Genomic DNA, 57,671 nt, shown 5'->3' on the forward strand with positions numbered 1-57,671 from the left:
CTGTTTTGACTTGTTCTATGAGTGGGTTCATGACTTACCTCCAAGTTATGGGATAACCTCAAGGTAAGTGTGGCTCAGTTGGTGAGAGTAGGATCTCCGCGTAGCGGCTTAGTTCAACAATTTAATAGTGCGCAAATCGCGCATATTTCTGATTTGCAATCGCGCACTTTTATGATTGATTTAGTTTTAACAAAATTGATAACTCATTGCCAACATTATTAAAAGTTCAAGTTACGGTTTTTTTGAGAAAGATAAAAATGCGCAACTTGCGCATTTTCTTGAATATGGGGGAAATAGCTCTACTTGTTAATTCTAGTTTTTCTCTCAAAGCAGCAAATTTGCCTGCAAGCACCAAACAAAACTGTCAGCACCGTTTTCCTCCCTCATCACACCCGAAAGTAAAGTGCCAATAAGTCATTTCAACGCATGGATGCGTGAAAAGCGGTGACAGGGCCAAGGATGGCCCTTACACAGCGGTGACGTTCATATTGGCAATTTATTTGAGGAGTCAGTGTGATGTTGGGAGTGCCTTTTCCTTTGCATACTTTTCTTTGGGCATCAAAGAAAAGTATGTCGTAGCCCATGGATGGGCGTCGAAACTAGTCAGGAGGACATATTAGCCTTACCCTCCTTGGCTTATATCAAAGCGCATCCATGCGCTCCTCGTTCATTCTTTTGAAACGACGCAAAAGAACGAACCAAGAAAACGTCGCCCCAGCATCACACTCAATCCTCAAACCCTAAGCCGATATAGTGCAACCGTCTTGTAAGGCACGTCCCTATACCAGACAAGACTTGGCCGACATCCTGTCGGCACATTGCATATCAGCTTATGCTTTTCGGGTGTGATGGAGGGGGAATCGCGCTGTCTGTTAGTTCTGGTTTTATCTCCTGAAGCAGCTAAGTCGCTTACAAGCACCACAAGAATTTATCAGCGCCTTGTGTCTCCCTCATCACACCCGAAAGTAAAGTGCCAATGAGTCATTTCAACGCATGGATGCGTGAAAAGCGGTGACAGGGACAGGGATGTCCCTTACACAGCGGTGACGTTCATATTGGCAATTTACTTGAGGAGTCAGTGTGATGTTGGGAGTGCCCTTTCTTTTGCATACTTGTTCTTTGGGCATCAAAGAAAAGTATGTCGTAGCCCATAGATGGGCGTCGAAACCTGTCAGGAGGACAACAAACCAACACAGCGAGATTCAATACCTCCCAAAACAAAATCTTAACAATTCAGTGATGTAGATTTCGCCAGAACCCTGTATTATAAGCCAGTTAAAAGCTTTGGAACGGGTGCGCCTGTAATTGAAGCGAATGGATACTAAAATCAATAACTGTGCTTATGGAACTTTTTGCGCGAATGGAATGATATTATGATCAAGAAAACCGCCATCATCATTGCAATATTGGCTGCTATTAGCGGCTGTAAATCGCTGGTTTATAAAGGTAATAAACTTTACGAAGCAGGAATGTACCGCCAAGCTGCTGAATACTACTCACAAGCACTCGCGGAAGACCCTGAGGATCTTGAAGCGAAACAAGGTTTAACACTGGCGCGAGATAAGCTTATAGATAAAGGTCTTATCGATGTCCGTATGCTGCGTTTGGCAAATAACTACACCGCAGCTGCAACTAGGCTAGAAGAAATCGTAAAAAACCAAGCTCAATGGCAAATGAAACCGAATGGCGCAATGGCAAATACCCAAAGAGAAGAGCTGGATTACGTGAGGCAATGGCTACTCGACGAAGCCCGCTCGCTATCAAACACGCCCTATCCCGACAAGTTTAAGCTGTTTGAACATAATTATCGCCATCTGATCAGCAATGCGCAATTAGCAAGCGCCATGAGCACCCACTATGACACGCTAAGAACGCAAGCGCAGAAAAAGTGTGATGAAATTGCAGGACAAGTCAGCGGACAGCGCTTCTATTTAAAAAGTTTTACGGAAAAATACTGTTTAGCGTGGCAAACTCCAAAGCGTTTACGTGTAGATAACCAAGATAAAAGTCGTTATTTTGCAATGAACATAAGAGATCGTGTTGATATTGGCTTGCGCTTTGGCAACTCAATCAGAGGACAATACAGTGCATTTATCTCAAGCCTAAATACGGCATTTAATAATAGCCTCTGGTTTGATAGCGAAGGCAGTAAACAGCTTTCATTAGAACTATACGTTGATGCGGACTATTACCGCAATAGCAACCAATATATTCAGCGTAAGCATTATCAGCAGGAAGTTGAACGACCAGACCCAAATAATTCAAATAACACACACACTGTCGAAGTCACACGAGAATTTACTTATCCGGTGACCATCTATGATGAGAAATTTGATATCAACGTTAATTATGAGGCGAGTTTAGCCCATCGTTATATCAAAGGTAGTGCAAGCGATAGTAAGCATAATAAAACACGTGCACATCAGGCTGATTTTGAGCAACTTGATATCACCCCGCTGTCTCCCGACTTTCTTAATCTTTCACAGATAACAGAAAAGACCTTTGACGAATTACTCAAAAAGTTCTCTCAAGATCTTACGCTGACTTGGAAGCAAAATTACTGTGGGCAGGCACTTGGCACCAATAAAGGTGAAAATATTCTACGCTGTGCCAAGCTTGAACCTGAGCATGACTATATCAACCGTTGGTTTGACCAGCACTTTGGGATCAAGTACTCAGAAATGACGACTTTATACGGTATTTGAGGCTCAGAATGAGTTTTGAAACTCGCCAAAAAGCCGAAAAATGATTATATTGTGCCAACTTTATTTGTATTAGGAATTAAGCTATGCCAAAGGCAAGTGAAATAAAAAAACATGCCGCGATCGAGTATAACGGCCGCGTAATGATTGTTCGTGACATTGAGCGCTCAGTGCCACAAGGTCGCGCTGGTGGTAGCCTATACCGTATGCGCATGTACGATGTAGTAGATAACTCTAAAGTAGATGAAACTTTTAAAGCGGAAGAGATGCTGACACTTGCAGATCTTAACCGCCGCCCTGCAATGCTTTCATATGTAGATGGTGATGAATATGTGTTTATGGATGATGAAGATTACACGCCATACCACCTAAATAAAGAGTCTATTGCTGAGCAATTGCTATTTATCGATGAATCAACGAAAGGTTTATCTATCGTCGTGGTTCAGGGCATGCCTGTTTCTATCGACTTGCCTTCAAGCGTAGAGCTTGTGATTGAAGATACTTCACCTTCAATCAAAGGTGCATCTGCAAGTGCTAGAACAAAGCCAGCGACATTAACGACAGGCCTTGTTGTTCAAGTTCCTGAGCATATTTCAAGCGGTGATAAAATTAAGATCAACACTGCTGAATCTAAGTTCATGGGCCGTGCAGAATAACTCCATTGCACTTTTGATAGCGAGCCGTAGTGCTCGCTAGCGTCTAAAAATCCCCAAGTTTTCTTTGCAGCAGTAGTGCCATTCTATAATTTTGGCCTTACTCTTAAAAATCGCGCGAAACGCGGTTTACCAAACTTAGTATATCCTTGATATCGATAGGTAATTTGGCTACCAATCGGTGGTGGTGATGCGCGCTCTTCGTCGCTAAACCCCGACCCAACTTTAAACTCCATACCTTGTTCATCTCTCACCAATAGCGATCCCATCATCCCTTGGTACTTTCCCTTACCGGGTAAATGCTTAATCACGATGGCTTCGTCATCAAGGTACGGCTTGTATTTTAGTACGTTGGTTGTTCTTCCATCTTCGTGCTTGGCATTTTTAGCATGCAAAATAACCCCTTCACCGCCTCGCTTTAAGACACCATGATAATAGTCGTTTAGCTCATCAACGGAGCCAAATGATAGCTGCTTGACGGGTTTAATGTGTGATAACTCAATATGGCTTAGTAGGCTTAAGTAACGCTCATGACGCTGAGAGAATATTTCTGTAGAATTTGGCGCATCAAATACATAATAAGTCACTTGACGCCAGTGTTCATTATTAGGCGAATGGCGTCTTGCTATCGCGCTCACAAAAGCGAAGTTATTGTACCCAGCCCACAACTCACCGTCTAACCATGTATCAGGTAGCCCTTGCGTAAACCAGTCTGGCGCCTTAATTAAGTGACCGCCACGCGTACGCAGTTGCGAGCCATCCCAAATGGCCCTAACACCATCGAATTTTTCACTAACAAGATAATTAGAAATATCTTCGTCGCCTTGATATACCGAAGCGAGCTGGATTTTTGTGTGGGTTTCATTTCCATAAAGGAGATTGGAAAAACCTAATAATAGACAGAACAAGAATGGTACATATCGCATAGCATAATCCTTTGCAGTGGATAGTTAAGACCAGTGCCCTGTACTAATACCGATTGGCATACTCTTGAGCCGTTTAGAGTCACTGATATCAAAAGTTAACAAATTTCATGCTTAAAGATTGCATAAGAATCGACGTTTGTAAAATCGAATAGCTTTGACTAACAGTCCCTGTTTATACCAATTGCTATTACCTTTCAGGGCAAAGCCAGTCAAAAACCGCTTCGAGATCGATAAATGAATGATCAGCAAGACTTAAATCTTGTTTATTAGAGTGTATATTTGGTACGACAACCGCAGTTAACCCAGCTTCCTTGGCGGAGGTTAGTCCTGTGCAGGTGTCTTCTATTGCCACCGCTTCGTGTGGCGCAATGTTTAGCGCAGCGAGCGCCTTGCGATAAGGTTCTGGATGAGGCTTCGGCTGTTCGACATCGTCTTTGCACACAATGACAGAAAATAACTCTAATAACCGATAGTGTTGTAAAACAGGAAGCGCTTCCGCTTTGCTACTTCCTGTTACGAGTGCGATTGGACAACGCATTGAGGTTAATTCAACGACTTGCTTTGCAAAATGCATCAATCTAGGGAGAACTTCCGCAGCGGTTGCGACAAAGACGACATTTTTTTCATCACATAAATCGCGGGCAGAAGGCGCAAGTTGGTGTCTTTCTTTGAGTATATGCGCGGCTTTAAGCGTTGGTACACCCGAAAACTCATCACAAAAGTCATGCTCCGTATAAGTAATCTGATACGGGGCTAACACCTTCATCCAACTTTGGTAATGGAGTGCTTCTGAATCAACTAATGTACCGTCAAAATCAAATAAAACTGCCTGAAAACGCATTTACACTCCTTAATTTGGTTGTATTAATTAACCGTTGATCCCTGCTGGTGGCTCAGCAGTAGCTTCTTCACCGCTATCAACTTCAACTAATGTATAGCCTCGTGGCTGTCTAATCACTTTTAGAACTGGCTTATCGAAAGCTGACTTCAGTCTATCTGCATCCGCTTGCAACTCTTCCATCGAACGGCCAAAAGGTGCAGCCCCCGTTTCAGACCAATTCGTTACCTTACCATTTAAGTTATATTCCACTTCATGGATTTGATATAAAGCCGCTTCGTCTTTTGTTGCTTCACAATATATCACTCGATAATTCCAAAAACCTGACATATCCACTCCTAACATAAAAATTTCATTAAAAAGCCCGCTTAATGCGGGCTTTAGTTACTCTATTATAATCACTGTAGCGTGAATTAGAAGAATTTCACTTTGAATTCAGCACCAATGAAGCGCGCTTCATTTAGCATACCGGTGTTGTTATTGAAATCTACACCACCGATAACCACTTGCTCGTCAAATAGGTTACGAACAAAGGCTGACACTTCATATTCGTTATCGCCTTCAAACCACATATAACCAGCACGAAGACCTGTTTCAAACAAGGCTTCGCCTTCAAATTCTACTGATTTGTATAAGAAGAAGTCTACTTCACTACGGTAAGACATATCACCATATACAAAGAACTCGCCATCTTCTAACTCTTTGGTGTAGCGAAGTGTTGCGTTTGCAATCCACTCAGGAGCGTGAGGTAGGCTATTACCATCCAAAATTGCTCGGGCCTCTGGGCCGTTAGCGCCCTCAACCATATAGGTCGGATCTGTAACGGTACACTGTGCACAAACCGCAACTGCTAAGTTTTTATCTTCCAACTCAGTTTTGTTATAGCTTAGGTTAAACGTTGCATTTAGCTCGTCAGTTAACACCCACTCTGTATCAAGTTCGAAACCATAACCTGTTGTTTTATCAGCATTCACTAAGCGGTTGAAGTTTGAGCCGCCACCTACAGCCGTTAGCTGTTGGTCGTCCATCTGATAGTAAAATACCGTCGCGTTTACACGACCTTGGCCATCAAGTACGTCTGACTTAATACCAGCTTCAATCGAGTTGGTAGTTTCTGACTTAGCAACAGTTACTTCATCACCGAACAAAATACGGCCTTGAACACTTGGAGCACGGAAGCCGTTAGCAAGACGACCAAACAAGTTTACGTCATCAGTTAGCTTGTAAGTGGCACTTAAATCCCAGCTTACATGGCTATCGCTTGGGTTAGCGGTACCATCAAGTACATCAGGAGAGCCATTCCAAGGTGTTGGGTTTTTAGTACGTTTAGCGTAAAACTCTTTCTCATCGTCAGAATAACGCAAACCAGCTGTTACTTTTAAGTCATCAGATACGGTGTAATCAAAAGAGCCGAATACCGCCCATGCTGATGTATCTTGATCTTGGTAAGCGTAACCGTTTTGCACGCCATACTGGGCATACGCAGCATCATAGCCATTCGTATCGAAGCTATAGCTTTCAATCATGAGATCTTCTTCAAATAAGAAGAGACCTACCTGATAGTTATAGTCGCCTGAAAAGTTGCTTGATAAACGAAGTTCTTGCGTATACTGGTTGTGCTCAGGAATAACATCAGCTGTTTCAGAAGTGAAAATAATCAAACCAGGACCTGAAACGCCAGCATTATTTGGGCCGTAACCACCGTCAACGTCTGCACGAGAATAGATTTCAGCACTTTCCCAAGCTGTAATTGACGTTACAGTATGCTCAGGTAAATCCCACTCAAGCTTTAGACTCAAACCTTGAGTTTCAACCTGTTGCGTTGAGCGAGAGGCTGCATCGTGATATACCACATCGTTGTCATACAATGGGTTAATGTTGTTTGTGCCAGCTTCAATTAAATTTGCGCGAAATGCAATTGGGCGACCATCTAAATCACGGTAGTGGTAGTTAAGTAGGCCGTTAAAATCATCGCCTTCATATAGGAATTGAACACGAACGGCTTGCTCGCTGTAACCACCTAGAGAATCTTCTTTTTCGAAACCCGGCGCTTTTACATCGATATAGTCTTCTTGTTCCTGCCACAATGCAGAAATACGCGTTGATACACGGTCAGTTACTGAGCCGCCTACTGCGCCTTCAAAGTCTACCGCACCGCGGCTACCATAAGAAACAGCAGCATAGCCATCAAACTCTTGGCTTGGTCTAACTGTGTCAAATTTAACAAGACCTGCTGGCGTATTGCGACCAAATAGCGTGCCCTGAGGACCACGTAATACTTCAATACGTGCAATATCGAATACAGGGAAGCCTTTTAGAATAGGGTTTTCTTGAACCACTTCATCAACAACCAAAGATACAGGTTGAGAAGCATTTAGATCGAAGTCTGTGTTACCTAATCCACGTACGTAAAAACGTGGGAAAGTACGACCAAACGAAGATTCTACCGATAAACTTGGGATCTTCGCATTCATAAAGCGAATGTCCATACCCGCTGAGCTGTAAGCATTCAAGTTATCACCTTGGAGCGCTGAAACAGACACAGGTACTTCTTGTGCGTTTTCAACACGTTTACGTGCGGTAATTTGAATAACTTCTAGTTGATTTTTTTTGGCTTGCTCTTCTTCAGCAAGTGCAGAAAATGAAGTACCTGCCACAGCAGAGAACAACGTAGCATTAATAAGGGTAGCTAACGTAGATCTTTTCATTGCTTTCATGTTGGTTTTCGACCTTTTAGTGCACTCTTTGTTCAACGGTTTAAAATTTGGGCGCCGTTTCACTTAGGCGTGAACGTTCAATTTTTCGCGATTTGAATATAATAACGCGGACCTTACAGTCGAGAGTGCGATACAACTTTGTAAGGCTGAACGAGACGGCGGTAATTATAGCAGGTAATTTCTACTTTGCTTTATAAACCGAACTAAAAAATCAATTTTTTTGCAACTTTCAGCGACGTTAGCTGACAGTTTACAACATTTAGCAACAAAAAACACAAAAAAGCGGACAATTGTCCTTTAAACTTAATAGTATATAAGTTCCAAAAAACCACCTTTACCGATAACAGAACCATAACACAGCGGTCGAAACTGTGCCGGTTACCTAAACAATACAAATTTGCGCCCAAACAAACGTATTGGCCATATCGGAAACCATGATTGCAATGCCAATGATATGACACCGGTGTAATGATAAAGTTCAAACAAAATTAAAAAGAGGACATTAGACCGATTAAAGGGAAGTTTTAGCCTTTCTATGCCAATTATGAATAAAAAGCTTAAGGTAACTGCATTGATGTAAATTCGGCGCGTCCAGTCTGTTCATTGTATTCAATTATAGCTACAGCAGCAGTCGAGAAGATAGGCATCGTATCAGGACACAAACGATCGACTAAATAGCTGACAATCGGCATATGTGCAACCAAAATCCAAGTTTGATATACGGGATACATAGACATAAGCGTTTCTAGATAATCGATAGCTGTGTGTGCTGAACCACTCGGCACTATGTCTGAACAGGTTTCAATAAATTTGGGAGTTTGAGGTGCAAGTACTTGCTCCGCTGTTTGTTGTGCTCTGACGAAGGGGCTTACAAGCGCAGCATCTATCTCAAAGTATTGTTTCAACCACTCGCCTACATCCTTGGCTTGCTGTAGCCCCTGTTCGGTTAAGTTTCTACTCGCATCATCAGCCTGCATAGGTTCAGCCTCACCATGACGCATTATTAAGATAGTCTTCATACTGTTCAGCACCTTCTATTTATATCATCCTACATATATTTACTTAAGCGCGATGAGATCCGCATTTAAACTATTGTCGCTAATGGTCTTTCCCTTTTGTACCACTCACAACATCGGATCTTATGCTTGCTGACTTCTCAATATATGCAGCTGGATATTATTTTCTTCTAAACCGGTAGCTATCTCACTGGTTTGTTCGCTATATTAAAACAAATGAAGGATTAACATGAAATGAAATTCTAATTACCTTCAGTTATCTTTTAACTAATTTATCGGCAGCAGCATATTGAAACTGAGTAATAATGATAGTCGGCAGTACCAATTACTAACACTGGACAATGGTCTTAGAGTCTTGTTGATCAATGACGATTCAACCGCTAAGTGCGCCGTATCATTAACCGTTAATGTTGGTCACTTTGACGATCCTGAAGATCGCCAAGGGATGGCACACTTTTTAGAACATATGCTGTTTCTTGGTACTGTTGAACACCCTGACTCTGGTGGGTTTTCTCAATTTATTAGTCAATATGGTGGTCAAAGCAACGCATGGACAGGTACTGAGCATTCAAGCTATTACTTTGACTGTGACGCCGAACGATTAGATGAAGCATTAGCGCGTTTTAGCCAATTCTTTGTATCTCCTTTATTGAGTGATAGCGACACAGAAAAAGAACGAGAGGCGATTGACGCTGAGTTTAAAATGAAAGTCAAAGATGATGGCCGTCGCATCTATCAAGTTCATAAAGAAACCATCAATCCTAAACACCCATTCGCCAAGTTTTCTGTTGGTACGCGAGACACTCTCGCGGATCGTAATGGCAATATAGCCCGTGAATTACGCGCATTTTTTAATAAGTATTATAAAGCTCAGTGGATGACACTAGTTGTTGCCGGACCACAACCGTTGACAACCTTGGAATCCTACAGTTTACCGTTTGCGAAAATAATTGGCTCCAAAGAAGAAAAACCAGCGATACAAGTTCCGATGTATCGTGAATGCGACTTGCAATTAGAGTTAAAAATCAAACCCCGAAAGCATATGCAAAAACTTATTGTCAGTTTTGCTATGCCCAACCCTACAGATTTATACCGCCATAAGAGTGTGAGCTTTTTAGCCCATTTGTTAGGGTATGAAGGTAAAGGCTCGCTGTACTCTATCCTCAAGTCACAAGGTTGGATCAATGCACTATCGGCTGGTGGTGGGATCACGGGTAGTAATTTCAGAGACTTTAACATCAGTTTTGCACTTACCGATGAAGGGATTGAATACTATGAAGACATAGTGGAAATGCTATTCGAGTACATAGCTTTAATTAAGCAAAATACCGCCGCACTACCACGCCTTTACCAAGACAAAAGTACTTTACTGGATATCGCGTTCGATAACCAAGAAGTTGGCCGCATGTTAGACTGGGTAAATTCAATCAGCGTTAATATGCACCACTATGAGGAAGAAGATTTTCTCTATGGTGATTATCGCATGGATGGCTTTTCTCAAGAGCAACACGAAAAACTACTGATGCATTTGTGCCCTACCAATATGCGCCTTGTGCTTATCCACCCTAATGTAGAGGTAAATAAAAAGGCCAAGTGGTACAACACGCCATATAGTGTCTCGCCGATAGCTACAGACTGGATTGAGTCTCTTTATAATGTGCATATGCCTTTGCCACAAATGTCACTGCCATTGATTAATCCATACCTTAGCGCGAAAAATCCACTTCATGATATAGAGAGCGAGCAAGATACGCCGATCCGCCTTGCTGATCAGCCTGGATTTGAATTTTGGTTTAAACAAGATCTGACTTTTAGAGTTACCAAGGGGCATTTTTATCTCGAAATAGACTCCGCCCCGTCCGTCACCTGTCATAAACATATGGCACTATCTCGCCTGTTTGCCGATCTCTTTATGGATGCTGTTGCAGAGCGTTTTTATAGCGCAGAATTGGCAGGCCTTAGTTATCATATTAATTCTCATCAAGGAGGCTTAACCCTGCACACTGCAGGACTTACAGGTAATCAAATTACCTTGGTTTTAGAGCTAGTCGAGGCGCTACTGAACCAACCTATCCATGCAGCTCGCTTTGCAGAATATAAAAAGCAACTTATCCGCCACTGGAAAAATCACAATAAGAATAAACCAGTGAGCGAACTATTTAGCAGACTTGGGGCTCACTTGATGCCATGGAATCCAAGTCCTGAAGATTTAGCCAGCGCACTTAAAAGTGCCAGCTTTAACGAATTTCAATTATTCAGAAAGCAGTTTTTTTCAGCCATTCACGTCAAAGCTTTTATGCATGGTAATTGGCAACTAAAACATGCTGAAAAATTAAAAACATCAGTACACGGGCTGTTTTCAAGCAGCGAAATCTTGGAAGATCTGAAACGTCCCTTAAACGAGTTGACGCAACTAACGGAACAACATATCGAACGTGAAGGCAGTGATTATGCCTTCATTGAATATTTTCAATCACGTACCGATTCTGTTGAAGAAAAAGTCACCATGATGGCGGTTAATAACCTCATAAATCAAGATTACTTTGAACAGTTAAGAACGAAGGAACAACTTGGTTATTTGGTTGGCGCTGGATATGCACCATTCAATACACGTGCGGGTATCGCTTTTTATATTCAATCCCCCAACTTTGATAGTAAACACCTACTTACAAGGCATGCTAGATTTCTTAAACAATTTGCAAAGCAATTACATCAGTTAGATGAGAAAAGTTGGCAGCGCTCTAAAGAAAGCTTGTTGTTACATATTTCGGAGCAAGACAAAAACCTGAGGCTAAGAGCGCAGCGTTTGTGGATTTCAATTACCAATGACTTTCACCAGTTTGATATGCAACAAAGATTAATCCAAGCTTTGGCCGATTTGGAACTAGAAGACATCCTTGCCTATATAGATAAGATGCTAGAGCCAAATGCTCCACGATTGATTTTAAAGTGCAATTAATGCTTTAGTGTAAGCAAGGAGCGCTTATCAAGTTTTCAGATACCTAATAAGACTTTCCTCACCTAGCGCATCCATATAAGTCTCAACTGAAGCTCAAAAAAATGCGCAACCATATTCGTTAGCGCAATGAATTTCATCTGAAACTTTGTTTCGCTGTTGTGAAAAACCGCAATTAACCTGAATTTACCCTTAATCAACGTTTTCCTTTTGACTACTACAATGGCTTGATTTAGATTAGAGATTGCAGTTATGAATTACGCATAATATGAGCCTAAAAATAAAAACAATAACAATCAATGCACTACTTTTATCACTGACTCCGCATGTAACTTACGCCAGTGAAGCAAGTGTATTAACTGGTGCCCAGTTAGCCTGGCTTGTACCATGCGTGATTGCTCTGCTCAGCATTCCTTACTTAGTTTGGTCGAATCACCAACTCAAAAAGTCCACTCTTCAACTTAAGCACTCAGAACAACGATTTAAAAGTACGATTGAAGGCAGTGGCGATACACTATGGGACTGGAATATTCAATCAGGTGAGATTGTTCGGATCAACGACAAATACGGCATGAACTCTGCCAAGCCTGGCGGCATCATCCCCAACCAGCATAGGATCCATCCGCAAGACCTATTAATCGTTGAAAAGCTGATGAAACAGCATTTCGCAGAAAAGACACCTTTCTTTGAAGCAAGCTATCGTATTAAAGATGAACTAGGTCAGTATCATTGGGTGTTAGACCGAGGCAAAATTATCGAGAAAGATGCCAACCTCAACCCCTTAAGAATGACAGGTACGGTTCGCGATATTAGTCACTTCAAGAGTACCGAAGAAAGGTTAAATCTGTTTGCAAAATGTGTTGAATCACTTACTGACGCAATCGCAATTTACGACAAACATTATAATTTAGTCGACCTAAATCCAAGCTACTTGAAGCTATTTGGTGGTCAACGGGAACATTATCTGAATAAGCACTTTAACTTACCGGGTTATGATCAGAAGTTTGTCGCCCAAGTAAAAGCTCAGCTAAAGCAAACAGAGCATTGGCAAGAAGAACTCAAACTTCGTAATGCAGCAGACGTACTCTTGCCTATAGAAATTACGATTGACGAGATTAAAAATAATCACGGCCAGATCAGCAACTATGTGGTTGTTTACTCAGATTTAACCGAACGTAAGAAAGCAGAATCACAACTCCACAATTTATCAAATCGCGATCGTACGACAGGTCTCCCCAATCGCAACCTGTTCTTTACCAATCTACAAAAGCTATCGTTACAAGGGGCGCATCATGCCCTACTTGTCTTCGACTTAGATAACTTTAAAAAGATCAACGATTCGCTGGGCCACCAGTTAGGTGATACGCTACTAGCAAAACTAGCAATGCGGCTAAATAAACTTGCTCGCCAACAAGATACCTTTTACCGGCTGGGTGGTGATGAGTTTGCATTGGTAATTTCAGGCACCAATGATATTCACACTATTACACGTACTGCAAAACAGTTTCTAGCTGCGATTGCTACGCCTTTTAAAATTGCTAACCACGAGTTAGTGATCACCTCTTCTGTTGGGATTGTACTATGCCCTGAAGATGGTAAGTCTCCTGAAAGCCTGCTGAAAAATGCAGATACCGCTATGTATCATGCCAAGCAAAAGGGTAACCATTATTTATTCTTTAATGATTCAATGAATGAGCAAGCGGTTAAACGTCTGCAAATAGAAAACTTAATGCGTTATGGCCTCAAAGAGGATCACTTTGTTGTCTACTATCAGCCAAAAATGAACATTAAAACCGGCGAACTGGTTGGTATGGAAGCGTTAGTACGTTTCATTACCCCAAAAAAGGGGGTGATAAGTCCTGGTGTATTTATCCCCATCGCAGAAGAAACTGGACAGATCATCGAAATTGGAGAGGTCGTTTTAGACAAAGCATGCCGTGATGTGAAGCGCTGGATTGATAAAGGATTGTTTAATGGCAGAGTTGCGGTGAATTTATCAGCAAAACAGTTTAGCTTGCCGGATTTGACCACTCGTATCGACATTATCTTGCAAAAAAATCAACTTCCTTCTTATTTTCTTGAGTTAGAAATCACAGAAGGAACGGTGATGGACGATCCAAAAGAAGCAATTTCGATAATGCGCTCCCTCAGTGCTAGAGGAATACACTTAGCCATGGATGACTTTGGTACTGGTTATTCATCACTGGCTTATCTCAAGCAATTTCCACTGAATACACTCAAGGTCGATAAAGCATTTATCGATGACATGGGTAACGAGCGCGGCAGAAACATGGTGGACTCTATTGTCACTATCGCGCACAACTTAGACCTTCATGTTGTCGCAGAAGGTGTTGAAAATGAAGAGCAACTCAATATTTTAGAACAGTTAAACTGCCAAACAGTTCAGGGCTATTACTATTCAAAACCGCTTTCAAGCAATGAATTTGAGCAATTTTTAAAGCAACACACCCCGAGTGAAAAACCAAACCTACAGCTCGTACAATAGCCTTATTTCATTTGACCTAACTACGTTTATGCTTTCCAACTAACTAAATTTGCGCATCGACGCATCCACGCTCTGCGATAGTGCACTCGAAAAAGAACCAGCGCCGCGGGACCTGCCACTAAAGCCAAACTTAACCAGCGTTTTCTCGGCATTCCAGTCCACAGAGTTTGAAGATACATTGCCATCGCACATAAAGCTGAAATAATTCCAAAAGCCACTGATACACCTCGGTTTTTTAATTCAAAAAGAAAACTAAAACATTCTTTATTGGGAAAGAAACATCACATTTCGATACTATTTACTAATGCGGGCGATGAGTCTACACAACGTTCAATATTTAATCAATGAAGAAATTATTGTTGCATATTTTTGTATTATTTAATTTAATAGCGGACTGTTTAGAGGTATAGCATTGCACAAGGGGTGTTATGCCGTAACTTTCCTAATTTGGGAAATAGAGACAAGTGGGAAATTTTTTACGGTCAAATGCCAATGATTTCCTAGCTTAGTCCACTTAGGTTATGAGTGTATTTTTAGCGTACTGTGTTGAGCAGACTTTGTCCTTAACTGGAAATTAAAAGTTAGCTTTTCTAATATTGTAGACGACTGAAATTTTAGTGCTTTTACACACTGTACTTATTTTAATCGTCAACTGTGAGTTAAACCGATATAAAACGGTCAGTTATTCAATAATTGTCTGCGTTATAACGCCATAGTATAGACTTTCTGATAGTTTTTACTGATAGACGATTACAGTATTATCACAAGAGCTGCTAAACTTACTCTCATGTAGTATTAACTGTTACTTCAAGGACACGGGCTATGGATCAGAAAAGCGTACATGAATATTTGCAGGCCAAGCCTGCAACCTTTATCACTAAGCCTTTTGCGCAAGACGTAGATGTGTACAAAGTTCAACATAAAATGTTTGCAACTCTGACTGAGGGGAAAGAGGGGCAAGTAAATGAAAATGGTGAACCTGTTTGGTGGTTAAATGTAAAATGCGACCCTGACGAAGCATTATTGCTTAGAGATAAGTATTCGTCTGTTGTGCCTGGTTATCACATGAATAAGCGTCTTTGGAATACAGTCATCTTAGATGGCACTATTCCAGAAGACGAAATAAAGAAAATGATCGATGATTCTTATCAAATCGTCGTGGATAACCTACCGACCGCACAACGTGAAGAACTTGCTAGCAAAGTCACGCAGCGTTAATTAAAACGGCATTTAGGTAAACCTAAATGCCGTTTTACCTTTCTATATATATCCTCGCACTTAATCTCTATATTTAATGTCGATCAACTTGTCTTCAAATCACTCTGATAGTATACAAAAAGAATAACCAAGCAATGTTAGAGTGACGACATGACGAAAAGGATAGCAGTATTGACAAGTGGCGGTGATGCGCCGGGGATGAACTCAGCGATTAGAGCTATCACGTTAAGTGCCCTGAGGTCTGGATTTCAGTGCTTTGGCTTTTTTCATGGTTACAATGGTCTAATTAATCAAGAGTACACCGAGCTAAGTGCGGTTTCCGTCACCGATATCACCCAACTTGGTGGCACAATTCTAAAAAGTGCCCGCTGCCCTGCGATGCTAGAACCCTCAGGCGTGCTGCAAGCAGCAAATGCCCTGAGAAAGCTCCATATTGACGTACTTATTGTGATTGGTGGTGACGGCTCGTTTAGGGGAATGCAGGCGCTGGCAGCTCACTGGCAAGGTCAGCTAATTGGTATTCCCGGTACTATAGATAACGACCTTTCAGGGTGTGACAACACCATTGGCTTTTCCACAGCCATCAATACTGCCACCTCCGCAATAGATAAAATCCGTGATACCGCAAATGCCTTTGAGCGAGTTTTTATCACCGAGGTGATGGGTCGTCATAACGGGCATATTGCTTACCATGTAGGTATTGCGACAGGTGCTGAGGCTATCATTTCATTTGAAAATTGCACGGTAGAGAATACCTCTCAGGTCTTAGCTCATCTCAAAAATGCCATAGAGCAACAACATCAACACGGTAGCTTTTTGATAATACTGGCCGAAAATTTATGGCCAGGCGGCGCTCAAGCGCTTAAGACAGAGTTAAATAGCAATGACGATATCAATTGTGCACTTTGCGTGTTAGGCCATATTCAACGAGGTGGGGCACCATCTGTTGAAGATAGAATGCTCGCCACGGAATTAGGAGTAGCGGCCGTGGAAGTGATTAATGGCAGCATCAAAGCAAGCAATGATGCTGCGACGCCCGTTATGGTAGGAAAAATACATGGTGCAATTGTAATTACTGAAGTCGAGAAGGTGCTGAATATGGATAAACCAGTATCACAGGAATGGGTACAACGTTATCGGCATTACCTCGCCGAGCAATAAAAGCAGTGAGAGTGAAGCACATATTGATTATTCACTCTCACTACACCTTGTGTAAGCGCTAGCCAAACACGCTAAAAGCAGATTCGTTAAGCCACAGGTGACATAAAATGCTCGCGATATAACCAAGCAAGATCACAGGTGCCCACTTTAAGTGCCCCATAAAAGTATAATAGCCTCTAGCTTGCCCCATAAGCGCAACACCTGCCGCAGAGCCAATAGAAAGTAAACTTCCCCCTACCCCAGCCGTAAGCGTGATCAACAACCAATGGCCATGTGACATTTCAGGTTGCATCGACAGCACGGCAAACATCACTGGAATGTTATCGATGACCGCAGAAATAATGCCTAAGAATACGTTGGCATAGGTTGCAGACCATTCACCGTATAATATCTCTGACATTAAACTTAAATAACCGAGAAACCCAAGACCACCAACACACATAACGATGCCGTAGAAGAATAATAAGGTATCCCACTCAGCGCGTGAAACTTTGCTAAACACATCGAATGGCACAACACTTCCTAACTTCTCGAGACGCTCTTGATCCCCTTCTCTCTCGGCCATCGCTCGCTTTCTTGCTAATGACCCAGGCAATGTCATTCTTAGGAAGTAACCAAAAAACTGTAGGTAGCCCAAGCCCATCATCATGCCAAGAACCGGTGGTAAATGCAGCAAGCTGTGTGAAAGCACAGCGGTTGCGACAGTCAGTAGGAACAAAGTTAAAATTCTCAAAGCGCCGCGTTTAAGCTCTACTCTTTCGTAAACTGCACTGGGCTTTCTATCCGCCACAAAATAACTCATTACGAGTGCTGGTACGATGTAATTGACCAGTGAAGGAACAAATAGCGCTAAAAATTCGCTGAAATGTACCATACCAGCTTGCCATACCATCAAAGTGGTAATGTCACCAAAGGGGCTGAATGCACCGCCTGCATTGGCTGCTATCACAATATTGATACAGCTTAAATTGATAAACTCTTTGTCACCTTCAGCCACCTTCATCACCACGGCACACATCAGTAAGGCTGTGGTTAGGTTGTCTGCAATTGGAGAGATAAAAAAGGATAAAAACCCAGTGATCCAAAAGAGATTCTTATAGCTAAAACCCTTTTGGATCATCCACGCTCGTAGCGCATCAAAAAGGCGTCGTTCCTCTAGTGCGTTGATATAAGTCATCGCAACCAGCAAGAACAACATCAGCTCCGCAAATTCTAACAGATTGTGCCGAAATGCATGCTCGGTAACATCGGGTTGCCCCTGATTGACGTAATACGCCCCAATCATGAGCCAAATGACGCCTGCCGCCACGAGCACTGGCTTTGATTTTCGCATATGGAGTTTTTCTTCGAGCATTACAAGTGCGTATGCTAAAACGAAGACAACAATACAAACCAAGCCGAGTGTCGAGCTGGTAAGATCTAAAGTGCCTTGAGCCGCCAAGGCTGGTGATGGGATCACGGATATGACCCATGCGCAACAGAATAGCAGTAGTCCATTGATTTTCATTTTTTTGCCTATCGATGAGTGCAGAGGGATGGCATTTCAGCCAAACTCACTTTAGCATAGATAAAAAATAATCAGCATTGGACTGAAGTCTAAGGCATCCTGTTTACAATATTACAAACAGGCCCATACATCAGCAGTAGGTATTTATGCTTCAACTTTCGCAGCAACAACAAATTGAATTACAGCAAAAATTGAGCAACGAAGGCTTTGCACGGATTGAAAATATTCTAGACGATACAAACGCTCAACAACTACATGAGTGCCTCTGTAACCTAGACTACCAACTCGCACTTTTTCATAACGGGACAGCAAAATCAGTCAAAGACAGTGATATTCTTGCCTTAACACCGCAAGAGCAGCAAGCCTTGCTCGAAGATATACATAGCTATGCATCACGTGGCGTTGGTTTTATGTATGGCCGCCACTCCATAGAATCGACGAGCCCTGACGCGCTGAAAAAGCTCTACAATAACCTCAATAGTAGCGCTGTACAGTCCTGCTTTTCCGCGATATCTGGACAGAACATTATCCGTACCTCTGCCCAAGCAACACGATTTATTGGTGGTCAGTATTTAACGCGACATAATGATATTGTTGAAGCTGAGGGCCGGGTTTATGCCTATGTACTTAGCCTAAGCAAAAGTTGGCACCCTGACTGGGGCGGGCTACTGCAGTTTTTTGAACGTGATGGCACACCCACTAAAAGTTATGCACCTAAGTTCAATTCACTGGTGGTTTTTGATGTAAGTAAAATTCATTCTGTGACTTACGTCGCGCCATTTACAAAAGCGCCGCGACTTTCTGTGACTGGATGGTTTAGAACAATAGACACGTAAGCTCAACACGTATCTATTGTTCTAGATGTCTATGTTATTAATATTTTTCGCTTATCTTTTCAATGGTTAAGATCAGCGCAAGGCCTGCGATGGCAAGCGCAATACATGCCAACGTATTCGGGTCTTGACCATACAGCGTACTGTATTGTGCTGGCAAAATATTGGCCTGACTCAATGGCTTTTCTATACCACTGGAATTCACGTAAGTCGTAAGCACTTGTTTCCAAGGCCACAATAAATTAAGCGAGCCAAGTAAAAAGCCAGCTAGTAGCGAAAACGTTACTTGTTGATAGTGCGCCAATAGCCAGCTGAGTAGGCGCGAAAACGACATTAACCCCACAATACAACCTAGTAAGAATAGACTCACTAAGCCAAATTCAAGCTGGTTCACCGCACTGAGTACATGGCCATACATACCCAATAACAGTAGAATAAAGCTCCCTGAGATCCCAGGTAAGATCATCGCGCAAATGGCAATAGCACCTGAGATAAAAAACATCCAATGAGATGCTTGCGCTTCAGCTGGTGAAAGAGAAGTAATAGCAAAGGCCACGACAGCACCAACTGCGCAGGCGATAATATTTTGGCCGTTCCAATGAGAGACCTGTTTTGCAACATAAATAAAAGAAGCGACGATAAGACCAAAGAAAAATGACCATACCAATGTTTGATGTGCTTCCAATAAATAAGTGATCACCTTCGCCAAAGACGCTGCACTGATGAGCAAACCAGAAAATACCGCCAGTAAAAAGCTACCATCAATGTACTGCCACGTTGCTTTTAGGCCGTCACGACGCAAAGTGCTCAAAGCCTGTAAGTTCACACTTTTGATGGCATTTAAAAAACGTGCATAGATACCAGTAATAAAAGCGATAGTACCGCCAGAAACGCCTGGGACAACATCCGCAGCCCCCATTCCGGCCCCTTTTAAAAACATAAAGAGATAGTCTCGTTTGCTATCTTTATACTGCACAAATTTCTCCTTTCATTTCCACTGCCGAGCAGTTTAACTTAAAACGCTAAAAAATAGCGACAGCTAAAGCTTTCACTTAACTGGTCGATAACCAATTATGATATTTTACGCGCTTGTACCATGATCATCAGAACGCTTTTATTACTTGTTACCGCTTTACCCGCGACGACTTTTGCAGCAGAACATATTGACGCAGCACCACTTGGTTCTCTTTATCAGCAAGACGCTAATCGCTTCTACGAGCCATCGCAACTGATGAAACTGGAAAGCGAAAACGAAAGCTTTTATGTATTTCATCAAGAATATATGGCAGCTGCTCGTGAAGGCATCGTGATCTTATTACCAGACATGCAAACTCCACCGCTCAATAACAGCGGCATAAGCTTTCTTGCAAAGCGCTTAAGCGATGATGGCTACGACACCTATACCCTTACTCCGCCGGACCTTTCTTATGCACCAAGTCTGCTAGAGCAAGACATCGCGCTCCCCGATGCTGAAAAACCGGCTCAGCAAACGCTTGCACCCATTTCAGAATCTAATCTCGACGAATATAAAATGGCCCTGATCAGCCGCTTTGAGGTGCTTTACAACACCCTGTCCATGACTCAAACAGAAAAGTTGGTGGTTGTCGCATTTGGTAATAGCGCAGGTTTATTCGGTGAGCACTTAGCTACTCTGCCCAAACTACGTATCGATGCCTTTGCCGTTGTTAGCCCACAACTGCCTAATGCAACGCGGCAAAAGCACTTAGCATCCAACCTTTCTCTGATAAGCCCTGCTTTACTGGATGTTTACTACAGTTTTGACAATCCTATTGTGGTCGACAATACGCCGGACAGAGCGCGCTGGGCGAGAAAAAACAGTAAATTTGATTATCGCCAACGGGAGCTTTTTGGAGAAAAAACCGATCCACTCCAACATCAAAGGCTCAGAAAGGAGTTACTCGGCTTTTTACGCGTCTTATAGCTTTTCAGATTAGCTCTTTTTTAAATATTCATAGGCAGACTGAATATCTTGGCTTTTACGCTTTGCAACTTCCATCATATGCTTAGGTAATCCCTGAGACACCAATTTGTCAGGGTGATGCTGCGACATCAGTTTGCGGTAAGCTTTTTTGATATCACGCTCATTTGCCTCTTCACTCAATCCCAGTACAGCCAAAGCTTTAGCACGGCTTAAGCCATTATCTTGTGATGCTGGTTGACGGCCGCCATGTTGCTGGTATTGATGTTGCGATCTCCCCGACGCCTGTGAGCGGCGAAACTCAAATTCTGCTTGGTAGCGTTTTAGCAGGAATAAAAAGTGTGTTTCTGCAAAGCCTAAATACTTGCTCACCTGTTTAAGTAAGGCCTTCTCCGCATCAGACACATGACCATCACAAAATGCCATTTGAATTTGAATCTCTAAAAACAGCTGCCTCAAGTCATAGCGTCTGGCAAAAGCTTCTTTAAAATCGGTAACCGCTTCTTTTATCGAAAAGTCACTGCTTTTTCCCGCAGTAAACGCATGTTGTGCTTCTTTTCGCTCTTCACCCTGCAAGCCCATTTCGCTCATAAACGCAGACGCAGCTTGAATGTGGATTTCGCTGACTCGACCATTAGACTTCGCAATATGTCCCATCACAGAAAAACAGCTGGAAAAGAACAAGGCTTGGCGCTCATGCAGATCTTCACCTTTCATGAAACCTTGAAAGCCACCGACTTTATCAAAATCCTGACGCAAACTTTTATCAAATAAATGGCCGAGATAAAAACCTAAAATAGCGCCTAACCAACGACCAAATAAAAAGCCGAAAATTGTGCCTAATAATTTACCCCACATCGCTATACCCTAACTTTTCGTTGATCATTTTTAGTCGCTCTGGCGTGCCGATGTCGTCCCATGCGCCCAAGTACAGTTCAGTAGAAACTTTATGCTGCTCAAGCCCACTGCGCAGCAACGGCCCTAGTTTTATAAAGCCAGTCCCAAGCTCGGTAAAAAAACTTTGGTGATATTTGCCAATACCAGACAAGGTATATTTTTGCTGATTGAGCGGTTGATGGGCAAGGCAAAAATCGCCTTCAGGATTATGTTCGGGATTTTCTACCAACACAATGTGCGCCTCGCAATGGCCCTCTGCTGTGCTGCCGAGCTGTAACTGCATTAGGCTGCTGACATCATAGTCCGTAAAAATATCGCCATTGAGTACAATAAAGCTGTCATCCTGTTCACATAACATCGGCAGTGCTTGAATGATTCCACCTGCGGTTTCTAATCCACCCTCAGGTTCATCACTGTACTCAATATTGACACCGAAGTGACTACCATTGCCGAGATAGTCTTTTATCACCTGACCTTGCCATGCAAGATTTATCACGATATCGCAGATCCCAGCCGCTTTTAAACGCTCGATATGATGCTCAAGTAGTGGCTTTCCCGCGACGTTAAGCATAGGTTTTGGTTGGTTCGCGGTCAGTGGCATCATGCGTTTACCACGACCGGCAGATAAAATTATCGCTTTCATTGTTACTTCTATTTTGTGCCTAATTTGGCCTGCGCTTGAGGCATTATGTCATTCTCTAGCCAGCTTGCAAGCCACTGAAATTCTTTATACTTATTCGCTACTTCAACGAGGTAGCGTAACGTTGGCAAAATATTTTCTAAGTACCCGCCTTTGCCGTCTCGCTGCAATAGACGAGTAAAAATCCCGGCAGCTTTAAGGTGCCTTTGCATCCCCGTTAAGTCAAAGTAATGTTGATAGGTGCTAAAATCCATGCCGCCTAATAAATTTGCCGCTTTTAAACAATCAAAACTATGTTGCTGAAGCTCGGTAAACTCATGTACATCAAGACGAGTATAACAATCCCGCAACAGAGAAACCGCATCATAAGTGACAGGTCCTTGTACCGCATCCTGATAATCAATGAGATACCACTGAGACTGATGACATATCAGGTTGCGGCTATGAAAATCTCGATGCATCGTGGCCTGCGGCTGACGAGTCATCGCATCAACGAGTTTCAACTTCACATTATGCCATTGCACTTGTTGATATTCGGTGGGTGTTAAACCAAGCCATTTTGTTACAAGCCACTCGTAAAAGATATTAAGTTCCATATCAACGAACTCAGCATCATAGGGCTTCATCCATTCACTCTTTGGTGTTTTGGCTATTTCTGGAATAAGCGCTATCAACGCACGATAATCCTCTAGCCGAGAAGGCAATGCCAACCTATCGGCCAAATGCTCAGAGCCTAAATCTTGTAACAGTAACAGCCCTTGTTCTTCATTACTCGCAAGAATTTCTGGCACATTAAGGTCTTGCTCTGCAAACACCGTATTTAAACCAATAAAAGGGGCATTATCGAGTTTATCGACCGGTGTCTCCATTAAGATCCACGACATCGTTTGTTGTTTGACGCGATAATAACGCCGGAAACTGGCATCCGAGGTGATAGCCTCACACGTAAAATCGTCACTATGTATTGCTTGCTGTATAAACTCGGCGCGCTGGTTTTGACTATTCATGGATTAACTATTACACCTTCTACTTGTAAATATTTAAATGCTACTGTATTTCCGACAGTTTTCATTTATCATGATGAGCTTATTATTAAATGCTCAGCTAATAGGTTATTAAATGCGCAAAATTTGGGGCTTGGCTGTATTATCCGCGATTCATTCTACAGCTTTTGCTAATACGAACATTGTCGCCGCACAATGTAAAGACTATATGCAGCCAGAAAACTGGAAGCCGTTAGCCTCGCTGCCCAAACATGCCATTGATATCGTTGCCGATGACTTAGAACTACAAGGTACTGATAGTGCTGAGTTTTCGGGTAATGTGGTGATTAACACTGAAACCATGAGCTTAGAAGCTAGACGTGCGCTAATCGATAAAAAAGAAGGCCTGCTCAGCGCTTCTGGACCACTACTCTATCGTGACCAATTTACCAAAGTTCACAGCAATGGGCTATTCGCGGATTTAAATGCTAACACCGTGAGCTTGCTTGGTGCTGAATATGAATTAACAGACCAGCTGGGGCGCGGTGGTGCAGAGAAGTTGCATGCCTCTGGCAGCAAAATTTCACTCGACAACTCTAGCTTCACCACGTGTCCTGCTGATGACCCATTTTGGAGTATCGAGGCAAGCAGTATTGTACTTTCTCGAGAAGACGGTTGGGGTGAAACCTATAATACGGTGTTCAAAATTATGGACACGCCAATTATCTATTTACCCTACTTTACGTTTCCAATCGATGATAGACGAAAATCTGGCCTGCTGACACCGACAATTTCCAGCTCAAATAAGTTTGGCTTGGAGCTGATCACCCCTTATTATCTCAATCTAGCTCCTAACTACGACGCGACCCTAACACCAAGGTACATGGCTAATAAAGGATTTCAGCTTATTACCGAGTTCAGATATTTAACTGAACAACATCAAGGTAAAATTGGCGTCGAATACCTCAGTAAGGATGATTCCGAGCCACAGCTAGACGATCGCTATTTAGTGCATTGGCAACAAAAAAGCTATTTAAGTGATAAATGGCGTGCGTTTGTTGATGTTACAAATGTGAGTGACGATAACTATCTCACTGACTTAACATCCGAATACGCCAATGAAACTGACACTCAGTTATATCGCACCGGCAGTCTAAGTTACCTTGGTGAAGACTGGTTAGTCGACTTAAAGTTGCAAGATTTTGAAGTGTTGGGTGACCACAGAGAATCCTACACTGCACTACCGCAAATTAGCTTCCGTACACGGGACAGCTATGAACTTGTTGGCCTTGATTGGGACTTTGAGGGTGAGTTTGCCTATTTTCAAAATGATGCTTTGCCAATCTCAGAGGCGTCGCGATTACACCTAGAGCCTCGCGTGTCTTTTTCACGCAGCGACTACGCTTGGTCATTTACCTCCGAGGCACGCCTACTTCACACGCGTTATGAACAAAATATAGATATGCCTGATACAGAGTATGAGGAGTCTGTCACGCGTACATTGCCTAGTTTACGGGTACACGGACAACTGAACTTTGAACGCAGTACCGAGTTCTTTTTTGAACAAGGTACGCAAACGCTTGAGCCACAAATTCAGTACCTTTACACACCTCACAGAGAGCAAAGCCAAATTGGCTGGTACGATACTGCTAAGTTACAAGATGACTTTATTGGTCTGTTTAGAGCACGCCGTTACTCAGGTTATGACCGTATTGCAGAAGCCAATCAATTCACGGTGGGTGCAACTACGCGTGTATTCGATAGCAGTAATGTCGAGCGCTTTAACTTCAGTGCAGGTCAGATCATTTATCTTGAGTCATCTGTAAAGCCTTCTGAACAGCTATTTACTGATGATACCAACTATAATGCACTATTTGCCGCTGAATCCATGTTACATTGGCATAAGCGCTGGTACCTCTCAGGTGGGGTGCAATATGATGTGGATAGCAAAGAGTTAGTGCAGTCTCACTTTACTTTGGACTATAAAGGTGACGATAAGCAGTTAGTGCAATTGAACCATCGTTATGTTAATGATGTCTCAGACTATGAAATTGACCAAGTCGGTCTCTTTACAAGTTTACCAATTGACGATAACTGGCAATTTGTAGCAAGCTATCACCGAGATATGACGGCAAATAGAAGTGTTGAATCCTTTGTTGGTGTTCAATACCAGTCTTGTTGTTGGGCTATTCAGGTGACTGCGAATCGTCAAATTGAAACAAACTTAAACCAAACACTTACAAATGATGAAGCAGTGTTTGATTCTGGCTTCAGCCTGAAATTTGTCCTTACAGGGCTTGGAAGCCAAAGCAGTGGTGATGCGAGTAAACTCCTTCGACAGGGTATTTTTGGTTACCGTAGACCGTATTTTTTGAATAAATAGAATTTAGAAAGCCGTATGAATTTAAAAAAGTTGTTATTAGTGGCCTCCTTAAGTGCAGGCCTGTTTACTCAAGCACATGCTGAGCGTGTAAAGCTAGATACAGTTGTTGCCACAGTAAATGATGGTGTAATTTTACAAAGCGAAGTCGATCAAATAATAAATCGTGTAAAAGAACAGGCTGAGCAGCAAGGTACCGAACTTCCTAGCGATAGAACATTACGCTTACAAGCCATCGATAAACTCATTGAGCAATCTTTAATGTTGCAACTGGGTGACCGTATGGGTATGCAAATTTCAGATGCTCAATTGGATCAGACCATTGCGAATATTGCCCAAGACCAAGGTGGTACTATCGCTGATTTACGTCGCTCAGTTGAAGCTAGCGGCGAAAGCTTCCCGGCATACCGAGAAGAGATCCGTAAAGAAATAACCACAAGCCAAGTGCGCCGTGCCAGTGTTGACCGCCGTATTTATATTAGCCCTCAAGAGGTGACTAACCTGCAAAAAATATTGAGTGAGCAAACGGGTAACTCGGAAGAGTATGATATCGGCCATATCTTGATTAAGATCCCAAATAAAGCGACTCCAGAAGAAATTGAAGACGCTCGTGAGCGCGCTGATAACGTGATTAAGTTTTTGAACGAAGGTAAAGAGTTCAAGCGCATCGCAATTGCTTCTTCTAGCGGCTCAAAAGCGCTCGATGGTGGTCAATTAGGCTGGATGGGAATTAACGAAATGCCAACCTTGTTCGCTGAGGCCATAAAAGGTGCGAAAAAAGACGACATAGTTGGTCCACTGCGCTCAGGTGCAGGTTTCCACATTCTAAAAGTACAAGATATTCGTGGTCGTGAAGTCGTTGAAACTGTTGAGGTGCGTTCACGTCATATCTTAATCAAGCCGTCTATTATCCTAAGTGAAGAAAAAGCACGCTCAATGCTAACTGGCTTTGTAAAAGACTTGCGCGCAGGTACCGCTGACTTTGCAGCGCTGGCTAAAGAATATTCTGAAGATCCAGGCTCTGCACTTAAAGGTGGTGAGTACGATTGGACAGATCCAACTACATACGTACCTGCGTTTAGAGACACTCTGTTGTCGCTAGAAAAAGATCAGATCAGTGAACCATTTAGAAGTACATTTGGCTGGCATATTGTACAACTGCTAGATAAACGCGTAGCCGATAAAACAGAACAAGCCAAGTTAAATCGCGCACACCGTCTGTTGTTTAACCGTAAATTTAAAGAAGAAAGCTTTAAATGGATTAAAGAAATGCGTGACCAAGCGCATATTGAAATTATCGAAGCGGAATAACGGCTATGACACTCAGAATCGCAATTACACCGGGTGAGCCTGCAGGTATTGGCCCAGATCTTGTTATCAAACTGGCTCAGCACGCATGGCCTGCTCAGTTGGTTGCGGTGGCTGATAAAAGTATTCTAGAAAAACGCGCCAAAGAACTCGGTGAGCAAATCAAGTTGCTGCCATTTGACAGCGAAGCTGCGCCTGAAGCGGCACCTGCTGGTGCCATTTACTACCTTCAAGTAGACAAAGGTGCTGAAGTGGTCGCTGGTCAATTAGATGAAGCCAATGGCCATTATGTGCTCGAAACCTTGCGCATTGCCTCTGAAAAGAATATGGATGGGACATTTGCAGCGGTAGTCACGGGCCCAGTTCATAAAGGCATTATTAACCAAGCTGGGATCTCGTTTAGCGGCCATACTGAGTACTTTGCACAACAGTCTGATACCGCTGATGTCGTAATGCTACTCGCAACCGAAGGGCTGCGTGTAGCGCTAGTAACTACGCATATCCCACTGGCGTACGTATCAAAGGCAATTACGCCTGAGCGTCTCAGCAAAGTCATTCATATTTTACATCACGACCTACAAACCAAGTTTGGTATTGAACAACCCAGGGTATTAGTTTGTGGATTAAATCCGCACGCTGGAGAAAGTGGTCATCTTGGTCGTGAAGAAATAGAAACCATTGAGCCAACACTGGAAATGCTGAATAAACAAGGCATGAACTTGGTTGGACCGCTGCCAGCTGACACCCTTTTCCAAGCTAAATATTTAGATAATGCTGATGCTGTGCTCGCAATGTATCACGATCAGGGCTTACCTGTGTTAAAATATAAAGGTTTTGGAAACTCAGTAAACATCACCCTAGGATTACCCTTTGTTCGCACATCGGTTGATCACGGTACAGCGCTTGATTTAGCCGGCTCTGGTGATGTTGAAGTGGGTAGTTTTGAATTAGCGATCCGCGAAGCAATTAAGCTCGCAACCAAAAAAGCACAGAATGCATGACAGATAAAGTACATCTCGGACACAGAGCGCGTAAACGCTTTGGTCAAAACTTCTTAAATGACAACAATATTATCGACAAGATAGTAACTGCTATCGACCCAAAACCTGAAGACAATCTGGTTGAAATCGGTCCTGGTTTAGGTGCTATCACTGAACCTGTTTGTGATTTAAGTGGCCACCTAACCGTTGTAGAACTCGATAAAGATCTTGCCGAGCGCTTGATCCATCACCCATTCTTGGGACCTAAATTAACGGTTCACCAAGGCGACGCGATGAAGTTTGATTTCTCTTCTTTAATCAAAGAAGGGGAAAAACTGAAGATCTTTGGTAACTTACCTTACAACGTATCAACCCCTTTGCTATTTCACTTATTTGAGTTTGCAGATCAGGTCGAGCATATGCACTTTATGCTGCAAAAAGAAGTGGTTAACCGTATGGTTGCAGGCCCAGGCAGCAAGGCCTTTGGTCGCTTAAGCGTCATGACGCAGTACTATTGTCACGCTATTCCTGTGATCGAAGTGCCACCACATTGCTTTAAACCAGCACCTAAAGTTGACTCGGCCGTTGTTCGATTGATCCCAAAAGATCCGTCGCAACGTACAGCTAAGAGCACTAAGCTTTTGAACACTGTTTGTTTAGAAGCGTTCAACCAACGTCGTAAGACACTAAGAAATAGCTTATCGAACCTGTTAACCGAAGAGCAGCTGCGAAACTTAGGTATCGACCCTACACTTCGCGCTGAAAACCTGTCGCTTAACCAGTTTATTGAAATTGCAAATTGGATATATGACAACTCAAACTAATATTGGCTCACCTATCAAAGTATCGGTGGAGACCTTTTACGTTGAAGCGCAATCACAGCCTGAAAAGGATAAATATGTGTTTGCCTATACAATTACCATCAAAAACCATAGCTTATGTAATGCCAAGCTACATAGCCGCTATTGGCTCATTACCGACGCTAATGGCAAAGAGACTGAAGTCGAAGGTGAAGGTGTCGTTGGTGAGCAGCCCACTATTCGTCCTGGCGAGAGCTATCAGTACACCAGCGGCGCGGTGCTCGATACTCCCGTTGGTACAATGGAAGGGTTTTATTTAATGCGTAATGAGTTTGGCACTGAGTTTAAAGCGCCAATCAATGTATTTAGACTTTCCTGTCCAAATATTTTGCATTAATACCATTTTTATTTTGCGGAAGCGGGCTTACCCCGCGTTCCTCATACATGCTAGACATCAGAATAAAAACATTGAGTTATAAAAAACCACAGGTAATAAATGGCAAAATACGCAATTGGAGACTTGCAAGGCTGCTTCACTCCACTCATCGGGCTACTCGATCAAGTCAACTTTAACCCAAGCCAAGACCATTTATACTTTGTCGGTGACATCATCGCCAGAGGACCCGATTCACTTGCTTGCCTAGAGTTTCTCTATCAACACGCAGGCTCTATTAGCATTACACTCGGCAATCACGATCTCCACTTTTTAGCATGTCTTGCTTTGGGTGTCGCTCCGAACCCAAAAGATAAATTAGATGCGGTTTTTGCCAGCCCTAAATGCCAAAAATATGCTGACTTATTACGTGCACAGCCCCTCGCTATTTGGCTTGAAACACAGCAAACTTTTATTTCTCATGCAGGTATTCATCCAAGCTGGAATATTACGCAAGCGCTAGAATATGCACGCTTTGCCGAAACCATTTATCAATCAACAAAAGCCCCTGAGTTTTACGCCAATATGTACGGTGCTCACCCAGGACTTGAGCACAACAAGCTCAGTGAACAAGATAAATTTAAAGCCATTGTTAACGTCTTCACTCGAATGCGCTTTCTAAAACAAAATGGCGAACTGGATCTTAAGAACAAATCTGGCCTAAAAGATGCGGCAGGTCTCACTCCGTGGTTTGAGCTCAGCCAAACACCAGCCGACACTACCCTACTTTTCGGCCACTGGGCTGCTTTGGAAGGCGAAACCAACAAGAAAAATATTATAGCCTTAGACACTGGCTGCGTGTGGGGAGGTCCTATGACGATGATAAATATCAACAGTGGTGAAAAGTACCAGCACAATTAAGCTATTTAACCTGAGGTTTGGATAAGAAATGAGCTAACTCGTTGTTTTTAAAATCACATTAAATTATTTCCTTATCTAGCCAGAGAGTTTTGGGGATAACCAGGCGAATTTACGCACCAATAGCTGGCTATTGGAAGTGAATTCAACGCAGTTAGCGCTAAAACTGGCTGCTAGAAAAGCATTAATTATCCGAAGCTCAGGTTATTTAACTTTCCTAAGTCGAATCTAGGGTAATCACCCACTTTAATTTTTACAAAACTAAGCTACACTCGAAGAAAACGTGAAGCTTATACTTTTTATCCGTTGAGCTGCTATTTTTTGTAATCCGACCTTTTTTACTGAATTTTTTTGTCACATCTGCTATAAAATACTTAACTTATCCGCAATAAATCCGATAAGTATCCGTATTGCTTTGTAAATTTTGTAGGACAGCTATGAATTTGACTGTTAGCCAACGTATTTGGGGTGGTTTTATTACCATCACCTTGTTGCTTCTTCTTATCGGGGGCAATTCTTTATTTAGAATTGCGAACATTGACAACTCAACTCAACAGGTTAATAACCTGTCTTTACCAGCTCTCTCTAAAAGCTCTGCGCTGCAAGTAGAGTTTACTTTAATGAGCAAAATGGCTCAGGGAAGTTTTTACGCGCGTTCAGAGACTGAACTGGCGACGCTAAAACAGCAATTTAAAGAGCGCCAGAAGATCTTCGACAAAACCTATTCAGAGCTGCAACAGGTCGTTGCCGCTAATAATAAATTGGCCTCAAGCAGTCGTGATGTTGGCAAAAGTTATGATGCGTTCGTAAAAGCCATGAACAGCTTGGTAAACGAGAAAACAACTGAGCTTTCGTTACGGGACAAATTAAAAGAGCAGTTATCTACTATCGATGTTGCCGCAGAAGATGCGACTATGGTGACGGTTGATATCATTGATTTGGATGGCTTAGAAGATGCTGACAAACGTGCTTTTCAAGCTGCAAATAACTTAGAAAATAACTTTTCTTCTGTTGTGACTAGCGCCAATGATATTGTTACTGTTGAAGACATCAATACACTGGAAATCGTAAGTAGGGATCAAAGCTACCTCGTTGAAGAGCTAGGTCGCAATATTGATTTGATGCGTGGCCCCGTTAGCGCGCTTGATAGTAGTTTGTTTGCTGATCTCGAAGGCTATTACACTAATTTGAAAGATGCAGTTACTGGCAGCAACAGCATCACGGAAAATCAAAAACGCTTGATCAATGCGATAGCCGAGACACGTAAAGAACTAACCAATGCAGAAAAAACCACAAAAGCAGCCCTATCTCAGCTAGATGATTTACTCTCTGAAGCGAGCCAAGTCGCCTTTAACTTACAACAAGGGGTACGTGCCGATGTAGGCACAGCAAACCTATGGACTTGGATTGGTATGATAGTAGCAACGTTAATGGCCGTCGGTGTTGCCTACATTACCGTTAGTCGTATCACAAAACCGCTATCGGAAGTAAATCGAGTCTTAAACATTGTCGCCAGTGGCGATATGACACAGCGCTTAGATGACACAGCAAAAGATGAGTTTGGTGAATTATCTAGAAGCTGTAACACCCTAATCTCTAGCTTACGTGAACTTATCACTGGCATTATTTCTCGTTCGACGCAGCTTGCTGCAGCGTCCGAAGAAACATCGACTATAACTACGGAATCCAGCCAAGCAATTAAGAATCAGCAGGCACAGGTAGAGCAAGCAGCTACCGCTACAACTGAGATGAGTAGCACTTCTCACGGTGTAAGCAACAGCGCACATCAAGCACTACAGGAAATTAAAAATGCTGATAAAGAAGCTGAGCGTGTTAAAGGCATCTCACATGAGAACAAACACACTATTGAGCAACTCGCAAGAGAAGTGGATGAAGCCTCTCGCGTGATTAACAAACTACATCAAGACAGCGCGTCGATAGGTAGTATTTTGGATGTTATCCGTGGCATTGCCGAGCAAACTAACCTCCTTGCACTAAACGCTGCAATCGAAGCCGCCCGTGCGGGTGAACAAGGTCGTGGCTTCGCTGTAGTGGCAGACGAAGTACGCTCGCTTGCAAGTAAAACTCAAGAGTCGACTCAAGAAATTCAAGCAATGATTGAATCCTTACAAGCCGGTGCCGAAGAAGCAGTAGGCGCGATGTCGAAAGGCAAGCAGCAGGCGGAGTCGTGCGTAACTCAGAGCGACCTTGCTAATGAAGCACTAAACTCTATCACTGCAGCCGTTTCTCAGGCTCATGATGTGAGTGAAGAGATTGCAAACGCGGCGAATGAGCAACAACAAGTAGCACAGGAAATTAGTGAACGTTTAGAATCGATTGTAACAATCGCAGAGCAAACAGCTGAAGGCGCAAGCCAGACCTCAATCTCTAGTTCTGAGGTTGCCAAACTCGCCGAAGAGTTACGCTTATCGGTAGAACAGTTTAAGGTTTAGCTATCTAACCTGAGCTTTGAGCAGGAAACAGTCTCAAAACTTTAAGGGGTTTAGCAAAACCCCTAAGCATAAAAAAACCCATGCATGGCATGGGTTTTTTGTTTCTTTTCTTTGATTATGCAAACAATGCGTTTGCCTTCTCAACGATATTTTCTACCGTAAAGCCAAATAGCTTGAATAGCTCATCAGCAGGCGCTGACTCACCAAACGTTGTCATACCAACTATAGCACCATTTAGGCCTACATATTTGTACCAGAAGTCCTCAATACCCGCTTCGATAGCGACGCGACGCGTTACTGAGCTTGGTAGTACGCTTTCTTTGTATGCTGGAGATTGCGCATCAAAAATGTCCGTTGAAGGCATAGACACAACACGTACCTTTTTACCTTCTGCACGAAGCTTATCCGCAGACTCAACTGCAAGTTGCACTTCAGAACCGGTTGCAATAAGGATGATTTCAGGCTCACCATCACAAGATAGTACATAACCACCTTGCTTAATCGCTGCAACCTGCTCAGCGGTACGAGGCTGCTGCGCAAGGCCCTGACGGGTAAATACAAGTGCAGATGGGCCATCAGCGCGTTCAACAGCTTGCTGCCAAGCAACTGCTGACTCAACTTGGTCACATGGACGCCAGCTCGCAAGGTTTGGCGTAGTACGTAAGTTCGCCATTTGTTCTACTGGTTGGTGTGTTGGACCATCTTCACCAAGACCGATTGAATCATGAGTATACACAAAGATGCTTCTTTGTTTCATCAATGCAGCCATACGTACGGCATTACGCGCGTATTCCATAAACATTAGGAATGTCGCACCGTAAGGGATAAAGCCTCTATGTAGCGCAATACCATTCATAATGGCAGACATACCAAATTCACGCACACCGTAGAAGATATAGTTACCCGCAGCATCTTCTGCCGTTAAGCCTTTAGATTGATCCCAAAGTGTTAAGTTAGAACCCGCAAGGTCAGCAGAGCCACCCATAAACTCAGGTAGAATTGGACCAAAAGCATTCAATGCATTTTGTGATGCTTTACGAGTTGCTGGGTTTGCAGGATTCGCTTGAAGCTCTGCAATATACGCTTCTGTTTTCTCAGACCAGTTTGCTGGAAGCTCGCCTTTCATGCGACGCTCAAACTCAGCAGCAAGCTCAGGATAATGCATTTGGTATTCAGTGAACTTAATCAGCCAGTCACTTTGTTGATTTTGACCACGTGCTGTTGCGTCCCATTTCGCGTACACATCTTCCGGTACTTCAAATGCGCCGTGCTCCCAACCAAGGAATTCACGTGCTGCTTTGATTTCATCATCACCTAGCGGTGCACCGTGACAATCATGGCTACCAGACTTGTTTGGTGAACCATAACCGATAACCGTTTTACAACAGATAAGGGTTGGTTTGTCAGACTCTGCTTGCGCCGCTTCGATTGCCGCTTTAATCGCATCGCTATCGTGACCATCAACACCGGCGATAACATGCCAGCCATAAGACTCAAAGCGTTTTGGTGTATCGTCGCTAAACCAACCTTCAACTTCACCGTCGATTGAAATACCGTTGTCATCCCAAAATGCAATCAGTTTGCCAAGACCAAGGGTACCCGCAAGTGAACAAGCTTCGTGTGAGATACCTTCCATCAAACAACCATCACCTAAAAAAGCATAGGTATAGTGATTAACGATGTCGTAATCTTCACGGTTAAACTGTGCAGCCAATGCTTTTTCAGCAATCGCCATACCTACCGCATTAGTAATACCCTGGCCTAATGGGCCTGTAGTAGTTTCAATACCCGGCGCATAACCATACTCTGGATGGCCTGGTGTTTTTGAGTGTAGCTGACGGAAGTTTTTGATGTCATCAATTGATAAGTCATAACCCGACAAATGCAACAATGAATAAATTAACATCGAGCCGTGACCGTTTGATAATACAAAGCGATCTCTGTCGAACCACTCAGGATTACTTGGGTTGTGCTTTAAAAAATCGCGCCAAAGTACTTCTGCGATGTCCGCCATGCCCATAGGGGCTCCAGGGTGGCCAGACTTGGCCTTTTGTACAGCGTCCATGGAAAGAACGCGAATTGCATTAGCAAGTTCTTTGCGAGATGGCATGAATTCTCCTACCTTTAAATGTGTTTCGCGGGGGTTTGAGCCCATTCTTACTTATTTATATGGCTAACTGCAACGGCAAAGGCCATAAAAAAACGGGTACAGACGGACTTTTTCCGACCATTAAAAAAGTTTGCACAATTTTGGACGTCTAGGCGTAAAATAACTAGTCAATGCCTAGGTTTTTTGGTTAGAATACGCCCCTTAATTTTTCGCGCTGTTCCTGATGTTTGTGAAGCGCAATATTTGTGAGCATAAATACAATGGCTAAACATTTATTTACTTCTGAATCTGTTTCTGAGGGTCATCCGGATAAAATCGCCGATCAGATCTCTGATGCGGTTCTAGATGCCATCCTTGAGCAAGATCCAAAAGCACGTGTTGCGTGTGAAACTTACGTTAAAACCGGTATGGTTATGGTTGGTGGTGAAATCACGACTAGCGCTTGGGTTGATATCGAGGAATTAACTCGTAAGACCGTGCGTGAAATTGGTTACACACATTCAGACATGGGCTTTGACGCTGATTCATGTGCAATCCTTAACACGATTGGTAAACAATCACCTGATATCAACCAAGGTGTTGACCGTACTCGTCCAGAAGAGCAAGGTGCTGGTGACCAAGGCCTAATGTTTGGTTACGCGTGTAACGAAACTGACGTACTTATGCCTGCGCCTATCACTTACTCACACCGTCTAGTTCAGCGCCAAGCGCAAGTTCGTAAAGACGGCACGCTACCTTGGTTACGTCCAGACGCTAAGTCTCAGGTAACATTCGCGTACGAAAACGGTAAAGCAGTAGGTATCGACGCGGTCGTATTATCTACACAGCACTGTGATTCGGTATCACAAGCTGACCTTGTAGAAGCGGTGATGGAAACTATCATCAAGCCTACACTACCTGCAGAGCTTATCACTGAAGCAACTAAGTTCTTCATCAACCCAACTGGCCGTTTCGTTATCGGTGGTCCTATGGGTGACTGTGGTCTAACTGGTCGTAAAATCATTGTAGATACATACGGCGGTATGGCACGTCACGGTGGTGGTGCATTCTCAGGTAAAGATCCATCAAAAGTTGACCGTTCTGCTGCTTACGCAGCGCGTTACGTTGCAAAGAACATTGTTGCCGCTGGCCTTGCTGACAAGTGTGAGATCCAAGTGTCTTACGCAATCGGTGTTGCTGAGCCTACTTCTATCAGCGTAGAAACTTTCGGTACAGCTAAGCTTGATGAGTCGCGTTTGATCGAACTTATCCGCGAGCACTTCGACTTACGCCCTTACGGTCTAATCACTATGCTAGACCTTGAGCGTCCAATTTATCAGCCTACTGCTGCTTACGGCCACTTTGGTCGTGAAGAGTTCCCTTGGGAAGCAACAGATAAAGCTGACGCACTACGTGCGGCTGCAGGCCTATAATCCCCTGCAGCAAAAAGTAAAAAAGGCGCCAAGTGCGCCTTTTTTAATGCCTGTGGATAATCCCCTATCCGATAAATACTTCATCGACATCATCTTTTAAGTTTTGATACTCATCTTCATGCAAATTAAGCTCAATCATCACCTTATCTTTAAATAGATACCAATCTGCTGCGCTTCTAAAGTGTTTTGCTTCAAAACAGAGGTTTTCAGCCAGTTTAAGTGCCGCAAAGGTTTGCACATGCTGCGCATCTTTTTGCTCTTCAAGATAGCTAACGTCATGGTGGCGCAAAATCATCTGGCATATTTCTTTAGGTAAGTGCCAAGACGTCGCAAGAAAGTAGCCTATCACAGTGTGAGGCACTGGATACTTTTGCTGCTCGTAGTAAATAAGCGTTTGCTCAGGTCGCTCTATAGACTGCTTTATTACCTCAGCGTAGTCAGGATATTTTACGGCCATTGCTGGGATCCCGGCATCATGAAACAGTCCGAGCAGCTGCAAATTCTCCATGGGTAATGACGCCTTCAAATGATGTCCAACCACCATCGCCGCTTTTGAAATATCCGCAGCGTTATCCCAAAACTGCTGCAGTGAAATACAGCACTTTGACTGCTCAAACGCATTTTTAAGCAAATACCCAGTCACTAGCTGCGTAATACAGTTAACGCCCAAAAACATCACTGCTTGTTTTATATCTGTGATTGTACGGGCAAGACCATAAGCGGGTGAATTAATTACCTTTAACACCGCAGCTGACGCACCAACATCCGCCGCAATAATCTCCGCCACGGTAAATAACTCAGGCTCCGGTTGTGATAATTCATTTTGTAAGGCTTGTAATATTTCAGGCTTAGCAGGTAAGTTAAATCCGCCGCGCAAATCATTCAGCACTTTATCGTCAATATCGATCATTGGGCTACCTCAGAATTGATACACCCAAGTTTAGTTCATCACCTGATATTTGCAGTATTGATTGTAATGAAGTGGTACAAAAAAGCGGGATAAAACCCCGCTTAATCTGGTTAGAACCAATATGGTTCGCTATGCATGGAAGACTGTCGACTTTGCTCCATAGCACTTATCAAAAAGTCTGATTTTTGCTTAAGCCATGCCTGCACTTCTTGCAGTTCGTCTGCGTTTTGGCTTTGGCAAAGCTGATATAAATACGCCAGTGTTTCTAGCTCATAAATACCATAAACGATATCAATCCAAGGCGTTCTAAACGCTTTGCGCGCTTCTTTATCGTAAAGCTTGCCCAGACAGTTACCGCTTAGTAGCGTGTTTTCTAACTTTATTCTCACATGTAAATAATCTTTTTCAGAAAGCGATTTATCCTGTGGAAGCAAGTTTTTCAACTCTTGCCAGTCTTTATCAAATAATTGGCTTGCGATTTCTGTGACAGGTAGCTCTGCTGCACTCAGTGCTTTTTGATCCCAGTTTTTACGCCACGCTCTATCAACCAGCCAGCGAGTAAGTGAAAGGATCAAACGGTTATAGCGGGTGCAATGAAATAAATCTTCAATGTCCGTCGGTGTCGGCTGAACATCTTGTAAATCGGTAATGACCTGCGCCAATTCAGGAAACTGATTAAGTTTCTTATGATAAGCATGACGCTTTGAGGTATAGGTTTTTAAATGAATTGCATTTTCGACCCAGGCAAGTTCTGACAACAACCATTTTAACTCATTGCGAATACTCTCAGTCGAGCTTTTATCAACGATATCATCGAACAACCAAAACGCGTGGCGGATAAGCGAGACTCCATCAATAACACGTTTTAATGTCTTGAGACTTGGTTTATTAAAATAACACTGCTCATGCTTCTGGACGAACTGAATACCATAACTGACTGTCGCAATTAGCGCTTGTTCTTGCGTTACCTGAGATTTGAGCGGTACAAACCCTATAAACTTATTTGGTTTTAGAGGCTTATCATCGGCAATTCGATACCCTCTGGCGGCCTTTGAGTATAGTCCCAAACGCATACCAGCCTGTTTAATTAGGTGATCGGCTAATAAGAAAAGATCTTCTTTGTTTCCCTCAATGAGCTCTATTTCAAGCTCATTGATTGGCTCCATCTTCCCTTGGGCTGCTATTTCCCCTTTATCCAACACGACTTCGATTTTGGTTCCTGAATCCGTTTCGATTAACCAAGTTCGACGAATGAAATTCGTACTGAAGATCGGGAATATGTTTTCTGCGATAGACTCAAGTTGCATGCCGTGAGGCCAAATATTCGCGTCAAACGCTAACAAGTCAGGACGTCCTGATTGAATAGGTAAATTGTACTCAGGTCGTTGATGTAACCCTCCTACAACTTCTCCCGCAAGCTTAATCGTTTGCTCGCATTCATCATTGCAACAACGCGTTCTTAGGCCGATATCTAGCGCACGCAATTCACGATTTGGCGTGTCAAAGTAGGCGTTAGTTAAGTTTTTAGCAGGCTTGTTAGTGACCGTTTTTGCAAACTGTGTGATGAGTGCAGGGATCAGCGGAACTTCATTATCTGAAACCAAAAATTTCAGTTCTATTTCAGTGTCCATTAGGGCAGTGTTTTACCTATTTGTCTAAGGGAGGATCAAAATATACAAAGGAGGCTAAGTTTGCAATCTTTTTATCCGATGAGAAGTGCACCAAATATGCGCTAAATCAATAGATAGTCGGGCTAATTTCGCTGAACGTCAGCGGATTAATAACACCGAATCATTGCGTTAAATGCTGCAATTTTCATTATGTAATCAATTATTTCGCGCCATTCAAAATAAACAAAGCCTTGCTATTAGGCCGCGAAATCCCTACTATTTTGTAAACTTTACGACCCAAAGAATAAAAGGCCCACGCATGTTCAACTTTAAGCAATTTATCATTGCGAGCCTGCTCTTCACCAGCTTTATAAGCTTTGCCGAAGAGCCAGACGAAAATAGCACAGTAAACACGGCAACACCAAACGGCTATATTAGTGACAATCTTTTTATTTTCATGCATACAGGTCCAAGTAAAAATTATCGAATTTTAGGTTCTGTTGATGCTGGTACGCCAATCACTATTTTGAGTGGCGCTAATGACGAGTTTGTCCAAATTAAAGACGACAAAGCAAGAGAAGGTTGGGTAGAAAGTAAATTTGTCACCACGGAGCCAGGTTTAAAGCAACAATTAGAGGCGGTTAACCAAACCTTGGTGGAAACCCAAGAGGCGCTGAACGACGCCCAGCAGCAGCTTCCAATGCTGCAGCAAAACAATACCAATTTGCTAGCTGAAAATGCTTCACTTCAAGACACTATTTCAGGGCTTGAAAAGCAACTACAAGATGAGCGTTTAGCACAGCAGCAAAAAGTCCAAAAAGAGCAACACCAGTTGCTCACTTACGGTGGCATCATCGGGATCAGTGGCATTATTATCGGTGTGATCCTGACGCTATTTTTATCTCGTAGAAAGCGTTACGACGGCTGGTAAGTGGTTATATACCTATTGAGGTTAGATAACTTCGTCACTGACGGTTCATCTAAACTCTCTTGTCAAAAATAAATAAAGGCCGGAAAATTCGGCCTTTATTTATTCCATCTAAAACGTATTAGGCTGAACTCTTCGCATTAATATTACCCCAAATGCCAGACTCAGTAACTCCTTGCACTTTGACCTTATCGACTTCGAATACAGGTTCTCTCCCTTTTGCTCTTTGCAGATGATAATCGGCCGTAACCGCCAAGATAGTGGGTGTAAGGCGCACGATGGCAATAACATTCACCACCGTCATTAAACCCAATGCGATGTCGGCAAGATCCCATACCTGTTTTAGCGTTGCCGAAGCGCCCCACAACATCATAGACAAGTAGCATGCGGTATAAATTGAACGGCCAACTTTATTGTCCAGATGGAATAAGTGTAAGTTACTTTCAGCATAGGCGTAATTAGCCACTACAGAGGTGAAAGCAAACAAAGTGATCGCCGCCGCGACAAAGTACACGCCCCCAGTTGCTAAATGCGCGGTCATCGCAGATTGCGTCAGCCGTATGCCTTCCATCTCACTGCCAATATCTATATCTGCCAATAGAATTATGACAGCAGTACAACTACACAACACGATGGTATCAAAGAATACGCCTAGCATTTGGATATAACCTTGGGTCACGGGGTGATTGGGAATTGGCGACGCACTTGCCGATGCGTGCGGCACACTACCCGCTCCCGCCTCGTTAGAATAGAGCCCACGCTGAATACCATTTTTGATAGCTGCGCCAAGTGCGCCAGCGCCCGCTTCTTGCAAGCCAAAAGCTGAAAGCAAAATATCTTTGATCATGGCAGGGACTTGCGAGTAATTCATCACGGTAATAGTAATGGCCGCAAGGACAAAGACTAATCCCATTACTGGCACTACCTTTTCAGCAAATCGTGCAATCGCTTTGAAGCCACCAAGAATAATAGAGCCGGCAAGGACTGTGATCACAATACCTGAATATAAGGTTGGAATATCAAACGCATTATTGAGCGCATCGGTGATGGTATTGGTTTGCATCGCGCTAAAGGTAAATCCATATCCCAAAAACAAGCAAAAGGCGAAACATACTGCAAACGCCCGACTTCCCAATCCCATGTGAATATAATAAGCAGGACCACCTCTAAACTCACCTTGGCTATCTCGCACTTTATAGACTTGCCCAAGTACACTTTCGGCAAAGCCTGTTGCCATCCCCAAAATGGCTATCATCCACATCCAAAATATCGCACCACTGCCACCAAGAGAAATAGCAACTGCAACACCTGCAAGGTTACCGGTTCCAACTCGAGCTGATAGCCCCGTGCATAACGCTTGAAAAGAACTGATCGTATTGTCATCACCCTGACTGCTGCCCCGTAACAGGCTAAACATATGGCGAAACTTTACAATTTGTATCCCTCGCAAAAGAATAGTGAACCAAAACCCTGCAAATAGCAGGATATAAATAAGTATCTGGCCTTCTCCCCATAAAAGCCCATTGATACTCTTAACTGCACTTTCAAACATAGGCGATTCCTGTTTTATTATTATTTGCCGTTTATCTAGGGCCTGTTGATCTTCTTGAAAGGTAAACAGGCCCTAGTATTATTTAACGGTTATTTAAATGGACTCCAGCAATCATACAACGCACCGAGCCACCTGCGGCTTCAATTGTGGGTATATCGATAACAACTAGCTTAGCTGACTTTTCAATGACAGCAATTTGCTCAGGCAACAACGCCTGATAAGCCGTTGTGGAAAGCGCAAGTATGCGCCCCATGCTTCCTTGCAACTCAATCGCGTTGCCGCAAAAATGTTGGATCTGCTGATAAGATAGCGCAATCAGGGTGTGGCCGCTTTGCGTAAAACGATTGATAAGCTGTGCCCGCTGATATTCTGGCACCATATCTAGGCATATCATGGCGAAATCGGTGGCGACACACATTAAGACATTGGTGTGATAAACAGACACTTCATTCTTATCATAGGCATTAAATATCTCTGCCTGTAGCCCCAACTGCTCGCAAACTTGATTAACTAACACGGCGTTGGTGCGCTTGGATTCTACCGCATAGGCCACTTTTGCTTGATGATCGATAACCATAGAGCCGGTGCCTTCAAGGAATATTTCTTCAGCAGTTAGATGACTATAATCGTTGATGTTTGTCACCTGATAGTGAGCACTCAGAAAATCGATAATATCGCGACGGATCTCCAATCGTCGATTCAAGGCGTACATAGGATAAATCGTTAACTGACCATCGCTATGGGTCGAAAACCAGTTATTTGGAAAGACCGAGTCTGGCGTGTCTGTGGAGGTATCTTCAAATAAGTGCACTTTCACGCCAGCCAACTCTAACGCTTGCACGGCGTTACTGACCTCAACATAGGCTCTGTTGTTAGGGTTGTTTTCACTGCATACTTGCTGAAATGCGTTATCTTGCATGGTTTGCGGGTTCGAAGTGAAATGGTGTGGGCGGATCATCACCACCGCTCGTGGTGCTTGAAATATCGTTGTCATACTGCACTCATTATTTGATTTGGGCGTTGTCTTACACAATATCAGTGTAACCACACCATAAGACGATTTAAATGCCAAAATCTTATACAATTAGTGCAATTTTCTATCACTTTGCTAAGTTGAATTATACAAATAGACTAATCATGACAAAAACCACAAAGCTGTACTATGACTCCTTACTTATATGATGCGCTTGACAAAGCCTTGATTGCTGAATTGCGCAAAGATGGCCGAGCAGCCATTTCAACTTTAGCCACTACGCTCGATGTGTCTCGCGGAACCGTACAAAACCGTTTAGATAGACTCATTTCCAGTGGTGCAATTCTAGGCTTTACAGTGCGGGTTCATGAATATATCGAGTCCGAGCTGGTGCGCGCTATCATGATGATAGAAGTGATCGGTAAATCCACTACTCAAGTGATCAATGCACTGCGTGGGATCCCCGAACTCAGTAAAATTCATACCACGAACGGGGCATGGGATTTAATCGCTGAAGTGCAAGCTGCTAACCTCAGTAAATTCGATGGTGTACTGAGGCAAGTTCGAGAGATTGATGGCATTTTAAATAGTGAAACCAGTATTTTGCTATCGAGTACGTAAAGCTCGATAGCGTTGTTTATCTAGATTAGGGTGATGAGTCGACAGTCCGAAATAATCTAAATCAGCCATGACACATTTCAACACTTAACCTAATTTACTGCTAAATTATATTGTCCCCTTCTTCTGGGCTTCGAGCGCGCTCTGCTTGCTCTCTGATCTCATCCGCATCGCTACTCACATCGTCAATATCCGCATCTACTGCACTTGCTGTGGTTTTGTTCTTTTGTTTCACAGGCGTTCTGCTACTCGAATTACTGGTCGCTTCTTTGTTTACTCCTTGTGTTTCAGTATTCGCAGCTATGATTATCCGCTCTCTAGCATCATCAGGCATGCTTATACCGTGTTCTGTAAAGCAATTAACGGTTTCTCGCATGAGTTGAGACGCCACTTTGATCGGGCTATGTTGTTCGCTATTGACCCAAAAATAAATGGTAAGATTGATAGTCGCGGAGCCTAAGGCTTCAAGTAGAACCTGAGGTGGCGGGTCGTTTAAAACCGCACTTTGCTCTTTAAGTAAGTCAATTGCAATTTGCTGCGTCAGGCGAATATCGTTGTCATAGCCAATACCAATCTTAAAGTGTCCACGTGTTTTGGGGTTGGCAGTAAAGTTTTTAATTACATTCTTGTAGACGGTAGCATTGGGTATTTGAATGTGATTACCATCGTAATCAACTAAGGTGGTTGCGCGGGCGGTGACTTTTTTAACGATCCCCAAACGGTTATCCACTTCAATAACGTCATCAATTCTAAACGGGCGTTGGACACTAATTAGCATACTCGAAATAAAGTTCTCGGCGATATCACGAAACGCAAACCCAAGAATAAGACCGACAAGCCCAGTACCACTCATTACTGCGACGGCAAACTCACTCAACCCGGCCAAGCGCAAAAAGATATAAATACCAAAAAATATGACTAACACACTGATAAAACGGCGAGTGACGAGATGTAATAATCGACTTTTACTGACATAACCTATGGGCTTAATCAAAAGATAAGAGATTGGCCGTGCTAAATAATAACAAAGCACAATAACCACAATTCCCAACGCCAAAGCAGGTAATAATTGCCATGCGGTTTGTAAAAAGTGCACAACCTGTGCGCTTAAACTTAGCGTATCTGATGTGCTCACGGCCTCAGTCACTTCGCGAGAAGCTGCCGCCTGAATCATATTAGTCATTTGATTTTTAATAAGATTATTGATTTCCATATTGCACTCTTTGGGTTTTTATTCATAAGGTCACGAGTTGACTAGTAGCAAATATAACGCCAAACGAGATTGGCAGACCTTTTGCTGTATATCACTTTAGATCAACAGGCCCAGAATTGATTTAGGAAAGACCAATGGCAGCTCATAAACATGGCTTTAATGCAGACAGGCCAAGCGATATTCCAGCACTCGGTTGGTGGGATGTCAGTAAACGGCTATACCACAGCTTATCCCAAGATAATTTATCTCTGGTTGCCGCTGGAGTGGCATTTTATGCCCTGCTGGCAATATTTCCTGCGTTAGCGGCCGTTGTTTCTATCTATGCCTATTTTTCTTCTCCTGCAGAAATGGTTGATCAGCTACTGCCGCTTATTGAACTCTTACCACCATCCAGTCAAGAAATTATGTTGCAACAACTCAAAGCGCTCACTCAAAAATCGCAGGCAAGCCTAAGTTTAGGTGCTATTTTTACCCTCTTTTTAACAATATGGAGTAGCAGTAAAGGCTGCCAAGCGTTGATCACAGCCTGCAACATTACGTATCATGAGCATAATAAAAGGCAGTTTTTACAAGCGCTAGTGGTACGCTTTTTGTTTTCTGTGGGGGCGATTTTCGTCGCGATTGTGGCGTTGTCTATTATCGGAATTTTACCGATTGTGCTTAACCTCGTAGGATTTACCACAGCACTGGACTCTGTAATACAGCTAATTACTTGGTCTATTTTAGCGGTACTATTTCACTTTTCCTTAGCGTTTGTTTATCGTTATGCGCCACATCGCAGAGCCGCAAAATGGCGCTGGATAACACTCGGCTCGTTTACTGCAACCGGTTTATGGATCCTGGCGTCATTGGGATTTTCATATTATGTCGCGCAGTTCGCTTCTTACAATGAAACTTATGGTTCATTGGGAGGCGTCGTCATTATGATGATGTGGTTATATTTGAGCGCATATATCATTATTTTTGGTGCTGCACTAAATGCCAGTACTGAGCTACAAACTTTAAAAGATAGTACCGTTGGACCAGCAAAAACCAGAGGGCAACGAGGTGCATTTGTGGCTGATAATTTAACGACAAGACAACGTAAAGAAAAGGAGCCTCATTGATAATAGCATCAATATTAATAGCTCACTTTCACGATTTAAATTTTGCTTAGATTACTCAGCAGCAAGTTGAGCGTCGCGACCAAAATACACTTATGAGAACATAAACCAAATAGCGAAAAGGTCAACAAGCCCTAATTCAACAAATTAAAATTAGAGAGGCTATTTATTTTTGCTTGATTAAAGTGCTCCCATGGTCCCACAATCGCCAATGTTGTCGTTGGTGAGTACACATTAACAAATAAAGTTTTGCCGTCTGGTGAAAAACAAGCGCCGGCGAGCTCAGTTTGCTTAGCTAGCCGCGCAAAATTATAGAGTTCTCCCTCTGGTGTTACACCTCTTAGGTAGTTATTTACAACATCGGAATACTGATCCTCACAAACAATTAAATGTCCTTGTGGCGACACGGTAAGATTGTCACCAAAGTTATAGAGAGACTGGCTAGTGCTTTCGACAAATAAAGACAACTTTCCTGGATTGAGGCGTTCTTTTTCTGTTCCCTCAAACTCAGATGGCTGATACTTCATGATTTGCCCTAGCTGCTTTTTTCCGCCATTGGTACAGCAAAAGTACAGCTCTTTTTCACCCCAATGGATCCCTTCACCTCGAGCAAATAGCGCAGCTCCACTTCGATAAGCACGGATCCGTAAATCGTCTTTAGCACTTTGTGGGTCGTCCAAATCTATCCACTCAACAGTAAACTCCTGATGAAGTGGCATCGCTTTTTTATTCCAATTTCGACTATCAAATTGCGGGCTTTCTTTCACTACCATCGCTTGTAATTTCCCTCCTTTGTGGAGCTTTGCCTTTTCGTTTGGAATAAAGCGGTAAAAAACGCTGTCTCCCCGGTCTTCCGTGAGATAAACAATACCTGTTTTGGGATCAACAGCAGCGGCTTCATGATTAAACCGCCCCATTGCTTTTAGAGGTTGTGGCTTAATTAAACCCTTTGCAGTCGCTGGTACTTCAAAAATATATCCGTGATCTTGTGTAAAACCATCATTTTTAGTTGCAGTTGTTTCTTCACAAGTAAGCCAACTCCCCCAAGGCGTTATTCCACCAGAACAGTTACGAATAGTGCCAACCAAGGATAAATATTCTTGTTCTTTTTGGCGTGTTTTTAGGTTATACACAATATGACTTGTGCCACCAGGAAGCGCGATGCCTGAGCCATTTGTATCAAAAGCAAGCTCACTTTTATGGTGACGAATACTGTCCTCGGCTTTTGCTAAATCTGTTGGTTTCAATTCATGATTGCGGATCAATGCAACCCGTTCTTCATCTAAAGCAATACAACCCATACCATCGGCTTTGTCAGGTACAGTAAAACCATCGGACATTTTATCTCCAAGGCTTGATACTATTTGATAACTGAAACCTTGGGGCAAATCGAGTAAACCATTGGGGTCGGTGATCAACGGTCCATACCCAGCTATCATTGTGTTAAAGTCTAATAGTGACACTCTGCCAAATGCGCTTTTAGAAAGGCCGATAAATGCGAGGGTGCCAGCCCCCCTTAAAAACCCTCGACGTGAAACCATAATTTCTCCTGCTGATCGTAGTCGTGTCAGTAATAATCTCGTGCTACATATAGATAAGATTTATGTTGTTGTAAAACTCAGTGACTTGTGTACCAGTGTGGCTTTAACTAACAGGTACACAATGGTTTAACCTGCTAAAACTAAAAATAGCCGCGAATACCAAGCGCGAAACTGCGTCCCGGACGAGGGCCTATATCTTTTAAGAATGAACTATGTACTCGTGCTTCTGTATCCGTCAGATTGCTCCCTCTAAGATAAATAGAGAGATCTTGATTTAACACAGAAAGATCATAAGAGATGCTAGCATCAACTAAGGTATATCCGTCGGTCGCGGTTTCTTCTGGTGCAATCCGGTCCTGCTCTTGATATCGAGTAATGTGGATATGTGCACTGAGATTATCCGTCTGATAGCTTAACTGCGACCCAAAGCGCAGAGGTGGTGTACGAGGTAAATCGCCGCCTTCTTCTAATCTGGCGCGCACAAAGTCAGAGAAAACATCAACTTTCAACTCGTCGCTCAATTGCCAAGCAACTTGCGCTTCAAAACCGTGCAAAACCACATCATCTGTCTTGAATAAATAAATAGGTAATTCGGAAGCATGATCGTGCTCATGTTCATGATTGTGGTCGTGACTATCGCCGCTCTCGGCGTACAACCCAGTTTCTATTTGATAGTAGTAGTTATCTACTTGGTTGTAAAAAGCATTAAAAATAAAGCCTATATCGCCTTGGGTTTTTCGCAGTGTAATATCAATATTGTGCGACTTTTCTAGCGCTATGCCTTGCTCATCGAGTTCAAAATGACCGTGCTCATCCATTTTGAACAACGCTCCTACCTCGTAAGTGCCAGTTCCTATGTGAGGACCAAAGGAAAATAACTCCGATGAAGAAGGAGCTCGTTCAGAGTGTGAAACAGATAACCCAAGGTTATAATTTTGCGCAAAGTCCCATACAAGACCCGAAGATAAACTGACAGGGGTAAACTGATGCTCAACCGCATATACCTTTGTTGCTTCTGAATCGTGACCGATGTGGTCATGCATTTCAGTATCGTGCGAGTGGGCATCAATACTCGGTAAAGGCACATTACTTGCGGTGATCTCCACTTGCTCAATACGACCACCTAACTGCACTAAAAAATCACCAAACCGCCTTTCCTCCATTACCCCTATCGCAAGTGTTTGGGTATCAGATGGCGGCGTAAACGCCTCACTACCTTGAGCCTCAACATCACTATGTTTGTAATGTAAGCTTACGCCACCAGTCCAAGCGGACAGAGGCTGATGTAGTAAATCAACTTTTAACTCATTGGTATCATTCTTAAATGTTGTTCCAACCATGCCGTGCTCAACTTCAGCATGTTCATACTCTGTAAAACCAGCACGCACATTCACTTTATCAAGCCAACCTTTGTTAAACTTGTACTCGCTTAATAGTTGCACTTTTGTTTGTGCTAAGTCCGCAAAAACCTGCTCTTCAGCCTCATGATGTGCTTCTTCATCGCCATGCGTATGTCCCGGAATGCCGTATTTGCGGTTAAATTTCTCAACAGCCACACCGACATAACCTTGGTCAAATAAGTAACTTGAGCCAACCGTAAAACCATTAGACTCTTCAGCACTATTTGCTACTTTATAGTGATGTTCACCACTGTTATTCCTTTCACTATGCTCATGAATTTCAGCAGGAACAGGTACTTCGTAATCATTAGATTCTCGCCAGAATGCATCAACATATAAAGCCACAGAACCAATACCCGATGTCGCATTAAACGAGGCTGTATTTTGGTCATCAACAGAGTTACTTTCCAGATTCCATTCTCCGCGAGTTGCATTATCGGTTGGAACTCTTGTATCGACGACGTTAACCACTCCCCCAATCGCACCACTACCATAAAAAAGAGTTGCAGGTCCCCGCAACACCTCGATTTGTTGAGCCGTTGAGGCTTCAGAGGCGACTGAGTGATCAGGACCAACTCTAGATACATCGCTGACATCTAATCCATTTTGCGTCACCAACACTCGCGGGCCACTCAAACCTCGAATAATTGGTGTACTCGCTACTTTGGCGTGGAAATTTGTGTTGACGCCAGGCAATTTTTCTAAACTATCCCCTAGTGTAGCAGTTTGCTGTCTACGCAATGTTTCACCTGCCAAAACACTAACTGGAACCGCAGATTCCATCGCCGACATATGTACAGGGGTAGCAACAATATCTATAACTTCTATTGGAGAACGATTTAACATTAGCATTGCGTTTTTAACGCCACCTTGATCCAGAGTGAGCGCCTTATGCAGATGAGCAAAACCAGGCGCTCTTACATGGATTTGTTTATTTCCAAGCCCAACGCCCGAAATTTGAAAATGACCATTGTTATCTGTGAGTACGCGAATATCAGTTCCTTCGACCTCAATTGATGCATTTGCAATCCCTTTACCAGCTTTATTGACGACTGTACCTTCTATAGACTTTGCTACAAGACTTGGTGGTAACAGTGCAGCAACGAGCAAGGGTATTGTTGATAGTTTAGACATAACGACTCCAATAAATGTTATATTGTATCAATTATGCTTGATATGTTATATTGTATCAATATCTAGGTGGATTATGTCGTCATTGCCGTGAACAAAACTCAACGAAACTTTATTCTCAAACAGGCTCAAGCAAAATGCCAATCGTTAGGGCTGCGTTTAACTGAAAAACGACAGAGCGTGCTAGAAATATTATTGCAAACAGTCGAGCCGCTATCAGCTTATGAACTTACTGACAAATACAATAAAAGCACCAACTCTCCTATTCTAGCAATGTCCGTGTACCGCATTCTTGAATTCTTAGAGTCAGTCAATCTGGCACACCGGATCCATTCTGCAAATAAATATATAGCCTGTAAGAGTCTAGATGGTGCGTGCCATCACCATCTATCCGTGATCTTGGTCTGCAGATCCTGCCATCAAATAGAAGAAATAGATTCTGTTCAAGAGGCTGCCAAGCATCTATTTAAAGCGGTAGAAAGCACTGGATTTTCAGCTGCAAATGCACGCTTAGAGTTGCCTGGCTTATGTAACCTTTGCAAAGCCAAACTTGACAAATAGGTCCCTATAATATGAAAAACACACTGATAAAAAATGCAATTGTGGTCAACGAGAATCAATCACAAGTATGTGATGTACTTATCGTTGAAAACAGAATAAATAAAATTGCAAGCTCAATAACTGCGCAGCCAAATGACTATATTGTGGATGCGACAGGTTATTTTCTACTCCCTGGAATGATAGACGACCAAGTACATTTCCGTGAGCCCGGCTTAACACAGAAGGGTAATATAGCCTCAGAATCCAGAGCTGCTGTGGCAGGTGGTATCACCAGCTATATGGAAATGCCAAACGTAAGCCCTGCGACTACAACCATTGAAGCTCTTGAACAGAAATACGCGATTGCGTCTAGAAGCTCGCTGGCAAACTATGGTTTCTACTTAGGGGCAACCGAAGATAATTTAGAACAAATAAAACGTTTAGATGCGAAGAAGTACTGCGGTGTTAAAGTTTTTATGGGGGCATCAACAGGCGATCTACTCGTTGAGCATCCACAAGCACTCGACGCAATTTTCAGAGAAAGTCCAACCCTAATTGTCACCCATTGTGAAGATGGAAGAGTGATTGAAAAGAACTTATCCATGTGCATAGGACGCAGTGGCAGTTTAACAATTCAAGATCACCCCATCATTCGTGACGCCGAAGCGTGTTATTCATCCTCTTCGTACGCTGTATCTTTAGCGAAAAAATATCGTAGCGATTTACATGTACTGCATATCACAACAGAAAAAGAATTGAGCTTATTCCCTTCAGGCGATATTCGCGACAAACATATTACTGCAGAGGCATGTGTGCATCATTTGTGGTTCAGTCAAGAAGATTACGCACTGCAGGGTAACCTAATAAAATGCAACCCAGCGATTAAAGCGAAAAGCGATCGTGATGCTTTGTTAGCAGCAGTGCGAAATAATCAAATAGATATTATTGCTACTGATCACGCGCCTCATACTTGGCAAGAAAAGCAACTCCCCTACCAGCAAGCACCTGCGGGTTTGCCTTTAGTTGAACATGCATTATTAAGCTTGCTCGACCATGTGCATCATCAGCGTTTATCTATAGAGCAGCTCGTTGAGAAAGTTGCACATAATCCAGCGTTAAGGTATCACATTGTAGATAGAGGCTTTATTCGCGAAGGATACTATGCTGACTTAGTGCTCGTGAACCCTCATCATGAAACACCCACTTGCCATCAGAAAACACACTATCACTGTGGCTGGACCCCATTCGACGGTCACCGTTTTTCAGCAAAAGTTTTAAAAACTTGGGTGAATGGCAGTCTCGTTTATGACGGCCAACAACCGCTTAATACACCCACAGCCGCTATGCCACTAATTTTTAATCGCTAGGGCATGTTTACCTTTCAAGTTTGTTTTTGCAGCAGTTTGATTGGTATTTGTACAAGGCAGAGCCTGCGTAGCATAGTTATTCTATGTGAGTCAGGCGAGAACACAGTAGAAATGCTAATCAAGCGCTGCCCTTTGGGTTCACCTGAGTGCGCTTTGTTCATTGTTGCTCAACTTTTGCCTAGATTACTAGGCGGCAAGTCGAGCGTCGCGACCAAAACACACTCAGGAGAACAAAAATCAAACAGCAAAGATCAACAGGCCCTAGAAACCTCGTCGGAAATAAATATGACAGTATCTTTACCTGATGTTGCCTCTGGGCAGCTTGCAACAACAGCCTTACCGCTAAAGTGGGTGGGTATGGAAAAAATTGCCATATCTTTAGAAGTGGAAATATCAAGCACCTCCTGCCAAAGGGTTAACGCTCTTGCAAATATTTTTGTTAGTCTAGATAAACCTGAGGCGAAAGGGATCCATATGTCCCGGTTATACATTCGCTTGAGAGAGATACTAAGTACGACTCCTTTGAATATTAAAACGATTGAAGCGTTATTAAAAGAGTCGGTTCAATCTCAACAAGGATTGAGCAAAGCGGCCAAGCTTGAGTTACAGTTTGAAGTAACCATAGATAAACCAGCATTGTTGAGCGATCAATTCGGCTATCAAAGTTACCCTATCACGCTTAATTGTGAGTATATAAACTCAGAGCTTAGCTACGAGTTATCACTTACTATTGCCTATTCAAGTACCTGCCCTTGCTCAGCGGCACTTTCTAGACAAGCATTAAGTGAAGAGATCGAAGAACAGTTTTCCCAAGAGATGATTTCAAAACACGAACTAATGACGTGGATAACCTCTCTAAAAGGGAGCATTGCCACACCTCATAGCCAGCGCTCTTTCGCTTACGTAACAGTAAAACTAACAGAACGGACGTTGCCACTCATTCCAAACCTTATAAAAGCGCTAGAACAGGCCATTGGCACCCCAGTTCAAACTGCGGTAAAACGTGAAGATGAACAAGCATTTGCGAAGCTAAATGCAGAAAACCTAATGTTTTGTGAAGATGCCGCACGACGAGTCAAACAATTTTTAGAGCAAAACACACAGTTTGTTGATTATTGGTTCAAAATTGAACACCAAGAAAGTTTGCATGCTCACAATGCTGTCGCCATTGATAATAAGTTTCCGGCCCAAAAACTGACTTAAGAAACACTTATCTGCCTAAGATGCAAGAATCATGATACCGCCATTATTATGCGATAAAACACAACTACAAACACACAATAGATACACTATAACATTACAACAAATACTGAGAAGTTTATGAAAAAGACCATCATCGCCGTTGCGATTTACTCCACGCTTTTTGTCTCTGGTTGTTCAAATTATACAACGGAGGTGGCATCTAGCGTGCCTAAGAAAAGTGAATCAGTCCATCACAATCCACTGTTCAACGCCAGTACTTTAATCTACCAAACCCCAATGTTTGACCAGATCAAAGATGAACATTTTATGCCTGCATTTAAGCAGGGTATGGCAGAGCACCTCAAAGAAATCGAGCGTATTGCAACTAACCCTGCAACGCCTACGTTTGAAAACACCTTAGTTGCAATGGAAAAAAGTGGTGCACTGCTAAAGCGAACCAGTAGCGTGTTTTTTAACTTAATAGGCACAGATAGCTCTGTAAAACGTCGTCAATTACAAAAAGAACTAGCCCCAATGCTCGCAGAACACCGCGATAACATCAATTTGAACGCCGCATTATTTGACCGTATAAAGTCGCTTTATGATAATCGCAACACACTCGAACTGGACTCAGAATCAAAGCGTTTATTGGATGTTTACTACACCAACTTTGTGCGAGCTGGCGCGAAACTAAGTGCTGAAGATAAGGTGAAAATTCGCAAAATCAATGAAGAGCATTCCTCTCTGACTACCCAGTTTTCACAAACCTTATTAGCAGAAACGTCTGCCATATCAGTAATTGTTGATGATAAAGCCGCATTGGACGGTTTAACAGAAAGACAAATTCTTGCCACTAAACGTGCGGCTGAAGCTGCAGGACATAAAGACAAGTACTTAATCGGTATTACCAACACAACTCGCCAACCTATTTTAGCGTCTTTAACCAACCGAGCACTTAGGCAACAGATTTGGCAAGCTTCTGCTTATCGTGCTCAGTCAGGTGATAATGACAGTACTCAAATTATCATCCGGCTGGCACAGTTAAGGGCCGAAAAAGCAGCGCTGTTAGGGTATAAAAGCTGGGCAGACTACGGCCTAGAAAAGCAAATGGCTGGAAACCCTAAAGCAGTTTATGACATGCTTGGCAGCATGGTGCCGGCCGTTGTTTCCAACGTGGAAAAGGAAGCAGCAGATATTAAAACGTTTATTCAAAGCGAAGGGCACTCGTTCGACATCAAACCTTGGGACTGGGCATACTACGCTGAAAAAGTTCGTCAATCTCGTTATGACTTAGACGAAACAGAAGTGAAAAAGTACTTCGAATTTAATAACGTCTTAGAAAATGGTGTTTTTTATACTATGAATAAGCTGTACGGCGTAAGTTTCAAAGCTCGCCCTGACTTACCCGTGTATCATCCAGATGTTAAGGCTTATGAACTGATCGATAACAATGGTGAAAGCCTCGCGATATTCTTTGCCGACTATTTTGCAAGAGAAGGTAAACGTGGTGGAGCTTGGATGAATTCATTTGTAGGGCAATCTAAGTTATTAAACCAAAAGCCTGTGGTTATCAATGTCATGAATATTGCAAAGGCACCTGATGGTGAACCAACCTTTGTAAGCTACAGTGAAGTGACAACTATGTTTCACGAAATGGGACATGGCTTACATGGGATGTTTTCTGACGTAAAATATCCGAGTCTTGCTGGAACCGCTGTTTCTCGTGATTTTGTTGAGTTTCCCTCAACCTTTGAGGAAGACTGGGCTGCACACCCTGAAGTTATCAGTAACTATGCAAAGCATTACCAAACCGGGGAACCTATCCCAAAAACACTGCTTGATAAAGTGATCCGCTCACGAACTTTTAATATGGGCTACGATACATTGGAGTACATGGCATCTGCGCTCTTAGACATGGAGTGGCATACAATTTCACCTGAGCATGCACCCACTGATATCAATGAATTTGAACAAGCGGCACTGAAGAAGCATGGAGTCGCCCTCGATTACGTTCCACCGCGTTATAAATCAGCATTTTTTGCGCACTCTATGGGAGGCGGCTATTCTGCTGGTTACTATGCTTATATGTGGAGTGAAATATTAGCAGCCGACGCCTATGCATACGTGCAAAAGCTCGGTGGCCTTAAACTTGAAAATGGCGAAAAATATCGTAAACATATTTTATCGGTTGGTAACTCAAGACCTGTAATGGACTCTTACAAAGCATTCCGCGGAAAAGAGCCAACGACTGAAGCGCTATTAAAACGCAGAGGACTAGCCCCTAAATAACACACTATTTAACCTGAGGTTTGGATAAGGAATGTTCCAACTCATTGTTGCTAAAGCACAACTTAGTTTTTTCCTTGTCTAGCCAGAGAGTTTTAGGGAAAACACCGCTTCCGCATCCTGCTCTCGCTAAGGTACCTACATCCTGTAGGCAAGGCGAATTTACGCACCAATAGCTGGCTATTGGAAGTGAATTCAACGCAGTTAGCGCTAAAACTAGCTGCTAGAAAGGCATTAATTATCCGCAGCTCAGGTTATTTAGTTTACCCAACCAAGAAGGGAAGCTGCAATGCTTCCCTTTTATCAATCTTATACCAGTTGTATTAAGTAAATGATCTATCTTGAAGCGGGAAAATAGCTTTAGTAGCAAGGCAAAAATTTTGCTATTTAGTTGTTCTAAATGAGAAATTTTTAACGAAGCTAATACGCTATTTCACCCTTAAAATTGATTAGAGAATTAATTCAATTGGTATTAAATACAATACCGAGCAAACAAGCTTGCAACGGTTGCAGCGGTTGGTTTGCCATGCTGCCAGTCGCCACCTTCAACGCCGCTACCTGCAATATCCATATGTACATACGGAATTGGCAATTCTGCATTACAACCATGCTTGTCTAAGCCACCAACAATTGCCAAAAATGCCATTGGAAATTGGTGACCACGAGCGGTAACCGCCGATGGAGCGTTGTTGCTCGATAGCACATCATCCGCAAGGGTGCGTGGTTTTACAAAGTCATAGTCTTCACGTCGGCTACGCGATACTTCAGCGCAATCTGCCCATAAGTCGCCCATGTCTGCAATCTTGCGAGACACTTGTGCCGCTCGTGCAGGACCATTCTCAACATAGGCACTGTAAGGGCCCATGGCGCGCGCTGCATGACCTGTCAGTGTTGCAACCGTAAAGATCTCAGGGTTTTTCTCACCCAGAGCTAAGTCTTTCGCTTCGCTGAGTAAGTCACCCATCGCCAAGCGACCTTCCGCATCGGTGTTACCAATACGAACGCGAACGCCTTCTCTGCTCTCAATGATTTCATCCGGCACGAAACAGTCAGAACCAATCGAGTTACGAACCACGGCAAGGTAAGCAATAACCTTAACGCCTTTTGGCTGATACTTAGCAACCGCTTCCATAAAACCAACCACTGACGCCGCACCGCCTTTGTCACGGCTCATGCCCGCCATAAAACCGCCCACTTTCAAGTCTGCACCACCGGTATCGTACACAAGACCTTTGCCAACAAAGATAAGGGTACGTTCAACGTCACCTTCAGGCTCGTATGCCATTTTTACAACTCGAGGATGATGACGTTCAACGGCGTAAGAGGCACGCGCTACCGTGCTTAAGAGTGGATACTGTTCATCCATAATTTTACGATCAGCGATAACCTCAACGTTTACCGCTGAACCTTGAAATAGCTCAACACAGTAGTCAGCAAAACGAGGCGGTGCCATGCGCTCAGGTTCTGTGCCACACAGATCACGCGCAGCATATTGACCAGCTGCGATTGCACTCAGTTGATCGCAGCATTGTGCTGACGCTTCAAAAACATAAATCGCTTCGATTGGTTCAATCGCTTCGCCACGGTACTCTCGAGCCTCTAATGGCTGCCATAAGCCTTGGCATGCACCTAAAAAGCTGACAGCACGCGCATTTTCGTAACGAGCATCGGCTGGCACATTTACAACAGCAAGCACAGGTTTTACCGCACCAGCCGCTTTCGCTTCTAAAATACCAGCCTTTGCCGCTTCAAAATAACGACGAACGTCATCGTAATCTCTGTCGAGAGGTCCGGTTGGCGCAATCACCAAGCGCTTGCCAGGTACTTTGTCTGAAACAAGCAGGCTTGCCTTTTGCGCAATGCGCGCATCTACAGCTAAAAATGGTGCAGCAACTTCGTCAAGCTCCGCACTGCCAAGGTTTTGAATATCATGAGTAACAACAACGATAGCATCTGCATCGCTTTCAAATAGGGTGTTACAAGGTAATGCGATTGGAAAAGACATAAAAACGGCCCTTTTCTATATTAGAATTAGGGCCGACTATAGGTGATTTGTGGTCAAGTTCCAAGGGAACTACGACATATCACGGGCTTCATCTGGTTTCGCTTTGGTTTTGCTGATCACAGACCAAGCTTCTAACATCACCAAAATACTGACCACCAGCACGATGACGTCAAGCACAACCAACAGCCAATTGCCTTTTTGGTAGTATTCACCTAGCTTGATCACTCCAGCAAAAAACGCCATCACCAGCACAAATACCATAGGGATCAAGGTGTACTTAGCGGGACGCCCTAGTTTGATAAGATACACTGAGATAACCAACAAGGTTAAGCTTGCCAAGATTTGGTTGGTTGAACCAAACAGCGGCCAAATCACCATACCACCACTACCCGATGCGCCACCAGCGCCAAAGGCGAGTAGCAAACAACATGCAACGGCCAACAAAGTCGCGATGATACCGTTGTTCAGGAACTTGATGTTATAGATCTCACCCCACTCTTGAATAATATAACGCTGAAGTCTAACGCCAGAATCCATGGTAGTGCCTGCAAAAAGTACAACCATAACGGCGAGTAAAGTTGATGCGATCTCGACTGGTAGTCCCCAGCCTGTACTGATAAGATTTGAGCCACCGTTAATAAAGGCTGATACACTGCCAGCACCAAGGTGGCTATAAATTTCGTGCCATTCTTCAGGTGATACTGCGAGCATCACACCACTCACGGCGACCAAAGTGATAAGTGCTAGTGAGCCTTCACCAACTGCACCTAAGTAGCCGACAAAACGACCGTCTTTTTCTTTGTCTAGTTGTTTTGAACTCGTTCCCGACGAAACAATACCGTGGAAACCTGATACCGCACCACAAGCAATAGTCACAAACAGCAAGGGGATAATACTCGGGGTGTTTTCTACCGTTTGGGTATTAAACGCAGGCGCAGTGATATCTGGCATGACAACAAATACCGCACCATAAAGCAGGATCAACCCCACTAACAGCTGCATGCCGTTAATAAAGTCACGAGGTTGTAATAGCATCCAAACCGGTAACAATGACGCTACGGCAGCATAGATAAACAGAATGATGAT

General features: G+C 43.1%; 43 protein-coding genes and 1 pseudogene (1 of these 44 running past the window's edge). 24 read left to right on the top strand and 20 right to left on the bottom strand.

What is annotated here, in order from left to right; all coding sequences use genetic code 11:
* The first annotated feature begins 1,373 nt into the window (after window positions 1–1,373).
* Together L1271_RS15885 and efpL are read left to right on the top strand one after the other, a co-directional pair.
* Entirely contained in the window at window positions 1,374–2,705 is a 1,332-nt protein-coding gene (locus tag L1271_RS15885) for a tetratricopeptide repeat protein (RefSeq protein WP_010606027.1), read from the top strand.
* Between the two features lie 83 nt (window positions 2,706–2,788).
* Window positions 2,789–3,358: an elongation factor P-like protein EfpL gene (efpL, locus tag L1271_RS15890; protein WP_010606026.1), complete on the top strand. Its 570-nt coding sequence runs from the start codon at window positions 2,789–2,791 to the stop codon at window positions 3,356–3,358.
* A gap of 83 nt (window positions 3,359–3,441) precedes the next feature.
* On the opposite strand, the gene L1271_RS15895 is transcribed toward efpL, so the two are convergent.
* The 5 genes from L1271_RS15895 to sixA all read right to left on the bottom strand — a co-directional run bounded on the left by L1271_RS15895 (window position 3,442) and on the right by sixA (window position 8,855).
* Window positions 3,442–4,281: a DNA ligase gene (locus tag L1271_RS15895; RefSeq protein WP_010606025.1), complete on the bottom strand. Its 840-nt coding sequence runs from the start codon at window positions 4,279–4,281 to the stop codon at window positions 3,442–3,444.
* 187 nt (window positions 4,282–4,468) lie between these two features.
* Complete coding sequence (locus L1271_RS15900; RefSeq protein ID WP_010606024.1) at window positions 4,469–5,122, bottom strand: HAD family hydrolase; 654 nt, start codon at window positions 5,120–5,122, stop codon at window positions 4,469–4,471.
* A 27-nt stretch (window positions 5,123–5,149) separates the two neighbouring features.
* Window positions 5,150–5,449, bottom strand: a complete 300-nt coding sequence (locus L1271_RS15905; RefSeq protein WP_010606023.1) for a hypothetical protein — start codon at window positions 5,447–5,449, stop codon at window positions 5,150–5,152.
* Between the two features lie 83 nt (window positions 5,450–5,532).
* Window positions 5,533–7,836, bottom strand: coding sequence for a TonB-dependent receptor (locus tag L1271_RS15910; RefSeq protein ID WP_235368273.1), 2,304 nt, complete (start codon window positions 7,834–7,836; stop codon window positions 5,533–5,535).
* Between the two features lie 557 nt (window positions 7,837–8,393).
* Window positions 8,394–8,855 carry a phosphohistidine phosphatase SixA gene (sixA, locus tag L1271_RS15915; RefSeq protein ID WP_102057418.1) on the bottom strand — a complete coding sequence of 154 codons (462 nt, stop codon included), beginning with the start codon at window positions 8,853–8,855 and terminating at the stop codon, window positions 8,394–8,396.
* Between the two features lie 286 nt (window positions 8,856–9,141).
* On the opposite strand from sixA, the gene L1271_RS15920 reads away from it, so the two are divergent.
* The 4 genes from L1271_RS15920 (at window position 9,142) to L1271_RS15935 (ending at window position 16,693) form a co-directional block, all read left to right on the top strand.
* Complete coding sequence (locus L1271_RS15920) at window positions 9,142–11,811, top strand: insulinase family protein (protein WP_102057419.1); 2,670 nt, start codon at window positions 9,142–9,144, stop codon at window positions 11,809–11,811.
* A gap of 265 nt (window positions 11,812–12,076) precedes the next feature.
* Entirely contained in the window at window positions 12,077–14,314 is a 2,238-nt protein-coding gene (locus L1271_RS15925; RefSeq protein WP_102057420.1) for a putative bifunctional diguanylate cyclase/phosphodiesterase, read from the top strand.
* An 822-nt stretch (window positions 14,315–15,136) separates the two neighbouring features.
* Complete coding sequence (locus tag L1271_RS15930) at window positions 15,137–15,532, top strand: MmcQ/YjbR family DNA-binding protein (protein WP_010606018.1); 396 nt, start codon at window positions 15,137–15,139, stop codon at window positions 15,530–15,532.
* 150 nt (window positions 15,533–15,682) lie between these two features.
* Window positions 15,683–16,693 carry an ATP-dependent 6-phosphofructokinase gene (locus L1271_RS15935; protein WP_235368274.1) on the top strand — a complete coding sequence of 337 codons (1,011 nt, stop codon included), beginning with the start codon at window positions 15,683–15,685 and terminating at the stop codon, window positions 16,691–16,693.
* A gap of 58 nt (window positions 16,694–16,751) precedes the next feature.
* Here L1271_RS15935 and nhaD read toward each other — a convergent pair whose 3' ends face one another.
* A complete protein-coding gene (gene nhaD, locus L1271_RS15940; protein ID WP_029215836.1) occupies window positions 16,752–18,200 on the bottom strand; it encodes a sodium:proton antiporter NhaD in 1,449 nt (482 codons plus the stop codon).
* A gap of 146 nt (window positions 18,201–18,346) precedes the next feature.
* Here nhaD and L1271_RS15945 point away from each other — a divergent pair, with 146 nt between their 5' ends.
* The gene (locus L1271_RS15945; RefSeq protein WP_235368275.1) at window positions 18,347–19,036 is read left to right on the top strand and encodes a 2OG-Fe(II) oxygenase; all 690 of its coding nucleotides are present in this window, start codon (window positions 18,347–18,349) and stop codon (window positions 19,034–19,036) included.
* Between the two features lie 37 nt (window positions 19,037–19,073).
* On the opposite strand, the gene L1271_RS15950 is transcribed toward L1271_RS15945, so the two are convergent.
* Window positions 19,074–20,009, bottom strand: a complete 936-nt coding sequence (locus tag L1271_RS15950) for a DUF368 domain-containing protein (RefSeq protein ID WP_010606014.1) — start codon at window positions 20,007–20,009, stop codon at window positions 19,074–19,076.
* A 120-nt stretch (window positions 20,010–20,129) separates the two neighbouring features.
* Here L1271_RS15950 and L1271_RS15955 point away from each other — a divergent pair, with 120 nt between their 5' ends.
* Complete coding sequence (locus tag L1271_RS15955) at window positions 20,130–20,975, top strand: DUF3530 family protein (RefSeq protein ID WP_235368276.1); 846 nt, start codon at window positions 20,130–20,132, stop codon at window positions 20,973–20,975.
* Window positions 20,976–20,984: 9 nt separating this feature from the next.
* Here L1271_RS15955 and djlA read toward each other — a convergent pair whose 3' ends face one another.
* From djlA to L1271_RS15970, 3 genes are read right to left on the bottom strand one after another with little or no spacing between them, the layout of a single operon-like run.
* Window positions 20,985–21,830 carry a co-chaperone DjlA gene (gene djlA / locus L1271_RS15960; RefSeq protein WP_010606012.1) on the bottom strand — a complete coding sequence of 282 codons (846 nt, stop codon included), beginning with the start codon at window positions 21,828–21,830 and terminating at the stop codon, window positions 20,985–20,987.
* Window positions 21,820–22,512 (bottom strand): N-acetylmuramate alpha-1-phosphate uridylyltransferase MurU, encoded by a 693-nt coding sequence (gene murU / locus L1271_RS15965; protein WP_235368277.1) that lies wholly within the window; start codon window positions 22,510–22,512, stop codon window positions 21,820–21,822. The genes djlA and murU overlap by 11 nt, the downstream gene beginning before the upstream one ends.
* 8 nt (window positions 22,513–22,520) lie before the next feature.
* Entirely contained in the window at window positions 22,521–23,516 is a 996-nt protein-coding gene (locus tag L1271_RS15970; protein ID WP_235368278.1) for an aminoglycoside phosphotransferase family protein, read from the bottom strand.
* 112 nt (window positions 23,517–23,628) lie between these two features.
* On the opposite strand from L1271_RS15970, the gene lptD reads away from it, so the two are divergent.
* The 7 genes from lptD (at window position 23,629) to L1271_RS16005 (ending at window position 32,704) form a co-directional block, all read left to right on the top strand.
* The gene (lptD, locus tag L1271_RS15975) at window positions 23,629–25,875 is read left to right on the top strand and encodes an LPS assembly protein LptD (RefSeq protein ID WP_102057427.1); all 2,247 of its coding nucleotides are present in this window, start codon (window positions 23,629–23,631) and stop codon (window positions 25,873–25,875) included.
* A gap of 15 nt (window positions 25,876–25,890) precedes the next feature.
* Window positions 25,891–27,183, top strand: coding sequence for a peptidylprolyl isomerase SurA (surA, locus tag L1271_RS15980; RefSeq protein WP_010606008.1), 1,293 nt, complete (start codon window positions 25,891–25,893; stop codon window positions 27,181–27,183).
* Between the two features lie 5 nt (window positions 27,184–27,188).
* On the top strand, window positions 27,189–28,181 hold the full coding sequence (pdxA, locus tag L1271_RS15985) for a 4-hydroxythreonine-4-phosphate dehydrogenase PdxA (protein WP_174169782.1): 993 nt from the start codon (window positions 27,189–27,191) through the stop codon (window positions 28,179–28,181).
* On the top strand, window positions 28,178–28,984 hold the full coding sequence (rsmA, locus tag L1271_RS15990; RefSeq protein ID WP_010606006.1) for a 16S rRNA (adenine(1518)-N(6)/adenine(1519)-N(6))-dimethyltransferase RsmA: 807 nt from the start codon (window positions 28,178–28,180) through the stop codon (window positions 28,982–28,984). Before pdxA ends, rsmA begins: the two co-directional genes overlap by 4 nt.
* Complete coding sequence (gene apaG, locus L1271_RS15995; RefSeq protein ID WP_010606005.1) at window positions 28,968–29,357, top strand: Co2+/Mg2+ efflux protein ApaG; 390 nt, start codon at window positions 28,968–28,970, stop codon at window positions 29,355–29,357. Before rsmA ends, apaG begins: the two co-directional genes overlap by 17 nt.
* Window positions 29,358–29,456: 99 nt before the next feature.
* On the top strand, window positions 29,457–30,254 hold the full coding sequence (locus L1271_RS16000) for a symmetrical bis(5'-nucleosyl)-tetraphosphatase (protein WP_235368279.1): 798 nt from the start codon (window positions 29,457–29,459) through the stop codon (window positions 30,252–30,254).
* Window positions 30,255–30,688: 434 nt separating this feature from the next.
* Window positions 30,689–32,704, top strand: a complete 2,016-nt coding sequence (locus tag L1271_RS16005) for a methyl-accepting chemotaxis protein (RefSeq protein ID WP_235368280.1) — start codon at window positions 30,689–30,691, stop codon at window positions 32,702–32,704.
* A 115-nt stretch (window positions 32,705–32,819) separates the two neighbouring features.
* Here the strand turns inward: L1271_RS16005 and tkt are convergent, their stop codons facing one another.
* Window positions 32,820–34,814 carry a transketolase gene (gene tkt, locus L1271_RS16010; RefSeq protein WP_102057429.1) on the bottom strand — a complete coding sequence of 665 codons (1,995 nt, stop codon included), beginning with the start codon at window positions 34,812–34,814 and terminating at the stop codon, window positions 32,820–32,822.
* Between the two features lie 260 nt (window positions 34,815–35,074).
* Here tkt and metK point away from each other — a divergent pair, with 260 nt between their 5' ends.
* Window positions 35,075–36,226 carry a methionine adenosyltransferase gene (metK, locus tag L1271_RS16015; protein WP_010606001.1) on the top strand — a complete coding sequence of 384 codons (1,152 nt, stop codon included), beginning with the start codon at window positions 35,075–35,077 and terminating at the stop codon, window positions 36,224–36,226.
* Window positions 36,227–36,290: 64 nt separating this feature from the next.
* Here metK and L1271_RS16020 read toward each other — a convergent pair whose 3' ends face one another.
* Window positions 36,291–37,136, bottom strand: coding sequence for an HDOD domain-containing protein (locus L1271_RS16020; RefSeq protein WP_102057430.1), 846 nt, complete (start codon window positions 37,134–37,136; stop codon window positions 36,291–36,293).
* 110 nt (window positions 37,137–37,246) lie between these two features.
* A complete protein-coding gene (locus tag L1271_RS16025) occupies window positions 37,247–38,767 on the bottom strand; it encodes a CYTH and CHAD domain-containing protein (RefSeq protein WP_010605999.1) in 1,521 nt (506 codons plus the stop codon).
* Window positions 38,768–39,065: 298 nt separating this feature from the next.
* Between L1271_RS16025 and L1271_RS16030 the strand changes: the two genes are divergently transcribed.
* Entirely contained in the window at window positions 39,066–39,677 is a 612-nt protein-coding gene (locus L1271_RS16030) for a TIGR04211 family SH3 domain-containing protein (RefSeq protein WP_227386883.1), read from the top strand.
* Between the two features lie 118 nt (window positions 39,678–39,795).
* On the opposite strand, the gene L1271_RS16035 is transcribed toward L1271_RS16030, so the two are convergent.
* Together L1271_RS16035 and ctlX are read right to left on the bottom strand one after the other, a co-directional pair.
* Complete coding sequence (locus tag L1271_RS16035; RefSeq protein WP_235368281.1) at window positions 39,796–41,226, bottom strand: alanine/glycine:cation symporter family protein; 1,431 nt, start codon at window positions 41,224–41,226, stop codon at window positions 39,796–39,798.
* 82 nt (window positions 41,227–41,308) lie between these two features.
* Entirely contained in the window at window positions 41,309–42,220 is a 912-nt protein-coding gene (gene ctlX / locus L1271_RS16040; protein WP_235368282.1) for a citrulline utilization hydrolase CtlX, read from the bottom strand.
* Window positions 42,221–42,388: 168 nt separating this feature from the next.
* Between ctlX and L1271_RS16045 the strand changes: the two genes are divergently transcribed.
* Window positions 42,389–42,820, top strand: coding sequence for an Lrp/AsnC family transcriptional regulator (locus tag L1271_RS16045; protein ID WP_010605995.1), 432 nt, complete (start codon window positions 42,389–42,391; stop codon window positions 42,818–42,820).
* Window positions 42,821–42,920: 100 nt separating this feature from the next.
* Here the strand turns inward: L1271_RS16045 and L1271_RS16050 are convergent, their stop codons facing one another.
* Window positions 42,921–44,030: a mechanosensitive ion channel family protein gene (locus L1271_RS16050; RefSeq protein ID WP_045962697.1), complete on the bottom strand. Its 1,110-nt coding sequence runs from the start codon at window positions 44,028–44,030 to the stop codon at window positions 42,921–42,923.
* A gap of 134 nt (window positions 44,031–44,164) precedes the next feature.
* On the opposite strand from L1271_RS16050, the gene L1271_RS16055 reads away from it, so the two are divergent.
* Window positions 44,165–45,136: a YihY/virulence factor BrkB family protein gene (locus L1271_RS16055; RefSeq protein WP_102057437.1), complete on the top strand. Its 972-nt coding sequence runs from the start codon at window positions 44,165–44,167 to the stop codon at window positions 45,134–45,136.
* A gap of 131 nt (window positions 45,137–45,267) precedes the next feature.
* On the opposite strand, the gene L1271_RS16060 is transcribed toward L1271_RS16055, so the two are convergent.
* Together L1271_RS16060 and L1271_RS16065 are read right to left on the bottom strand one after the other, a co-directional pair.
* Window positions 45,268–46,674 (bottom strand): alkaline phosphatase PhoX, encoded by a 1,407-nt coding sequence (locus tag L1271_RS16060; RefSeq protein WP_174169773.1) that lies wholly within the window; start codon window positions 46,672–46,674, stop codon window positions 45,268–45,270.
* A gap of 140 nt (window positions 46,675–46,814) precedes the next feature.
* Window positions 46,815–49,208: a TonB-dependent receptor gene (locus L1271_RS16065; protein ID WP_235368283.1), complete on the bottom strand. Its 2,394-nt coding sequence runs from the start codon at window positions 49,206–49,208 to the stop codon at window positions 46,815–46,817.
* Window positions 49,209–49,295: 87 nt separating this feature from the next.
* Here L1271_RS16065 and L1271_RS16070 point away from each other — a divergent pair, with 87 nt between their 5' ends.
* From L1271_RS16070 to L1271_RS16085, 5 genes and pseudogenes are all read left to right on the top strand, one after another.
* Window positions 49,296–49,766 carry a Fur family transcriptional regulator gene (locus L1271_RS16070; RefSeq protein ID WP_235368284.1) on the top strand — a complete coding sequence of 157 codons (471 nt, stop codon included), beginning with the start codon at window positions 49,296–49,298 and terminating at the stop codon, window positions 49,764–49,766.
* A gap of 11 nt (window positions 49,767–49,777) precedes the next feature.
* A complete protein-coding gene (locus L1271_RS16075) occupies window positions 49,778–51,112 on the top strand; it encodes a dihydroorotase (protein ID WP_010605989.1) in 1,335 nt (444 codons plus the stop codon).
* 111 nt (window positions 51,113–51,223) lie between these two features.
* Window positions 51,224–51,379 (top strand): annotated as a pseudogene (locus tag L1271_RS24950) (GTP cyclohydrolase FolE2); the annotation flags it as partial.
* A gap of 18 nt (window positions 51,380–51,397) precedes the next feature.
* Window positions 51,398–52,315, top strand: a complete 918-nt coding sequence (folE2, locus tag L1271_RS16080; protein ID WP_102057884.1) for a GTP cyclohydrolase FolE2 — start codon at window positions 51,398–51,400, stop codon at window positions 52,313–52,315.
* A 117-nt stretch (window positions 52,316–52,432) separates the two neighbouring features.
* Window positions 52,433–54,583 carry a M3 family metallopeptidase gene (locus L1271_RS16085; protein ID WP_235368285.1) on the top strand — a complete coding sequence of 717 codons (2,151 nt, stop codon included), beginning with the start codon at window positions 52,433–52,435 and terminating at the stop codon, window positions 54,581–54,583.
* 469 nt (window positions 54,584–55,052) lie between these two features.
* On the opposite strand, the gene L1271_RS16090 is transcribed toward L1271_RS16085, so the two are convergent.
* Both L1271_RS16090 and L1271_RS16095 read right to left on the bottom strand, forming a co-directional pair.
* Window positions 55,053–56,585, bottom strand: a complete 1,533-nt coding sequence (locus tag L1271_RS16090) for a M17 family metallopeptidase (RefSeq protein WP_235368286.1) — start codon at window positions 56,583–56,585, stop codon at window positions 55,053–55,055.
* 69 nt (window positions 56,586–56,654) lie between these two features.
* On the bottom strand, window positions 56,655–57,671 hold the 3' portion of the coding sequence (locus tag L1271_RS16095) for a carbon starvation CstA family protein (protein WP_010374688.1). It continues 669 nt past the right edge of the window; only the last 1,017 of its 1,686 coding nucleotides appear in the window; its start codon lies off the right edge, out of view; the stop codon is at window positions 56,655–56,657.

The organism is Pseudoalteromonas sp. OF5H-5, from assembly GCF_021530695.1.
Lineage (GTDB): Bacteria > Pseudomonadota > Gammaproteobacteria > Enterobacterales > Alteromonadaceae > Pseudoalteromonas.

Bases quoted from the DNA above. Each gene is read 5' to 3' on its own strand.
- apaG (WP_010606005.1), top strand. From the start codon at position 28,968: ATGACAACTCAAACTAATATTGGCTCACCTATCAAAGTATCGGTGGAG.
- L1271_RS15970 (WP_235368278.1), bottom strand. From the start codon at position 23,516: ATGAATAGTCAAAACCAGCGCGCCGAGTTTATACAGCAAGCAATACAT.
- L1271_RS15945 (WP_235368275.1), top strand. From the start codon at position 18,347: ATGCTTCAACTTTCGCAGCAACAACAAATTGAATTACAGCAAAAATTG.
- L1271_RS16025 (WP_010605999.1), bottom strand. From the start codon at position 38,767: ATGGACACTGAAATAGAACTGAAATTTTTGGTTTCAGATAATGAAGTT.
- L1271_RS16065 (WP_235368283.1), bottom strand. From the start codon at position 49,208: ATGTCTAAACTATCAACAATACCCTTGCTCGTTGCTGCACTGTTACCA.
- djlA (WP_010606012.1), bottom strand. From the start codon at position 21,830: ATGTGGGGTAAATTATTAGGCACAATTTTCGGCTTTTTATTTGGTCGT.
- L1271_RS16050 (WP_045962697.1), bottom strand. From the start codon at position 44,030: ATGGAAATCAATAATCTTATTAAAAATCAAATGACTAATATGATTCAG.
- L1271_RS15955 (WP_235368276.1), top strand. From the start codon at position 20,130: ATGATCATCAGAACGCTTTTATTACTTGTTACCGCTTTACCCGCGACG.
- L1271_RS16090 (WP_235368286.1), bottom strand. From the start codon at position 56,585: ATGTCTTTTCCAATCGCATTACCTTGTAACACCCTATTTGAAAGCGAT.
- L1271_RS15930 (WP_010606018.1), top strand. From the start codon at position 15,137: ATGGATCAGAAAAGCGTACATGAATATTTGCAGGCCAAGCCTGCAACC.
- L1271_RS16020 (WP_102057430.1), bottom strand. From the start codon at position 37,136: ATGATCGATATTGACGATAAAGTGCTGAATGATTTGCGCGGCGGATTT.
- tkt (WP_102057429.1), bottom strand. From the start codon at position 34,814: ATGCCATCTCGCAAAGAACTTGCTAATGCAATTCGCGTTCTTTCCATG.
- ctlX (WP_235368282.1), bottom strand. From the start codon at position 42,220: ATGACAACGATATTTCAAGCACCACGAGCGGTGGTGATGATCCGCCCA.
- L1271_RS16035 (WP_235368281.1), bottom strand. From the start codon at position 41,226: ATGTTTGAAAGTGCAGTTAAGAGTATCAATGGGCTTTTATGGGGAGAA.
- rsmA (WP_010606006.1), top strand. From the start codon at position 28,178: ATGACAGATAAAGTACATCTCGGACACAGAGCGCGTAAACGCTTTGGT.
- L1271_RS15905 (WP_010606023.1), bottom strand. From the start codon at position 5,449: ATGTCAGGTTTTTGGAATTATCGAGTGATATATTGTGAAGCAACAAAA.
- sixA (WP_102057418.1), bottom strand. From the start codon at position 8,855: ATGAAGACTATCTTAATAATGCGTCATGGTGAGGCTGAACCTATGCAG.
- L1271_RS16045 (WP_010605995.1), top strand. From the start codon at position 42,389: ATGACTCCTTACTTATATGATGCGCTTGACAAAGCCTTGATTGCTGAA.
- L1271_RS16085 (WP_235368285.1), top strand. From the start codon at position 52,433: ATGAAAAAGACCATCATCGCCGTTGCGATTTACTCCACGCTTTTTGTC.
- L1271_RS15925 (WP_102057420.1), top strand. From the start codon at position 12,077: ATGAGCCTAAAAATAAAAACAATAACAATCAATGCACTACTTTTATCA.
- folE2 (WP_102057884.1), top strand. From the start codon at position 51,398: ATGACAGTATCTTTACCTGATGTTGCCTCTGGGCAGCTTGCAACAACA.
- efpL (WP_010606026.1), top strand. From the start codon at position 2,789: ATGCCAAAGGCAAGTGAAATAAAAAAACATGCCGCGATCGAGTATAAC.
- surA (WP_010606008.1), top strand. From the start codon at position 25,891: ATGAATTTAAAAAAGTTGTTATTAGTGGCCTCCTTAAGTGCAGGCCTG.
- L1271_RS15910 (WP_235368273.1), bottom strand. From the start codon at position 7,836: ATGAAAGCAATGAAAAGATCTACGTTAGCTACCCTTATTAATGCTACG.
- murU (WP_235368277.1), bottom strand. From the start codon at position 22,512: ATGAAAGCGATAATTTTATCTGCCGGTCGTGGTAAACGCATGATGCCA.
- metK (WP_010606001.1), top strand. From the start codon at position 35,075: ATGGCTAAACATTTATTTACTTCTGAATCTGTTTCTGAGGGTCATCCG.
- pdxA (WP_174169782.1), top strand. From the start codon at position 27,189: ATGACACTCAGAATCGCAATTACACCGGGTGAGCCTGCAGGTATTGGC.
- L1271_RS16030 (WP_227386883.1), top strand. From the start codon at position 39,066: ATGTTCAACTTTAAGCAATTTATCATTGCGAGCCTGCTCTTCACCAGC.
- L1271_RS16055 (WP_102057437.1), top strand. From the start codon at position 44,165: ATGGCAGCTCATAAACATGGCTTTAATGCAGACAGGCCAAGCGATATT.
- nhaD (WP_029215836.1), bottom strand. From the start codon at position 18,200: ATGAAAATCAATGGACTACTGCTATTCTGTTGCGCATGGGTCATATCC.
- L1271_RS16000 (WP_235368279.1), top strand. From the start codon at position 29,457: ATGGCAAAATACGCAATTGGAGACTTGCAAGGCTGCTTCACTCCACTC.
- L1271_RS15935 (WP_235368274.1), top strand. From the start codon at position 15,683: ATGACGAAAAGGATAGCAGTATTGACAAGTGGCGGTGATGCGCCGGGG.
- L1271_RS15885 (WP_010606027.1), top strand. From the start codon at position 1,374: ATGATCAAGAAAACCGCCATCATCATTGCAATATTGGCTGCTATTAGC.
- L1271_RS16075 (WP_010605989.1), top strand. From the start codon at position 49,778: ATGAAAAACACACTGATAAAAAATGCAATTGTGGTCAACGAGAATCAA.
- L1271_RS16060 (WP_174169773.1), bottom strand. From the start codon at position 46,674: ATGGTTTCACGTCGAGGGTTTTTAAGGGGGGCTGGCACCCTCGCATTT.
- L1271_RS15895 (WP_010606025.1), bottom strand. From the start codon at position 4,281: ATGCGATATGTACCATTCTTGTTCTGTCTATTATTAGGTTTTTCCAAT.
- L1271_RS16005 (WP_235368280.1), top strand. From the start codon at position 30,689: ATGAATTTGACTGTTAGCCAACGTATTTGGGGTGGTTTTATTACCATC.
- lptD (WP_102057427.1), top strand. From the start codon at position 23,629: ATGCGCAAAATTTGGGGCTTGGCTGTATTATCCGCGATTCATTCTACA.
- L1271_RS15900 (WP_010606024.1), bottom strand. From the start codon at position 5,122: ATGCGTTTTCAGGCAGTTTTATTTGATTTTGACGGTACATTAGTTGAT.